Below are 56,695 nucleotides of genomic sequence, written 5' to 3' on the forward strand. Positions count from 1 at the left end.
GATGACAGTGCGGTCGTGTTGATGGCGCTCGCAAAGCTCGAGATGGCGGATCGGCGGGCGCAGCAAGACTCTATCGAACGTGGCTATCGATGGGTCATGGCCATGCAGGGTTCGGATGGTGGCTGGGCTGCCTACGACAAAGATAACAACAAGATGGTTTTTAATCTGATTCCCTTTGCCGATCATCGTGCGCTGTTGGATCCCAGTACGGCGGATCTCACTGGGCGCTGCCTGGAGATGCTCGGCGCATTAGGATACGACCGCAGCCATGCGGCGGTCCGTCCCGCCCTGGAGTTTCTGCGCCGCGAACAAGAAGAAGACGGAAGCTGGTATGGGCGCTGGGGCGTCAACTATATCTACGGCACCTGGTCTGTACTGGCCGGGTTGCGGGCCATCGGCGAAGACATGTCCGCGTCATACATTCAACAAGCCGTGACCTGGCTTGAGTCGGTACAAAATGCGGACGGTGGGTGGGGGGAGTCCTGTCTTTCGTATGCCGATAAGGCCGACGCGGGTCGAGGCGAGAGCACACCGTCGCAAACCGCCTGGGCCCTGCTCGCCTTATTGTCAGCCGGGATGTCCGATTCCATCAGCGTGGTCCGAGGAGTCAATTATCTGCTTCGGCATCAGCGGGAAGATGGATCCTGGGAAGAAGTTCGCCACACCGGCACCGGCTTCCCGCGCGTCTTCTACCTCCGCTATCACTGGTACTGCCAGTATTTCCCTCTCTGGGCGCTTGCCATGTATCGGAACATCCGGACTCGCGGGCAGGCGCGGGCCGACGAGTTACGTCTGGCCGCGTTTGAAGCGGGACTGTTCCGATCGGATAACTAATCGCATGTTCCGTTGCCCTCTGTGGCGGCGTGGGCAGTGGGGTTCCGATTGAAACGCGTCGGAATTTTTGCCGCCACGCGATGGGAAAGGCAAGCCATTCAGGACGTTCTTTCCGTAGATACGATCCAACATGATAGCGGGTACTATCGCGTCTTCGGGCGACGTGGACGCTGCCAGGTCGTCCTCGTCCAGACAGGCATCGGCCCCGCAAGAGCGCGCGCGGTTTGCCAAGCGGTCTTGCAAAACCAGCCGCTCGATGTGGCGATTTCCTCGGGGCTCGCGTGCGCACTCACGGCATCATCCATTGGGGAGTTGTTCATCGGCACCGAGGTCATCACGGCACGAACCGACGGGGCGAAGCAGCTTCGCGCCGAGGTCATGTGCGATCAGGCATGGGCCGACCTGGCGCTGCGTTCGGCACATGCCGAAGCGCTCCCCGCGCGTGCAGGACGGTTTGTCTCGCTGCCGCGCATTATCTTCAGAGGTAACGATAAACGTCGGGTCGCGATAGAGACAGGAGCCGTGGCCCTGGATATGGAGAGTGCCGCGATCGGGGCGATGGCGGCCGAGCATCGAACTCCGTTCGCCGTTATCCGGGCGGTCTCCGACCTACTGGATGAAGATCTGCCCCTCGATTTTAATTTATTCTTGGAACCAACTGATTGGCTAAAAGGGGCGTGGACATGCGTCTCGCGACCAGCCAGCCTCCTGGGTCTCCGCCGCATGCGGACTCAAATGCGCACGGCTTCTCGACGAATCACCGCCGTCTTCGAAAGACTCCTTGATGACGTGGACCACGAAGGGATTGACCGGTAGATAACAGCATGTTGATCACGGCGCTTGAACGTCTAGGTGAAAAGACCCTGTTTCTGATTCAGGAAATGGGGCGGATGCTTATGTTTCTGACCACAACGTTCGCATGGCTTATGCGTCCGCCGTTTCGTCCTTATCAAGCGGTGAAGCAGTTGCACTTTATCGGGTTTAAATCCATGTTCGTCGTCGTCCTCACGGCGATGTTCACCGGGATGGTCTTAGGATTGCAGGGGTACTATACGCTGCGAAAATTCGGCTCGGAGGGCCTTCTTGGATCGGCCGTCGCCCTAAGTATGATTCGAGAGTTGGGCCCGGTTCTCGCCGCATTGATGGTCACTGCACGAGCAGGGTCGGCGATCACCGCAGAGATCGGTATCATGCGCATCACGGAGCAGATCGATGCGCTGGATACTATGGCGGTCAATCCTCAGCAGTACTTGGTCGCGCCGAAACTGGTGGCAGGGCTGATCGGTGTGCCTCTCCTCGTGGCGATCTTCGATGTCGTCGGCATATGGGGAGGCTACCTCGTCGGTGTCGATCTACTCGGCGTCAGCGCGGGGTCTTATTGGAGCTCGATTGAATCCGCCGTTGACTGGAAAGACGTGTACGGAGGTATCCTCAAGTCGATCAGTTTCGGACTCATCATCACGTGGGTGTGTTGTTATAAAGGGTTTTATACGAGGATGAGCTCGGAAGGATTAGGAACGGCGACGACGGAAGCGGTGGTGCTCTCGTCCGTCTTGATTCTGGTATGGGATTATTTTTTGACCTCAGTGCTCTTGTGAGTAAAAGCCATCAGCCGTCCGCTGCACGGTAGGACGGATGCGTTTTGCTGAGAGCTGACGGCTGAAAGCTTCCTTGCTGTTAATATGATCAAGCTCATTGGCGTTGAAAAAACTCTAGGTGGCCAGCGCGTCTTGCGCGGCGTCAATCTGGAGATTCCCCAAGGGAAGCTCACGACCATCATCGGCCGAAGCGGTGAGGGGAAGAGCGTTCTGCTGAAACACATGATCGGGTTGTTGCAGCCGGATCGAGGGCAAGTGTGGGTCGGCGACATCGAATTGTCACGGCTGAGAGGTCAAGCGCTCAATGAAGTCCGGAAGCGTTTTTCGATGTTGTTTCAAGGCGCCGCCTTGTTTGATTCCTTGACGGTCTTTGAAAACGTCGCATTTCCGCTGCGTGAAAAATTTCGCTGGCCGGAGGAACAGATCAAGTTGCGGGTGGAAGAGCGCTTGGACCAGGTCGGTCTTGCCGGGATGGGACACAAGTATCCCGCTGAGCTCAGCGGAGGAATGAAAAAGCGTACAGGACTCGCGCGTGCCCTTGTCGTGGAGCCTGAAATCGTTTTGTTTGATGAACCGACAACGGGTCTGGATCCGCTCATGGCGAAAACCATCCATGACCTCATCGTTGCGATGCAGAAAAAGTTTGGATTTACCGGCGTCATGGTCAGCCATGAGGTGCCCGGTATTTTCGCTATTTCGGACTGGGTTGCGATGTTACGGGAAGGGAAAATCGCATTGATGGCGCCTTCCACAGAATTTCAAGCCACAACGGATCCCGCGGTGCGCGAGTTTATCACCGTTGGCGGTACGGTTCCGTTGCAGGCGTGCCGTACAATCTGAAAAGAGAATCTCTTGGGTGAGGCTCTCTGATTTTCCTGCGTGTAGCCACGCATAACGAGGTACGAGGACAACCACATGCAGAAAGCGAAAGTCGAGTTAGTCGTCGGAATATTCGTGGCAATCGGTCTCGTCTGTCTTGGGTATCTGTCGATTAAGCTCGGCAAGCTCGAGGTCGTCGGCGGTAATCAGTACGACGTCGAAGCGGAGTTCGATTCTGCGTCGGGCATTAAAGCTGGTGCAACGGTGGAAATTGCCGGTGTGGAGGTGGGGCGGGTACGGACCATCAAGTTGAAGGATGATCGGGCCATGGTGCTCCTTGCCATTCACGATGGTGTGAAATTGTATACGGATACCATTGCATCAATTAAAACGCGCGGCATCATAGGAGAGAAATTTATGGCGTTGTCTCCTGGAGGTGGTGGAGATCCATTGAAACCTGGAGATAAAATACGCGACACGGAATCCGGTGTCGATTTGGAAGAATTAGTAAGCCAATTCATTCATGGAAACGTCAAGTGAGGAGGACGGCGACTGTCAGACCGGGTCGAGCGGCTCGCACAAGGACCCTGGTCGATTTGAAAAGGACTGCGTCTGAGGCGGCTCGGTATCATCGCGGCGCACAGTGGAGGCTACTTCCGCCGTTATCTCTGCGATGGTGTAAGGGGGAAACATGCAAGCAAGACCGATGAAGCAGACGTTATTGGTATGTGGCCTGACCATTGCCATATGTGTGTTGTCGTTCAGTATGCCATTGGTCGGCCTCGCGGCGAGTGCGACGGATTCGGTCAAGAGGACGATCGATCAGGTAGTGCAAATTCTTCAAGATAAGGAGATGAAGAAGCCGGATCGAGCCGATGAGCGGCGTCGGCTGATTGAAAAGACGATTGGAGATCGATTCGGTTGGGAAGAAATGGCCAAGCGGACGCTAGGTGCGCAATGGGCGAAGATGAACGAGAAACAACGCCTGGAATTCGTGGATTTGTTCCGTACGCTGCTGACGAATACATACATCGGGCGGATCGAAAGCTATTCAGGCGAGCAGATTCAGTATGTCAATGAACGGCTTCAGGACGGATTTGCGGAGGTCCGCACCAAGGTATCTTCCGGCAAAACCGAGTTTCCTATGGATTATCGCCTCTTGAACAAGTCCGGAGACTGGCACGTGTACGATATCGTGCTGGATGGGGTCAGCCTGGTGGCGAACTATCGCGGACAGTTCAACAAGATTATCCATTCCTCCGGTTATGATGACCTCGTGGAGAAGTTGCGCACGAAATCGGAAAAAATCACGCCCCCGTAAGGACCCCTGGCTCCCGTCATGATTCTTGCCTTGTGCCGCTCGGTCCTTTTTCTGTTACTGGTTTCGATCGGGCCGATCGGCGGCTGGGCTGTGCCGTTCACGGTACGGGCAGATGTCTCGTACTTTCCCATCCCCTCCGTCTCCACCTCAAAGAATGACGGCAACGATGCCGGATTTATCGTGCCGACCCTCGTAACAACTCCGCAAGGCGAATTGCGGTATGTGATTGCCCCTATGTTTGTGGTCAACTCCATCGTCGGTGCGCGCGGCTCGTTGAACCTCTTTCGCTATGAGCCCGGCGGACGCGAGCTGCGATTTATTGCGTCCTATACGGAAGAAATTGAGCGGAAGGTCGTCTTCAGCTATACGGATCCTGCATTCAGGAATGGCCGATATGCGATGACCTTCGGCGGGTCATTTTTCAAAAATGCCACCTCGCGCTTTTACGGGATCGGCCAGGAAACCCCTTTAAGTGATCAAACCAACTATACCGCACGGGAGGTTCGCGCGAACTGGAAATTTGGCGTGTATTTGAACGAGGTCACCCAGATTGCGCTCGGTGAACGATACCGCGAAGTAGCCGTTCAGAGAGGAGCCACGAATCTTCCATTCTCTGCCGAGGAGTTTCCCAATGTTGTCGGGATGCAGGGAGCCGCTATATTTGGTCATCGTGCGACCTTTCATTACGATACGCGCGATAGTCTCGTCGTTCCCACGGTCGGGTCTCAAGTTACTGCATACGCCGAATTGAATCAGAATCTGCGCAATGGGGATCATCCTGTCTATTCTCGCTACGGATTGGAATTGAAAAAACTCTTCCCGAGCGATTCGAAACGCTTGATTCTGGTGGTCCGAGGTGAATTGCAGACGACATTTGGAACCCAGGTGCCGTTCTACGAACTCAGCTCGTTGGGCGGACAGAATAACTTGAGAGGGTATGGGGTCGACCGGTTCATCGATAACCATTTGGCCGCCTTAAGCATCGAGGAACGAATCCACGTGATGCGGATCCGCGTCATGAACGTGATCGCCGATTTTGAAGTAGCGCCATTTGTCGATGCCGGCACTGTATTTCCTTCATTCCGTTCGCTGAGCAGCCGCCAACTCAATGATTATAAAATCACTCCCGGGATTGGATTCCGCGGCATCGTGCGACCGAACATCGTCGGCCGATTGGATTATGGGTATAGTACAGAAGGCGGTGCCGTCTTCGCCGGGCTGGACTTTCCGTTCTGACCGCCAAAGACCATCGATCCTTTAGGCGTAAATGCTTGACAACACAGGTATGATATGGGACACTGCATCGTCCCCTCGTGAGGCTCGTGCTACCATACGTTCTTCAGTCACACGCAACCGTGTTTCAAACCCCAACACTAAATAAATAGCCATTTTCCCAGGAGTGAAACTATGTCGCTGCTGAAGACGATTCACAGCCCGATGGACTTGAAACGTATGGCTCCGGAGCAATTTCCACAATTGTGTCAGGAGATCCGCGAGGAAATTCTGTCAGTTGTCTCTCATGTTGGTGGGCACTTGGCTTCCAATCTCGGTGTGGTCGAACTGACGGTGGCCTTGCAATATCTGTTGGATACTCCCCAAGATAAGATTGTGTGGGATACCAGCAATCAGGCCTATACGCATAAGTTATTGACCGGACGACGCGAGCAATTCCATACCCTTCGTCAGTATGGTGGGTTGAGCGGTTTCTGTAAGCGTGAAGAAAGCGTCTACGATACCTTCAATGCAGGCCATGCCGGCACGGGAGTCTCTGCAGCTTTCGGAATGGTGGAAGCGCGAGACCAGCTCAAGCAATCACATAAAGTGGCGTGTGTCGTCGGCGATGGAGCATTGACTTCAGGGATGACGCTTGAAGCGTTGCATCACGCCGGCGGGCTGGCTAAGGATTTTCTCGTCATTCTCAATGACAACCAAATGTCGATCTCGAAAAACGTCGGATCGATTTCCGCCTATCTGAACCGTACGTTCACCGGCGAATTTTACACGCGGATACGAGAAGAAACGGTTCAATTTCTGCAAGCGATCCCTCAGATCGGGCAACCAATGCAGAAGATGGCCAAGCGGGCGGAAGAGTTGGCCAGAGGGCTCATTTTGCCGGGACTCTTGTTCGAAGAGCTGGGGTTCCGGTACGTAGGGCCTATTGACGGTCACAATTTCGAACATCTGCTGCCGACATTGGAGAATGTGCTGAAGCTCAAGGGACCGGTTCTGTTGCATGTCATCACGAAAAAGGGTTTGGGCTATGAGCCCGCGATCGAAAACCCAGTGTGGTTTCATGCCTGTCCTGCGTTCGTTCGAGAGACGGGACAACCGGCCAAGAAAGCCGCACGGCCAAGCTACACAGCGATCGCGATGGACAGCTTGGTGAAGCTGGCGCGACAGGACGAGCGCATTGTGGCCATCACAGCCGCTATGTGTGAGGGCACGGGGCTCAATGTGTTCGAAAAAGCCTTTCCAGATCGGTTGTACGATGTGGGGATTGCCGAACAGCATGCAGTCACCTTCGCAGCCGGTCTCGCGACGCAAGGCATGCGCCCCGTTGTCGCCCTGTATTCGACGTTCCTTCAACGGGCGTACGATCAGGCCGTGCATGATGTCGCCACACAAAACCTTCCCGTGACATTCTGTATTGATCGGGGCGGTTTGGTGGCGGAAGACGGGACGACTCATCATGGTGCGTTTGATATGGCTTTTCTCCGTCATGTTCCGAACATGGTCGTGATGGCGCCGAAGGATGAAAATGAATTGCAGCATATGATGAAGACCGCCCTTCAATATGAAGGCCCTGCATCGATCCGGTACCCGCGGGGCGTGAGCCTTGGTGTTGAAATGGATGCAGAGCCGGCCGCCTTGCCCATCGGGCGAGGCGAGCTGTTGAAAGAGGGGACTGATGTCGCCATCATCGCGATCGGTGTCACCGTCTGGGAAGCCTTCAAGGCCGCTGAGCGCCTGGAACAGGACGGCATTTCGACAACGGTTATGAATGGTCGGTTCGTCAAGCCGTTAGATGCCAATCTCATCGGTGACGTGGCGAAAAAGGTGCGGTATGTCGTGACCGTTGAGGAAGGGGCACGAATGGGAGGGTTCGGCTCGGCAGTGCTCGAAGCGCTCTCGGATCTTGGCCTCACTCATCTCCGCACGAAGGTGCTTGGACTTCCCGATTGGTACATTGAGCAAGGTCCTCAAGATCTTCTTCGTGAACGCTATGGATTGACGGCAGACGGCATTTTTGAAAGTGTGAAGGAATTGGTCGCACAGGAAGTCACGGGCCACCGTTCCACTTCCGCGCGTGGAAACCTTGCGACCGCCGGCTTCACGCAGAAGCGAGAGTCATTGGGAGACGAGCAGGGAAGTTAATCCCTGGCATCACGGTATGTACATCACACGACGCAAGACCAGGCAGATCCGAGTCGGGAAGGTCAAGATTGGCGGCGATGCGCCCATTTCCGTGCAGTCCATGACGACGACCGATACGCGGGATGTGACGGCAACGGTAGAACAAATTCGACGGCTGGAGGAAGTGGGCTGCGAATTAATCCGCGTGGCGGTGCCCGACATGGAAGCGGCCGACGCGCTTCCCAAGATTAAAGCCGAGATGACTGTACCGCTCATTGCCGACATCCACTTTGATCATCGCCTGGCATTGAAGGCCGCCGAGGTCGTTGATTGCGTCCGGATCAATCCCGGGAACATTGGCGCATGGTGGAAAGTCACGGAAGTGATCAAGGCCGTGAACGATCATGGTATTCCACTGCGCGTTGGGGTCAACGGCGGGTCGTTAGAACGGCACTTGCTTGAAAAGTATGGATATCCAACGGCGGAAGCGCTATCCGAATCGGCGCTGAACGCGGTCCATGCACTCGAGGATGTCGGCTTTACCAACATGAAAGTCTCGCTGAAGGCGTCCGACGTACATATGGCCATCGACGCCTATTATCTCTTTTCCCAGCAATCGAACTATCCGCTGCACATCGGAATCACTGAAGCGGGGACCGCGATGACCGGGGCGGTCAAGTCTGCGATTGGATTAGGATGGCTCCTTTCGAGCGGCGTGGGTGATACGCTTCGCGTGTCATTGGCGGCGGATCCGGTGGAAGAAGTGAAAGTCGGATTTGAAATTCTGAAGTCGTTGGAACTTCGGCATCGCGGGATTAATGTGATCGCCTGTCCCACATGCGGTCGGGTCGAGATCGATGTCGTCCGTATGGCCAACGAGCTGGAAAAGCGTCTCGGGCATATCAAAACGCCGCTCAATGTTTCCGTGCTCGGCTGCGTTGTCAACGGGATCGGTGAAGGCAAAGAGGCTGACATCGGCATTGCCGGTGGTGAAGGCGTCGGTATTCTGTTTAAGAAAGGCAAACTCGTCCGCAAGGTACCGATGGCCGAATTAATGGAGTGTCTGATTCAAGAGGTGGATCAGATGGCCAAAGAGAAAGAAGCTGAAGACACCGATTCGATGCCGTCGAGCAATGGACGACATGCCGGCTTCACCTGGGATCCCACGGATGCGCCCATTCCATCCACGTTGGGTCGCGAAATTCCTGTCCTTCAGAACAAACGCTAATCTCTTCTCGCACTTTTTTCGCGCCTTGTTTTAATTTCCAACACGCCGTTATAATGCCCGCCATGGCGCCGTACCCAAGTGGCTAAGGGAGCAGTCTGCAAAACTGCGATGCGGCGGTTCGAACCCGCCCGGCGCCTCCACCTTTACACCTCACTCGTGCCTTTGTCATGCGCGGGCGGAACGTCTTTCATTCAACACCGTCAACACCATCCGAAACGTTTATACAGGCAGGCCCAGAATCGGGAGCCCGGCCGGCACGCTCATCGTAAAGACCTGCGATAGGAGCGCTAACCGTTGCTCGGTAGCCGGGCGAGGCGCCGTTTCTGGTGCACCCTACGTTTCTGCTCTATTCTCGCAGAGGCGCATGTTCCTGTGCCTGGGGGCGGCTAATCCCGTTTCGCTTGTGATTTTCGACTCGCGTCCGAGGGGCCTGCGGATGTGCCTAAACCCTCGTTCTTAGATTGCGAGGTCGGATTAGATGTTGGATTCGCCACACCCTCGAGAATGCGCAGTCGTTCCCGAAGCCCCAGCAGTTCGGTCTTATAGCTCTCTCGTAAGATGTCCGTGAGTCGTTGGACTTGCTGGTCAAGAGACGTCGCGAGAGGGCTCAGGCCTCCGACGGTAGTCTCAAAGCTTTGATGGTCTGTAAGCAGACGCTGTTGGAGTTCAAGATCGGTCTTCAGAGACTCCACTAAGCGTTTCGTTGACCGGTCCAACCCTTCATAAGACCGTCCCATGGACTCGACGTTGGAATAGATCACGGTCTTCAGAGCATCCACTGACTTGGCGAGATCTTCCTGGCGTTTGTCTTGGGCGCGTTGAATGGATTTAATGTCTCGGAGTTCTTCTTTCATCGTGGCAGTGAGCGCGTCCAATTTCCGCGTCACTGTATGATCTAAGCGCTCCATATCACTCGTCGTGGTACAGGCCGATAGTCCTCCCAGGAGAAGTATGACCATTAGGCGGGGAAACTGTACTGGGATCTCCATATTTCCTCCTACAAGAATCATGAACACAGTATAAGGGCGGAGAAGCGAAGATTCAGTCGGTTGAAAAGGGCTCCAAGGGGTAAAATCAACTTACGTAATGCGACCTTCATTGTTACGAGTACGGTGGTCGATGCGATGGTGTGGCATGAGTTGCACGTAGGCCTCTCGCCGATAGCGCGATCTTTCCCGATACCTCTACACTGAATCATGCCGCGGAAACTTCAGTCTGCCAGTATTTCATTCGGCCTGGTCACCATTCCCGTCGATTTATTCAGTGCAGTCTCAGATCAGGATATCCATTTCCACCAGGTGCATGGGAAGTGCGGCTCCCGCATCAAGCAACAGCTCTTCTGTCCGACGTGTGAGCGTGTGGTGGAACGTAGCGAACTGGTGAAAGGTTACGACATTGCAAAGGGGAGTCTCGTCACCTTCACACAGGAAGAATTAGAGAAACTAGAAGCGTCAGAGTCTGCTAGTCTGGAAATTTTACAATTTGTTCCATTGATGTCCGTCGATCCAATCTATTTTGAGGACACGTACTTCTTGGGACCTCAGAAAGGGGGAGAGAAAGCTTATCATCTTTTGGCGCAAGCGATGGAGCAGACCCAGCGCGTGGCGCTGGCGAAATTTGTCTGGCGGGGCAAGGAAAATTTGTATCTCGTCAGGCCGGCACAGGGTGGGCTCATCTTGCATCGTATGTATTACGCCGATGAAGTGCGCGACTTTGCCGAGATCTCCAAGGGACAAGGCACCATCACCGAACAAGAGATGAAATTAGCCACGCAACTGATTGAAACCATTTCTCAGCCGGAGTTCACACCGAACGCCTTTCATGATGAATATCGCCTGCGTGTTCTCAATATGATCGAGCAGAAAGCAGAAGGCAAAGAAGTGACCATTCAGCCGAGGGCCAAACCAGCGCCCGTGCTTGATCTCATGCAAAAGTTGAGAGAAAGCCTGCAGCAAGCGGGGACAAAGCCACAAAAGCCGGTTGTGGCCCTTCCCGCCGAGCGACCATCTCGTAAGAGGGCGAATGCCGGGAGGAAATGATTCCTTCCTATACGACGGATGACGTGCTCCGCATCCTGCATCTTTCCGCCGAGACCTTTCGCGCCTGTCTCCGTGCCGCTTCATATCCCTCCCAGCGAACGTCGAGACAGCCGCGCTTCTCCTTTCAAGATTTGCTCATTCTTCGTACCGCCAATGGTCTGCTGCAGGCCGGCATTCCGGTTAGCCGTATCCGAAAGGTTCTTGCTTCTCTGAAGCGACAATTGCCCGACGATCAGACCCTGTCGCATGTGAAGATTTATGCCGATGGCCGGCGTGTCGTCGTGTGGGACGCCATGGGACAATGGCAACCGGATTCGGGGCAATTCCTGCTGAATTTTGAAGCCGAGGAGGTAAAGCGACCGGCAAATATCCGGACGCTACCGGGTCGCCGCCACGCCACGCAAACTCGACTGACTGCACATCAGTGGTACGAACGGGCGCTCGAATTGGAGCAGGATTCACCGGAGGAAGCGTGCCGTGCCTATGAAGAAGCGGTGAAGGTGGACCATACCCTTGTCGAAGCGCATCTCAACCTTGGCCTCTTGTATCACATCAATGGTCAGCTAGACCGGGCAGAAGCCTGTTATCGAAGCGCGATCCAACACGGACCCGGCGAAGCACTGGGGCATTTTAATTTGGCCGGCGTGCTCACGCAGAAAGGGGATCGGCACGGGGCCATTGCGGCCTATACCAGGGCAATAGAGTGCCAACCCGATCTGACTGAGGCGCACGAGCAATTAGCTCTGCTGTACGATGCCGAGGGGAATACGACAATGGCGTTTCGCCATGGATCTGCCTCGTATCAACTCAAAAAATCGCATGCGCGCCATAGCCGCCCTTCTCTTCGACGCCCACCTCACTCGCCGACCTGACCATAGGGTACAGAAGCCTCAGGTCATGCCAAGCCGATGCTCGTGCTCGGCACGCTGAACGTAGTTGCGGGTCGCACGGATTGTCATGAGTATCAATCAGTCAAAAATTAACCGTCGTCCGTTCAGCATAAGGAACAACTGTCGAAACTTCATGGGCGCCTAATGATCGACGAGAAAGGTTATGGACGCGTGGAGTACTGAATAAGGACAACGGGTAGCTAGCTTACATGGCCTGCGTCATTTTTCGAATGACGTGAACTTGAGACTGCGTTAAGAAGAGCGCCTGCTCCATTAGGCCTTTCACCTTTTGGAGGCGTGCACCGTCCAACGCGTGCAGGCTTTGATCGATGTCACGTGATGCGACGAGGGCGAGGTTTTCGAGCTCGGTCATTTGTGTCGCGAAATCTTTCAGCAACAGATGCATTTCTGCACGGTGATGTCGAAGCCCATAGGTCTCCAGTGCCCGTTTGACGGCCAGAGCCACGACTTCTCCTTGGAATGGCTTGTACAAACAATCATAGGCTCCGGCTTCAATCGCACGAGTAGTAAAGGTCATTTCGCCGTGTCCAGTCATCAGCAGGACAGGCGTTAAGGGCAGCAGTCGTCGAGCTTCGCGCAGTATTGAAAATCCATCCACAGCGGGCATCTTAAAGTCACAAATGATCGCCCCGTAGGGGGTCGTCGTCATCCGTGCAATAGCATCTTCTGGAGATTGGCAAAGATCGATCTGTAGGGATGGCACACGAAGTTGAAGCGCGACCGGGAGCGCTTCGAGGAGGGCCGGATCATCGTCGACAATCAACAGTCGGTTCTCATGATAAGTACGGTCGGAGCCATGGGTGAGAAGCCCGCTTAGTGTGCGCCGCTTTGCCAGCGCAACAAAGCAGTTGACCTTCGCCTTGATGATGTTTGGTGCCACCGGCCGAAAGAGAAAATCGACTGCACCGAGCGCATAGCCTTTTTGAATATCCAGTTCATCCTGATGATAGGCTGTCAAAAAGATAATAGGGATGTCATGAGACTTCTCTCGTGCCCGGATGAGCCGCGCCGTTTCGTAGCCATCCATAGTGTCCATCTTGACGTCCAAGAGGATGGCGGCAACATCTTCTTTTAAGAGGATTCGGAGAGCTTCATTTCCGGAGAGGGCAGTGAATATGATTCGATCAGGACCGTCAAGGAGCGCTTCAAGAGCATTCAGATTGGCCTGGTTGTCATCCACCACAAGGATGTTGACCTTATCCGTCGATTGACTCGTGTGCTGCTCGGTGGCGATCATCGTGAGGCTCTGGGGAACAGGAAAGGTCTCAGAAGCTAGCAAAAGCGAACGTAGAGCACAATAGGACATGAGATTACGTAGTCTTTGTCGAATCAGGGTATGTTGGGGCACCTGTCACCGGCATGCAGCCTTTGTTACAATCAGCAATAGATGAATATGTTCGCAATGAGGAAAGGGGAGTACCGATGGCCGTGCAAGTCTACGGATGCAATCATGTAGCAATTGAGGTCGATGATGCTGAAAAGGCTGTGAACTTCTACTCAGACGTATTTCATTTGGAGATGCTGCGGGGCGGGGAAGGGGCGGCATGGTGCAAATTAGGTGAACACCAGTTCATGGCCATATTTGAGGTGGAAGAGCTTCGATCGGACCGCGTGAAACATTTCGGACTCATGGTACGTGATGAGGATCAGATCAGCGAGGTTCGTGAAAAAATCACGACGAAGTATGGGCTTACCCTTGAACCGCATTTCCGTTGTGATTTTAGAGATCCCTGGGGTAATCGGATTCAGGTGGTTGATCTCCATGATGAATCCCTAGTCTGGTTACTGCCCTATGGCGAAGTGCAAAAGGCCGGGATTACATTTCAGACATAACGGCAACCCCGGGGAAGAGCGATAAGCCATGGGCGGCCTTATTATCTTATTGACGGCGGTGGCCATGATTGGGTGCAGTCGGTTTACTCTCGAGGGTCTGAACCACGAGCAGGCCTTCCAGGCCAATGGTGCAGATGAACGCTCGGAGAGTAATCTCCCCGCAATCAAAGCCTTGCTGGCCCGAGAACGACAACTGTTCCATGCCGTATCCACACGGACCAACACGACAGAGAGCAAGTTGTCATTACAGTCGTCGTCGACGGGCGAGCTTGCCCCTTCATCAGCGTCTCCAACATCAAGTTCGGAAGAGGTGGCATCGGCTCCCCTTCGCCTGCTTTTGCCGACTCTCCACCCAAGCACAACGGCATCTCAACAGGCGCTGCAAGTCCAGGTTCCGGTGCCTAGGACAAGATCTTCGGCCGACTATTCACCACAGAACCGTCCCCTAGTCCCGCCCTATACCTTTTTCGCTCCGACCGGGTCAGCGTACCCCGGCACTATCCGGTGTGTGCCGGATTATCTTGGCGGGCAGCGCTGCCATAATGCTCCTTAAAACATCTCATTCGGATGTGCCGCTAACCAATCTGTCAAGCCGGGAAGGCGAAAGGACAGGAATTGTTGAACTTTTGTGCAAGCGAGCGACGTGTCGGCAGGACGAGGTGGTCCTGAATAGGTCAATCGCGAGGTCGGTTCAAGTTTTGGGCGGAGCTGTGGCCAGCGTTGAGCAACTAATTGGCCGATTTGCCACCGCGACAGTCGTTCAGTTCCTGCAATATGGTACAGACCTGCCTGATTCTGCTCAATCAATTCCCATACAGCTCGGGAAGTCACGCGGGCGGCGATAGGGCATCGAAATTCATCCGTGAATAAGCGAGTCGTGCGGCCGGCTTCCCAGGCTCGGCGCAGTTCTTCATTGAATCCACGGTTGCCGTTCGGTGAGGTGCCTCCGTTGAGCCCCGTGCGAATGACCGTGTGTTCGCGGTTCTTTAACACGGCACATTCTGCCGCTACTTTCGTTTCGGCATACACACTGAGTGGGTTGACGTCAGCCGTTTCATCATAATGCCCGGCACGTCCATCGAATACTAGGTCGGTTGAAAAGAAGATGAATCGGATCTTCCGTGCCAGCTCCGCCAGTCGTAGGGTCATCTCGACATTTAGTGCCCAAGCCTGTGCGGGATCGCGCTCACACGCGACTGTGCTCGCTAATGCCGCGCAGTGAAGAATCACGTCGGGTTGAATGGCCTCAAACGTCTGGCGAACAGTGGTCCCGTCTGTAAGATCGACCTGGTGTCGCGTCGTTCCGTAGGTCTCCCAGTGTGGAGGCGCAGACTGTAGGAGCGCACTGCCGATAAGTCCACCTGCGCCCGTGATCCATGCACGCAAAGGTTCGGCGCCTCTCCTTCCATTCGCGGTGGTTGAGGGAAATCGGATATGCATGGGTCGAAATATACTAGAAAAATGCGATATCCTATAGTATGTTGTGCGGCAGTCGCGCAGGTGCGTATAGGCGCCGAGAACCTAAAGGATGACAATATGGCTGTACCCATTTCTCAGATGTACACGGTGGCATCGTATGTATTGACTCAGAAAATGAGAGGGGTGAAGCGCTATCCTCTCGTCTTGATGCTGGAGCCGCTGTTTCGCTGCAACCTGGCCTGTGCCGGCTGTGGGAAAATCCAATATCCTGATCATATTCTCGATAAGCGCCTCACTCCGGAGCAGTGCTGGGCAGCGGCTGACGAATGTGGCGCGCCTATGGTGAGCATTCCTGGCGGAGAGCCACTCATTCATCCTGAAATGCCCCAGGTCGTCCGAGGATTGGTTGAGCGCCAAAAATATATCTATCTCTGCACCAATGCGATTCTGCTGGAACGGAAGCTCGACGAGTACACGCCGTCAAAATACCTGACGTTTAGCGTTCACATGGATGGCCTGCAGGAAGAGCATGATCACGCCGTCTGTCGGGATGGAGTCTATGATGTGGCCATCAAGGCCATTCAGGCGGCTCTGAAGCGGGGGTTTCGCGTCACGACGAACACGACGTTGTTCGACGATGCAAATCCCGCCCGCGTGCGCACGTTTTTCGATGAGATGATGAAGCTTGGCGTCGAAGGGATGATGATCTCTCCGGGGTACAGCTATCAGAAGGCTCCCGATCAAAAGAATTTCTTGAAACGCAGCCGGACGCATCAACTCTTTGCGCGTATTTTGGGCGATCGCAAGCGGACCTGGCGGTTTAATCAATCCCCGCTGTTCTTGGACTTCTTAATGGGCAAGCGTGAATACCAGTGCACGCCCTGGGGCAATCCGACGTACAATATCTTCGGCTGGCAGAAGCCCTGCTATCTTCTCCAGGAAGGATATGTCGCAACATTCCAGGAACTGCTGGAGTCGACGAATTGGGATGGCTACGGAACCGGGCGAAACGACAAGTGCGAAGACTGCATGGTGCATTGCGGCTACGAACCGTCGGCAGTCACCGATACCTTTGGATCATGGTCGGGCTTCGGTCGTACAGTGAAATTGACGCTGATGCCGAATGGCCGCTGACGGCCATGGTAAACCTTCCGGCTTTCTTTCCATGACAACGCCGCATCATTTTCCTTCTGACTCCGATTCTCTCGAAGGCCATGTTTTCCGGCCGGCCACGCACGCCGAGTTAGTGGAAGCCGTCGAGCAGGCATTCGATTATCGGGGGGATGTGTCCCTTGAATTGGCCTCCGGCTATACCGTCGAGGGGTATGTGTCAAATCGCGACGCCCATGCCCCTCAGCCGTTTCTTCAAATATTTCCGAAAGACGAATCGGCATTGCGATCGATTCGCTATGCTGACATTCAAGCCATTCGCTTTACCGGTAAAGACACGGCCTCGGGGAAGTCATGGGAGGCCTGGGTGGCCAAAAAAGAGGCGCAGCGCCGGGCGGAGGCCGAGGCGGCTTCCAGGGCGGCCAAGGCACGCGGGCATCTGTGATTCGACTCTCCCGCCTTTACCGCGTAACTACGTATATGTTTTTTGTATAGACAAACATGGAAATGTCCTTAAGAAAACAGATGCTTGCCGATAGTGTGCAATTATTGACAAAGAAAATCATCTATGTTAGAAGGGTTCGCCCGAAAGCCATGGGTCTATGTTTGTGGCGCGCAATTCCGGCGGTTCTGGCAAGCATCACAATTCGGAGGTGCATGATATGACCCCCGGATTGCTTCGAGTGCCGGCTTTACAGGGTATTTTTCTGATGGTGATCGGTTTGGAAATGGTGGCACTCACACCTCTTGTGCAGGCAGAGCACGAGGTCGATCATCGCTTCATCGTGGAAGGATATGTGTGCGCCGAGGATGGAAGGTCCATGGCGAACCAAGAAGTCATGGTGAAAGATACGCGCATACCGCTGGGCAAGACGACCTATACGGATAGCGATGGGTTTTATACCGTGACGTTGCACTTGCACAATGAGAATCAAGGCGATCCCATTCTTGTGGCTGCTGGCGACCGCGAACAGCGACTCACGGCTAAGTTCGATCCAAAGGATATGAAAGCGGAGCGCAAGATGGTCGTCAATATCGGTGCGGGGTGTGAGGGGGCACATTCGGGTTCTAGGCAGTGGGTCTTCTACAGTCTCGGTCTTGGTTTAGCCGGTGTGGCCGCCTTTGCCGGGGCCAGGATGATTCGGAAACAGCGTCGGCCGATAAAACGAGGTAAGGGTCAACGGAAATAACTCGATTCTATCGGATGCCGTTCCTCGGATCGCTGCTTCGATAGTGAGTCTGACTGCTCCGGAACTGGTACAGTCGCACGTTGTCAGGTGGCGCTTTTGCTCCAGGCCTGGCCTGAGCGAAAGCGTTTTTTTGTTAAAGATGATACCAAGCGGAAAATATTTTAGGATGATGCGGTGTAGGAGAAAGGAGTTGGTGGCCAGAATGAAGCGTTTAGCGTGGACACAGAGAATGCTGTTGCTCGGTGTGGCAGGAGTCGGCTTGACCATCGCAGGATGCGGCGGTGAAGGAGGTGGCGAAGGCCCCATTGTGGCTCCGCCGGAGCCTCCGGCAGAGTACGCCGATAAGCATATGCCGGCCGGTTGGTGGGCAGATGAATCCAAGGCCGAGGAAGGGCACAAGCTCTTCATTGGCGCAACCAATCCAGACGTGAATTGCGCCAGCTGCCACGGCAAGGACGGCAAGCCGGTTAAGGCCGGGGCGCGCGATTTTCGAGTTGCCGATCGCATGAAGCTGTATTCCGATTCCGTGTGGTTCTGGCGGATTTCGGAAGGCGTGCCCAATACCAAAATGAAAGCATGGAAGAGCAAGCTCTCTGAGGAAGATCGCTGGAAGTTGGTCCTCTTTGAGCGAAACTTCGGACTCAAGGGAATGGAATACGATCCAGCGAAAAAGCAATGGGTCTCAATTGGCAGCGCCGCTCCAGCGGCAGCCAGTGCAGCACCTGCTGGGGGAAGCACAGCGCCGGCGACTCCTGCGGCTGAAGGCAAGTAATATTTCCATTCGCGTAGGGGACGGTAGGATATGAAGAACCGTTGGCGTCAGACTCTCCTGGTTATATTCGGCATGTTGGGATTGCTCGTCTCGCTTGGGACTGCGGCCTATGCGCAGGTCCCGAGCGCCCCGACCGTTGAGTTTCCTTATACAGGGAACCGGACGGCGGTATGGATTGTGGCGCAGCTTCATATCCTATTTGCCGGTTTTATTCTCGGTGCCCCCATCTTCATTGTCATTTCAGAATGGCTGGGGTATCGAAAGCAGGATCCGCGTTATGATCGGTTGGCCAAGGAGGTGACAAAAGTCACCGTTATTCTATATAGCATGACGGCCCTAACGGGTGGCTTGTTTATTTTCGTTCTGCTGGCGACCTATCCTCAGTTTACGACCTGGTTAATCAATCACTTCTTCCTCATTTTCGCCGTCATCTATCCCCTGCTCTTCATTGCTGAGACGATCGTGTTGTATCTGTATTTTTATTCCTGGGATGCACTCAAAGGGGAGAAAAAGGGGCGCCATATTGCAATCGGCGTCTTGTTGAATCTGATCGGCACCATTACGCTCTTCATCATCGATGGTCCGACGTCCTTCATGAACACGCCGGCCAAAGCCGCAGAGGGTGTCTCCCTCGTGGACTTTATTCAAACTGCTTCGCTCTGGGACAAGATTTTCAACTATAGCTGGATCCCCATGAATCTGCATCGGCTGGTAGGAAATGTCACCTTCGGGGGATTCATTGCCGGCCTCATTGCCGCGTATATGTACATGGGTGCGAAGAAGGAAGAAGACAGGGCGTATTACGACTGGATGGGTTTTGTCGGCAATCTAATTGGTGTGGGAGCCCTTTTGTTTCTTCCGTTTATGGGCTATTTGTACGCCTATGAGCTCTGCGATTACGATGCCTCTATCTGTCCTTATATGATGGCCGATCAATTGTCGATGTTTTTTGAAATGCAGGGCGCCATGGTCGGCCTGATCTTCCTCGGGAGTAACTATTACATTTGGCTCAGCATGAAGCGTGTTGAAGGGGTGGAGCGAGTCCGTATGTCGCTGTTGACGGTCCTCGTGATGGTCGCCCTGCCCTTCGTTATGACGTATACGTGGACCCTCTTTCCTGCTCCTGACCCGATGTCCTTGGCCGTCCTTATCCCCTTGATTCTGGTCCCCGTGCTGTTTGGGCGACTTGTGCCGCTCACTGTATCGTCCCGCACGGTCATCAAGGTCGGCTTTTTGATGGTGGTGATCGGCAATGCCATTTGGATGACGCCACACGGATTCGTGGCCACTCAAGCGCTTGCAACGGAACATCTCGAATTGCCGGCCGATTGGAGCTGGCTTGCGCTCATGCCGGCGAAAAACTCGGCTGCCTTTACCCTTGTGTTCGTGACGGTCGTCAACTACATCCTCTATAATCGGGCCATTCGTCAGGGTACGATCGTGTGGGGAAAGATCGATTTTACCGCGCAATTCGTGCTCGTCTTTCTGGCGTTCAGTATGATCTGGACGATGGGCCTGATGGGCGCAATTCGATCCTTATTGCGGAAGTACTTTCATGTGTATAACTTGATCCCGGACTTTACAGCCGAATCGTATACGCCGACCCTATCCTATTCGGCATGGACGGTCACCGGTATTACCCTGGCATTCTATCTCGTCGTGAGTTTTGCCATTATTGTGACGTTGCGGGCCACTGATGCCAAGGCGGTTGTTCCTGAAGGAAAGCCGGTGCCGGCTGGGGCAAAGTAAGCGCGGCCTGATTTCATTCATTATTCATATTCGAGGCAGGCATGAAAAACGTCATCAAAAAAACCATTGCCGGGATCGTCATTGGCGCTATCTTAGTTGTGCTCGCCAAAGTACTTTCGTTTCCTCCTGTCTTTCAGGTGATGTTTTTTGGGTATGCCATCTTGGGCGCTCTGGTGTATATCCTCTTGGATGCCCCGTCCATGCGTCCTCTGGGTGGTGTCAAGGCCATCATCGGTCTGATTGTTTTTTACGCCGTCGTATCCACGGTCTATATCGGTGGTGCCTCCTTCCTGCCGCAATTTGACCCAGAAGATGAAAAGGGCAAGATTGAGAAGCTGCTGAAGGCCAAGCGTGCGGCCACCGAGCAGGGCAAGGCGGAAGAGTTGCTGGTTCGTGCGAAAGCGCTATCCGAGAAGGCCGACGCCTTGATGGCCCGTCTGCAGGCTGTCGGTGGGGAAGCAGCGGTTGCCGGCGCTTCCATCTCAGCCAATGGTGACAAGCCGGCCGAGGGTATGCCCGCGACAGGCGGTGGCGGCGATCTCGTTGCCCTTGGGAAAGAGCAATGGAACCTTCAGGAGTGCTACAACTGCCATAAGTTGTTTGGCGAGGGCGGTAAAAAGCGCGGCCCTGAACTCGATAATATCGCGAGCCTCATGACGCCGGATGAAATTCGGGAGAAAGTTCTCGATCCGCAGACCTGGATGGCTGAAGGATTCGAAAAAGAGTACGAAAAGAAAAAGATGCCGGATAAATATAAAGAGCTTATGGAAGAGAAGGACATCAACGCACTCGTGGCGTTCCTCGCGACGCTCAAAAATCCTTCCGTCAACACTCCGAAGCCCATTAAGAAGAAGTAAGATGCAACCGAAGCTCAAATCAAAGGTTCGTAGTGCCGACCGTGACGTGGGAGAAGTCACCCGCGTCATCGTCGATCCAATCACTCATGACATTAGCCACATTGTGGTCGGTGGCAATGGCGCGGGCACGTTGGAGCGTCAAATTCCGATGACGGACGTGCAGGTCATCTCCGACGACCTGGTCCAGTTCAAAGGAACCCCCGCTGATCTGGAGAAATTTCCTCCACTGAAGCGCGACGAGTATGTGACGACTGATGAAGTGGAGATCGCGCATCTCGAGGATCATCTCCACGTGGAGTGCGGTGAGGTCCTGGTCCCGGTCCCGGAGCTTGAAAAAGACGTCAAGCGCAGGACCTTCTTTACAAATTTTACCCATGCGATCGGGGTGCTTATCTCGCTCCCGCTTATCTTCCCCGTGCTCAAATATCTGATGAAGCCGATGTACGCCCCGTTCGACAACCATTGGCTGAAAATCGGCAGCGTCAACAAAATCAAGGCCGAGGATGTCGGCGTCCAGTTCAAATACAAAAAGAAGTTTAAGGAAGCCTTCATGCCGGAGGCTGAGATCGATAAGAATGTCTGGATCCTCCATGCTTCGCCGAAAGTCTTAGACTCCGTCTATAAGGGCAAGGACATGGACTTTCACGACCCCAACGGAAACGTGATCTGGACCAATAAGAAGGACGTTCCCTATGTCGCCTTCTCTGGAAAGTGTCCACATTTGGGGTGCGGCTATAAGTGGCGGTCACACAAGGTGCTGGGCCAGGTGTTTCTCTGTCCGTGCCACCTCAGCATTTACGATGCAGCGGGTAAAGTGCTGGATGGGCCGGCCCCGCGACCGCTTGATCCGCTGCCCATCCGCATTGCTGCGAGTGGAGACGTGGAAATTATCGACATGGAGTTCAAGGCGGGCACGAAGGCGCAAGTTCGGATCGTCTAGGCCAGGGGAGGCGATGAGCCTTTAGCGTATCGAACTCCTCCTTCATCGCTGAATATTGTTCGTTCATCACGGTGTGTTAGGGTGGTGTCTTGATGGAAGTGGATCGTTCAATTACGGCTCAGCCGAGCGCTGTTGAAAAAGTCGTCGCGTTCGTGGATGAGCGTGTCGGCCTGAAGCATATTCAGGCCAAGATGCTGAACGAGCCCGTGCCGGGAGGCTCGCGGTGGGCCTATGTCTTCGGCTCGGTGCTGCTGTTTATCTTCATCATGCAGGCCGTAACGGGCATCTTATTGATGTTCTATTACGTCCCGAGCGCTGATCATGCCTATGCCAGTACGCAGTATATCATCCATGAGGTGGATTACGGCTGGTTTCTCCTCAGCTACCACTTCTGGGGGTCTTCGGCCATGGTCGTCATGGTCTTTGCCCATATGTCACAAGTCTTCTTGTGGGGAGCTTACAAGAAGCCGCGCGAAATGGTCTGGCTGGTTGGGCTTGCACTTTTCGGCATTGTGATGGGGTTTGGGTTTACGGGATACCTGCTGCCCTGGGACCAGCGCGCCTTCTGGGCGACGACCGTCGGTGTCGAAATAATGGACAAGACCCCCATCGTGGGGGATTTCCTCGCTCGATTCTTGAAGGGCGGGCCAACCCCGGGACAGATGACCTTGAGCCGCTTCTTCGTGATCCATGTCATGGTCTTGCCGGCGACCCTTATGGCGTTGGCGGGCCTACATATCTTCTTATTTAGAAAAGCGGGCCCGGCCGGACCATTCCGAGGCAGCCACGACGAACTCAAAGCCAAGACCGATTATTTCTTCCCCCGCCAGATATGGAAAGACATTGTCGCCATGGGAGCGGTCTTCGTGACCATCTGTAGTCTAGCCTTTATCGAGCCCGTTGTGCTTCTTGAAGAGGCGACACCAGACCCGGGTGAATATCATCCTGAGCCGGAATGGTATTTTCTCTTTCTCTTTCAATTATTGAGGCTGAGAGTCTTTTCGGGCGAATTTGGGCAGTTCCTGGGCGCAATCGCTCTTCCGGGAGCGTTCATGCTGCTCTTAGCGTCCCTCCCATTTATTGACCGCAATCCGGAACGCAACATTTTTCGCCGGCCGGTGGCCTTAATCGGTTGGCTTGTCGTGATGATCGGAATTCTTGTCTTTACCGTGTCGGCCATTATTAATCGTGAGTTTTTGGAATAATTTGGAATTATCATGTCGGGTCCCTCGTCGAACATCTCTGCGATTAAATTAGGTCTGCTGGTTGCCTGGCCCGCCTTCTGGACCGGCGTCCCGCTGAAATTGGTGATCTCGTTTCTTTTCTTGGCCATGGGCGTCCACCCATGGGAAATGCCGGGGTTGGCCTTCCTGCTTCTGCTGTCGATCCCTATCGACATCTGGGCCCTCAATCTCAGTACGAAGACCGTCTTTTTGGACCGGTTGCATGTGAAGGCCCCCGACTCTGCCGGGCTCACCATCTGGTGGCAAGCGGCACTGCTCAGTGCGATCTACCTGCCGATTGCTTATTTTGTGCAAGGTGAAGCGGTTTCGGTCTCGAAGTCGATCACTGCGTGGATTCTGGAATTCTTCAAAGAGATCCCAGTGGCCGAACGAATCAGTATCGAGCTTGTCTTGTGGGGGACGCCGGCGACCCTGGTCCTGCTTCTCCTCACATTGGCCTGGTTGTACTTCTTCGGGAAGATCGTGAAACGGCAGACGAATCTCGGTGTTCCTGTCGATGCCCCGCTTCCAAACGTTGTTCGGCTCTGGGATCTTATGCGTGTGCCGGCCGACCAGCCGCTGATGCTCACCGCCACTACGGCAGTCGGCGTATTTCTGGTCATGTTGTTATGGGCCTTCATGCCCGTCACCACGCCACATCCGCACGAGTCGGAGAAGAAAGACGTCGCGAAGGTGCCTGTCTTCAAGCCGGCTGATGCTTTACAAAAAACTGAAAAGGTCATTGCCAAGGCCGAAGCGGCGGTGCAGTCTCTCGAAGAGAAGGCGGCGTCGGAACCACATAAAGACGAGAAGGCTAAAGGCAAAGCCGGCGGCAAAGAATCGCCGAAGGCGGCATCGGAACCAGCGAAGTCGATGAAAGCGGCTGTGGCTCCAGAAAAGGAGCATAGCCATGGGCCCGAAGATCACAAACATTAAACATTGTGGCGTCGAGCCGTTGGGCGAGGAGAAGTTTATGAGGAACGACGGCGATATGAGACCGAAGCTCGTTGATCTGTATCGGCGCCATGCGGTACCACTGACGGGTTTAGCCGTTACTATCGGTCTGCTAGGCCTACCCGCACTCGGGCTGGCTCAGGATGCACCCAGTTCAGCAGCCACCGCCTATCGTGATATTCCGCAGCTCGGCGGGAGCCGGAATCTTATTTGGATCATCGCGCAGTTGCATTTGCTTCTGGCAGGCTTTGTCCTCGGGGTGCCCATTTTTGCCTGGCTCTGTGAGGTGGTGGGTTGGAAAACCGGCGAAAAGCGTTACGACAAGTTGGCGAAAGAGTTTACGAAGCTGCTGACCTCCTCCTATGCAACCACCGCGCTGTTTGGCGGCATTCTCTTGTTCATGCTGATCGGCTTCTACCCAAAATTAATGGCCTATCTTTCAGACATCTTTTTCCCGTCGTTCGTCGTTTACTGCGGATTATTCCTCGTTGAAACCGCGACGCTCTATCTTTACTGGTACGGCTGGGACGTGATGCAAGGCAACAAGAAGCCATTACACCTCTTCCTTGGCTTTTTGCTGAATGTCTTCGCATTTTTTATCATGATCGTGCCCAATTCATGGGCAACGTTCCAAGCCAGCCCCGTCGTCATAGCGGAAGGCTCAGATTTCGCGCGGGCATGGGCGGCGACCTGGAATCCCACGTGGTGGCCGGTCAATATTCACCGCTTGATCGCCAATGTCGTCCTCGGGGGATATATCTGCGGCGCCTATGCGGGTATTCGTTATCTCTCGGCCCAGACTCCGGAAGAACGCGATCATTACGATTGGATGGGCTACGTCGGTAATTTCATAGGCGTTTTTGGCCTTCTGCCGCTGCCCTTCGCCGGCTACTGGTTGATGCGTGAAATCTATCAGTACAACCAGCAAATGGGGATCACACTGATGGGTGGCTTCCTTTCGTGGCTGTTCATCCTCCAGGCCATGCTCATCGGCGTACTGTTTCTGGGGTCCAATTATTACTTCTGGCTCGGCATCACGCACCGTATTCCGGGCTCAGAAGTGAAATATCGTAAGCCGATCATGACGATGTTGGTCATTCTTTTGTTATGCCTCGGTGTCTGGATGACCCCGCACTCGTTGGTGGCCAGCCTCGAAGAAGCACGCAAGATGGGAGGGACGCACCACCCGCTGTTAGGCGTCTTCGGCGTCATGTCGGCCAAGATGACTGTCGCCAATCTAATGATTCTCGTGACCTTCATGAGTTTTATTATGTACTGGCGAGCCGGCAAAGAAGAGACGGCAGGCTGGGCGAAGATCGCGAAGGCAATCATGAGCGGCGTACTCGTCATTGCCGGGATTGTCGTGATCGTGCTGGGTGTATGGGGTTATTTTGTGCCCGCCATTATCCGCATTAATTATTTCAGCGTCGCTCAGGTGTTGATTGTCTTATTCGTCATGCTGACCATCACGCCGCTGACTGCACTGTTGGTCAGGAGCGCCAGGACCACTACGGAAATGGTCTGGGGACGCATGCCTCCGAGGGCCGGCTATGCGCTGGTCTTGAACGCAGTGATGGTGATCCTATTGATGACGTTAATGGGGTATGCCAGATCCTCTTCCCGCGTTCACTGGCACGTTTATGGGGTCATGCGTGACTCTTCTCAGTATGCCTATTCACCGGCTCTCGGCTACGCCGCAGCCTTCATGTCCTTGAATACGTTCCTCTTCTGTATGTTGGTCGCCTTCATTTTCTGGGTCGCCACCATGGGGGACAAGGCAAAAGGGAAGGAGCCGATCGAAGAGAAGAAGCACGCACCAGTCGGCGCCTATCCTGCTATGGCGGGGGGATCTCCGGGGTTGGATGAGAAGCACTGAATGCTCCATTCGGAATGGTGAACGTTGGAGGCGTCCGTCTCGTCCATTCAACGGTTACTTCGGAATGAACAATTGCTCTGAGGGACTATGAGCGAAGTCGCATTGTTACAGTTGATCGGCATTTCGGTCGTGGGGCTTGGCATCGCCATTCTGCTCTTTATCAAGGCGCGATTTGTGAGAGTCGTCGGCTTTGTGGCGATTGTGCTTGGCTTGTTTTCGATCACCGCCCTGAGCGTGCCTCAGATGGCATCCCTGCCGCCTGCAGAAGAAAAGTTCGACGTCGCAAGTATTAAGACGGCCTCGGATATGGCAGCAATCGGGCAGAAGATTTTCTTCAGTAAAGGCCAATGCGCGTTGTGTCATTCCATCGGTCCGAGCGAATCGGCGAGGTGCCCTGATCTCAAGGGGATTGGCGCGAAACTCAGCCGTGAGTTTATCTACGAAAGCTTGACGCAGCCACAGGCCTATATTTATCTGGACTATCGCCATGAGGGGCCACCAAAGGAATACCCGGCTCGTATGCCGTTCATCAACAAAAATCCGATCGGCTTATCGAAAAACGAAATTTTATCGGTTATCGCTTTCCTTCAACAGATGAGCGGGGAACCGATCAGCGTCAGTCCGTCAGAAATCACCCAGGCATCGGATGTGCCAACGGCTCCCGGTAAGCCGGAGCAAACCGCCGCGGCGATTCCGATCCATGGCAGTGGTCTGAATTAAGTGACACAAGAGCTGAAGAAGGGATAGTGCTATGAAAGGTGGGGTGCTCGTACGGTCGGTCCTTCTTATCGTTGGCATCTATGTCTTTCTCAAATTTCTGTTGCCTTTATTTACGGCGCCGCTTCCTTCGAGCTTGATCTTCCTGTACCTCACTCTCACGTCCGCGGGCATTTTAATTTTTGCCACACTGAGCGGGGAATCGACGGAGGCCTTCTGGGGGCCCATCGTACGGTTCTTAAGCGGGGACGGGCAAGATGGGGCGATGAAACTAGCGCGGTTCGCTGTCCTCATGCTGTTTCCCCTGTTGGTAGGGTGGCAGACCTACAATAGTACTGCGCCGAGCGATGAACCGCCTGGTGAAAATCGTACTATTCACCCGGCTCCGCCTGGGGAATTCGTCGGTCTCGCGAATCCATTTCCGCCCACACCTGAAAATATTGCCTATGGAAAAGGACGATATTTCTCATTGTGCTTCCCCTGTCACGGAAACTTTGATGGGAAGGGGCCGGCTGCAAAAGGATTTAATCCACCGCCTGCAAATTTTGCTGATCCCACAACAATTGCGATGCTCCAGGAAAGTTATCTGTTCTGGCGCATCAAAAAGGGTGGAGTGGGTCTCTCCATTGAAGGTATGCCCTGGAAATCAGCAATGCCGCGATGGGAGCATGAGCTCTCCGATGAGGATATTTGGAAGATTATCATGGGCGAATATGATGGCGCGCATCAGAAACCAAGAACGTGGGAGTAGAGAGAAAGGGGCAGTCCAATTATCTCTCTCCCGGCGGAGCGTCCGGACTAATGTACAGACATCTGAAAGGTGCGTGTAGCGCCTAGAGTGATGGCGGACAGTCGTGCAGTGGAAGGGAACTTGACGGTCCCTCCGTGTCGAGAAAGGGAGTAAGGAAAGAGGAGCCATGAGAAGACTGAGACAACGTGGTGTATATGGCAGCGGCCCCGTAATCGGCGTCCTCTTCCTATTCTTAATTCTTTTCCCCGATCTGAACTTCGCTCAGGAAAGCGTCTCGGTGCGAGCACACGTGGCCAAAGGTGTGGTCCCGGTCGAGGATCCCAACGCTGCAGATTGGAACGACGTACCCGTTTCGGAGTTCCCACTCTCTCCTCAAGTACACTGGCCGACGAGGATTTTAGAAGTCACGGCGCAGTCGGTGAAGGTTCGGGCCTTACATGATGGTCAACAACTCGCCATGCTGCTTGAATATGCCGATCCCACCGAGGACCCCGACGACGCCGCCGCGGTCGAATTCATGGTAGGCGATCAGAAGGCCCATTTCGCGCACGGCCAACCGATGCTGCAGGTCCAGGGCGGACCGGTCAATATCTGGTACTGGAAAAACAAGGATGCCAAGGTATTGGATATGAACGCCCAAGGGTTCGGCACGTTGAAAGTGCAGGACAAACAGGACACCAAAGGGAAAGGCGTTTACCAGAACGGCATCTGGAAAGTGGTCTTCAGTCGAGCGCTGTCCACCGGAGATGCTGAACATGATACCCAGATTAAACCGGGCGAGTATATTAACGTCGCCTTCGCTATTTGGGACGGAAAAAAGCTGGAGAGCGGGGATCTGAAGGAGAAAGGGTCACAGAAGGCGGTTTCATCGTGGTGGTATTTCCGGGCCGACCCGGCGCCTGATTACTCGAGCTATGTCTATGCCGCCTTGGCGATCGGGATCGCCGTCGCCGTGCAATTCGTCATCATCAGGAAATTGAAGAAAGGGTCCTCCACATGAGGGCGGGCACAGGTATGAGCGCGTATCGAGGCGTCCGTAGGGTGGTGATGGGGATGATGGTCGTTGCCGTCGGGAGTGCGATGGGTGTTGCCGGATGCGGCCTATTCCAAAATGAAACGGTGTCGCGGGGAGAGCATTTGTACGCCCACTATTGTATGCACTGCCATGGTGAAAACGGACGTCAGAACGAAGGGTACAATTGGGCCATGATGCCGGATCCTCGTCCAAAAGATCTTTCGAATAAGAGCGAGATGTCGACGTTTAAAGATGAAGAAATATTCTCGACCATCTCGCGGGATATGAAAGATACCACTCCTGAACTCGGCGATAAGATCGGAGACGACGAATTTGCGGTGCCAACCATGCCGACGTTTAAGTATACCCTGGCTGAAGAAGAAATCTGGTCCATTGTCGCTTATGTTCGGACGCTCCATGGCATGAAGTTGACCTTTGATGTCGAAGCGAGAAAAAAGGAGCTTCAGGAGAAACTGCAGACCGCGCAACAGGCTAATGATCAGGCCAAGCAGGCCTTCGAACTCGCAGAAAAGAAAGCCTCCGAAGAAGCCGATAAAAAGGGCGTCGAAGTTGACGAGTCTGCATTTGCAAAGGAGCAAGAAGCGCTGGCCCTCGCCGCTAAAGAATTGGAATCAGCAAAGGTCATGGTGGCTTCATTTGTAAATCGACCGAAACTTCCGAGTGTGCCCCGCCCCGATCTGGCGATGGCCCCTGAGGAAGCTGCCAAGCAGGCCACGCTTGGCAAACGCCTCTATACCAACAAGTATGGCTGCAATGCCTGCCATCGTGTCGGTGAAGAGGGAGGGATCGTCGGGCCTGCACTGGATCGAGCAGGCTTCAGGTTGAATTCGACCTGGGCCTATCGTTGGATGAAATCTCCGCAAGGCATGAAACCGGAAACGAGAATGCCGGCCCTTGGTCTTAGTGATCCGGACGCTAAAGCAGTGACAATGTACTTGGCCACCTTGAAGGCCCCTAAAGAAGAAAAACCTATTGAACGAGCGGGGAACTAGCCGTTTCTACTCGCTGAACAGGTTGTCGCCAGACCTTCACCTCACAGCACTGAGCGCAGTCTCTCGCCCGCTTCGCTTGTCATCAAATCGGCAATCTTAGGGAAACGGTGCCAGGATTGCTCCGTGCTTCCTCTCGACAACTGCTACCGATCATTGTTCGTGGAGCAAGATTCGTTGATGTGCGGGGCACTTGTCTGGGATGGAAGTATCGGCTCACAGGAATCCGATCCAAATTCCAGCCAAGATTAACCATCCGACCCAAACATGCTGCCTAAAAAGACGAAATGCTTGGGGGGGCAAAATGGGGTTGCGGACTGCCAAGACTTGCTGCGTAAGAAAGCCGGCTAACGCTGCGAGGACTCCATAGAATCCTGCATTCAGTCCGTAGTACCAGCCGGTCAAGCCGAGTAGAACGAACATGAGCGTCAAGCAGCTCCCTACCGCAAGCCAAGCATATGAGCCGAACAGGATGGCGGATGACCGAACCCCGATTCGAAGATCATCATCCCGATCCTGAAGCGCATAAATTGTATCGTAAGCGATAGCCCAGCAGATCGTTGAGGCGTAGAGCAGGAAGGCGGGCAACGGGACATCGGAGGTCGTGGCGGCCCACGCCATAATGACTCCCCAGCCGAATGCGATGCCGAGCACGGCTTGCGGCAGGGGAAACAGACGTTTCGAAAATGGATAGAGGACAGCTAGGAGTACCGCCACAGGACTGAGAGCGATGGCCAAGGAATCCAACAGGAGCAGCAAGCCGGCCGACATGGAGAGCAAGACAACGATAGTCAGCGACGCCTGCCGGATACTGACCGTCCCACTCGCCAAAGGACGGGTACGTGTGCGCGTGACACGCCGATCAAAGGAGCGGTCTGCGAGGTCGTTCATCACGACCCCCGCGCTTCGCATGACGAATGAGCCCGCGGCAAAAATCAGCACCAACTTCAACGATGGGCGACCCTGGGAGGCGAAGACCAGAGCCCAGAAGGTGGGAAGCATGAGCAGGAGTGTCCCGGACTGATTGGGCAATCGAATCAATCGTGCGAGTTCTGTCCAAAGTCGGATGTTCTTGCCCCCGACGGTCTGCGGGTCGGCTGTCGAGACGGACGATTGTGCGGATGGTTCAGCCATTTGCGGCACGATACTGAAGGGTGCCGACGATGTCAACGAATGGGAAGGAAGGGTGGCACATTGCCTTCCCGTCCAAATTTGCGGTATACCTGCGTCGTGAGAGGTTCGCCTCGTCTTCCGGCCGATCGGCCGTTCAGATATGTCCTGATGCCTCGCCTGGTCATCGTGCTCCTTCTGATATCACTGTCCGGGTGTAGCGGGACATCAAAGATCTTCAGCCGGTTTAGTGAACCGGACGGGTACTGGCTTCCGCTGACGGTTGACCTGCGTCTTGATCCGAGTGTTACCGATGCGTCGCTGGAGTATACGGATGCGTGCGGCCGACCGCAGGCGGTATCGGTCGGCGAGCGGCTGACTGCCTCACTTAAAAAAGACATGGGGCTGGTGTTTCAACGGATTCAGATCCCACCGGCCGCGCAAAAAGCAGATGGAGCGGTCGATGTGGCGTTGGGGTTGAAGGAAGCCGATCTCTTCATTCCACGCCAAACCTCCAAAACATACCCCGTCACAGTCATCGTCGGTGCAACAATTTCTTATACGGACGCTGACGGCCATGTCATGTACACCAAGAATCTGCGAACCGAGGCCCATGGCACCGTTGAGACAGAAGGCCAGAGCTGTGAGGTGAAGGGACTCGGAGCTGTAGCCAATGAAGCCGTCACGAATCTGACACAAGGACTTAAGAAGCATCTCGGCACGTCCACGAAGATCCGAGAGGCCGCCGAACGCAAAACCTCAAACGGTGGACCTACGGTCTCTTCTCCCGTTCCACAAATGGCCGCCTCACCGCCGGGCGCGGTGGCCCCTGTACCCACAGCGCCGCCACCCACAGCGGCCTCCCAGACTGTATCATTGGCCTATCGCGTGATGTTGCGGGAAGGCCAGACCAATGAACGACTCGAGAGCGGTGAAAAAGTCACGATGGAAGTGGAGGTGAGCAATACAGGCGCGATCCCTGCAAAAGACGTCGTCATTCGCTTTTCAGGCACAGCCGTATTGGTGGAGCAGTTCGCCAACCCGGTTCCCGTCGGCGACATGCGACCAAGTGAGATGAAGCGCGTCGTTGTGAGTGCCCGCATACCGCCTACGGATGTTGTGCGCCAAGGTGAGTTGGTGCTGTCCGTCGTAGCCGCCAATGGAGCCTCGCCTGTTCAGAAGAAGTTTCCTATCGAATGGCATCCTTCTCATGACAACCCACGTGTATCATGGGAGGACGAAGTCGATCGTATTCCAGACAACGCTCGAGGACCGGAACAGAAAAAGACCATCGGCATTGCGATCGGTATCGGCGCCTTCAGACATCCCACGCTGCTCCCCGTACCGTTCGCCGCGCACGATGCCGAGATCATGGCCGACTATTTTAACAAGCTCAGTGGCATTCCGACCGAGCATATCCAGCTGCTCACCGACACCCGCGCGCTTAAAGATGACTTCGTCGAAGTTTTCGAAGAGTGGCTCCCTAACCAAGTCCAACCCGGCAGTGAGGTCATGATCTTTATTGCGGGTCGCGCGCTCGTGAGTCCTTCTACGGGCGCCGTGTCACTCATTCCTCATGAAGGCGACCCGGGCTCACCTCTTCGGTTGGTTTCGCTCCGCAGGGTGCATGAGGCATTGGCTCGTCTCCCGATTCACCGCGCCGTGCTGATGATGGACCTGACCTGGACCTCAAACGGGACGGAGCCGTCGGCCGATGGAAGGGAACCGACATGGGCCCCCGTTCCAGCGGCACTTCGCGGTGAGAAGCTGGTGCAAATTGTAGGGACAAGCGGGCACGAACAGGCTCTTCAGTACGAAGAGGGGCGGCATGGCCTATTTACGTATTTTCTACTGAAAGGTCTCGGCGGGGCGGCCGATCGTGATGAAAATGGCCTCGTGGCGGTAGGGGAGCTATGTGGATATGTCGGGGAGCACGTCACCGCTACAGCTACAAAAACATATCAGCAGGCTCAGCATCCGATCTGTGCTCCTCCCGTGCATACCACTTCCAAATCCGGTGGCGCGCCGCTCTCACGTCTTAAGTAGGTTGACATGAAGACCACCTGAAGAGGACGATTGACACACACGCAAACTCCTCGCTATCATATTGATGTCCTGTGCCCGCCTTGTGTCTTTGCTGTACTCCAGCGCCGGCGTAGCTCAGTTGGTAGAGCAGCGGTTTCGTAAACCGCAGGTCGTTGGTTCAATCCCAATCGCCGGCTCCATATATTCAATGGCTTCCGTTGCACTCCCCCCTCGTACGCGGGACCACGGTTGCACGGGGGTTGCGAATGGGGTTACTGAGACACTCTTCACACTATGACTGTCCAGCCGGTCTACTGCCCGTTTGTTGCCGCCTGGAATGAGATGCCCATAAAGATCTACCGTGACTTGAATCGAGGAATGTCCCATCTGCTCACATAGACGAGACTCTCGCCTTGTTGCAGAAGAAGCGAAGCAAAGGTATGCCGAAGGTCATGGAAGCGTGTGCGGCGGAGGCCAGATGCCTTCAGCAATTTGCGGAAGATACGCTTGCGAAGATTGTCAGGATCAAGAATTCCGCCCGCCTCGTTGCAAAAGACCCATTTCGACATCTCCGTACATCCGTTGGCGGCTGCCGACTGCCGCTCGGTATGGAGCTGTTTCAGTGCGTCCCGGAGTTCCTTCGACATATCTACGCGGCGGCATTCCCCGCTTTTGGGGGTGCATATCTCTCCACGGGAATAGTTGCGTTGCACGTCGATGAACCGTCCTTCCAGGTGAATGCTGTCCCATTGCAAGGCCAAGTCAATCCTGCAATGGCAAGGTCTTTGACCTTCTCTCGGCTTATGTGGCTTAATTTCAAGGAGCCGAGCATCGGTAGGACATCGCGTTTTAAGATTTTTTGGTAATCATCGTATGTTGAGTGTTTCCGTGTATGCTGGATGCGCTCTAGCCATGTCCCGGCGTACTGTTCCAATGAAATGGTTCCTGCATTCTGTAAAGCGCCGTGCTCCCCCAATGCTAAACGAGCCTGTATTTGGCCTGCGGCCTGGCGAGCCGCTTTCTTACCCACATCCCCGACGCCCACTCGTTTGGCTTTACGCTGCCCATTATGATTGATGAATAACCACCATGCGCCCTTCCATTCACGGACTTTAACTCCCATGCTTTAGCCCTCCTTTGTTTCTGGGTTGTTTAACCAGCTCATTGAGCGTAATGCCAAGGGCCTTGCACAGTTTTATGAGCGTGGACAGTCGAGGATCAAGCTTCCCGGCCTCTAAGCGGGCCACGGCCACGTAATGCACCCCTGAAAGGTCTCCCAATCGACGGAGCGTGAGGCCAAGACGTTCCCGATGTTCCCGCAAGCGCAGCATACCACATGATAGCATATATGCTACCTGCAACGCAATATTACTATAGGTAAGGCGGCTTAAGCCCTTCTCCGAATTGCTTGTTCCCTCTAATGGGCGGCACACTGATAGACATGGAATATGTTGTCGCCACTGTGATCGGGGTGGTGGCTGTCGTTTGCTCCGGCATAACGCTCCTTTGGCTTTCCGGGGCTGTCGCATTGCAGTGGTACGAGGCCGAGGGATACCAATCCGACCCCTATTATCATGGAGACTAAACGTATGTATCGACTGATCCTGGCATCGTTGACCGTCATGGCGGCCCTTTCCGTCCTCCCGGCGTCTGCCGCTTCGGGGGAACAACCGTCTACACCGTCTACATGGTCGCTCAATGACATACTGAATCACGGCAGCCGCATTCTTACAGAGACGATTACGCAGGGTCTGGCGGTCATCCAAGACCGCATTGAGATGGATGCCACAACGACGCCCAGCTCGGACGGCGAAGAGTCCACCCATCTGCTTCTAAAGCTGTTTCCCAACGGCAAGAGCCAGCCGGATGATGCCATGAGCCTCGAAGGGACTTTTCGGCGGTCCCCAGACCCTTCCGATAAGCATTTCGGTTTCGATCTTCGCATTATGCCCCCAAAGCCCAAAGCCGAGCCGAAGGAATACATCTGATCGGTTCACTGACGTCCGCGCAAGGTGCGATCCGTTCCATTTAGCCCCTTCAATACATCGTCCACCATCGCGCCCAAATTAACCTGCGGCGTCACTTGTTTCGTGAGAAACATCTCAATATCCGTCAGGCGAACCAAGACCTTCTCCCGTGGTCCGGCTTGATGGCGCGGCAAGCCTTTAACAAACCAACGTCGCATGGTCTTCAGAGACACTCCGGCCCACGCAGCCGCATCGCGCAAAGGTAGATAGCCAGGCTGTAGCGCACTACCCGGCACGTCTACTCCCAGGCACCAGGTTGCTGGTACAGTCGGTACAGTGATGTGTCCACTCTTTTCTATTCTTTTTCATCGCACCAAAGTTTTAAACAAGATGCTCTGTACGCTGTACCAGCTGTACCAGTCACAGGAATGGCGATGGTGCATTGGGGTGCAACGACAACCCGCCATAGCACGTTAGCCTGGCCTCTCCCACGCGGGGCCGTGCCTTGTCGGTCACAGAGGGGAAGTGCTTCAGGACCTCCTTGCTAAACTCATGGCTTTTGAGCGGTTCATGCCGTTCCTGTTTACAGAAGGTGCAGTACGACTGATACAGCTCTCCTTTGTTGACATACACGCCCGTCGTTGCGGTGCAGTATTCTTCTAAGAACAGACGGGCTGAATTGGCCTGACGCCTAAATTCGCAGGCGGCATCCTGACTAACTTTGGGTTGGGTAAATCGCCCCTGTTCCCGTAACCGGGCCTGCCCCGCTATCGACCAATTCAAAATTCCACTCATCTCTTCGGCCAGCTCTACAGTGAGATTTTTGTTTTGTTCGGCCTCCGGGATAGTCACGGGGAACGGTATGGCAATCAACCGCCGCCATATTCCCTCGCTACGATCCTTGAAGGGCAAGGTGGAATTGGCGGCAATAATCAGCTTGGCTGTTGGCATGGCGGTGAAGGGTTTCTCGTACTTGTTCTCCATCCGCATGGGGTCTTCCCCCGTAAACTGTTTAATCACAGCCTCGTCCAGTTGCCGCACGTTATCGACCTCCGACGCAAGGTTGACGAGTTTCCCCAACGTTAAAGCGAGATCAAATCGCTCACCGAGCCGAGACAGGGGGACACTACTGACATTCTCCAGTCCCAAGAGCATCCGAAGGACGCGAAGGATCACCCCCTTACCGTTTGCGCCTTCTCCGAAAAGTAGAAAAAATTTCTGCTGGCTCGTATCAAATGTCAGGCAATACCCGAACATTTCTTGTATGAGCCATTGGCATTCGGGGTCAGGCAATACGCTTGCGATGAACGATTCCCAGCGCGGGCAAACAGCACTAGGATCATAGGCAAACGGTAATAGGACCGTACTGACGAACGACGGCGTATGCGGAACAATGAGCCTCTCACTCACTCCCCGTAAGGGAGATTTGATGTCCACGATCCCGTTTTGCACGACAATCAGATCAGGTCGCGTCTCCCAGCCCCTCTCTATCCGCATGGCAGGCAAATCAATAAGAGTGGGCATCTCGCAAATGGCATGGAGATTCGCTATCACCCCCGCTTGAAAGGCCGGTGTTGCTAGCTTCTTATCGACTTGGCGCAGGTACCGCATCACATCCGCTTTGATATCGTCCGCGTCCCGTTGCACATATATTGTGCCGTCGTACCGATACCAGCCGCGTCGGTAATACCGTAGGAGAAGCAAGCCTTCCCGCCGGAGGCCCCGCAGCTTTAGGTATTGGTCCGCCGCGTCAGCGGCCAGAAACCTTTTTGCTCGCTTGTCGTTGGTCGATGCTGTCGTCTTCAGTATCTTCCAGTCCGATTTCAGCTCTCTATCCGCGAAGGCGTCAGCCAATCCTTTTAACCGTTCTGCTTGTTCGTCCAATGGCCTTCCCCTTTGTTAAGTTGGTGTAACGTAGTTTGAACGCTTCAGCTTCCAGTGCTTCAGCACGTTCCCTTTTCTGGTACGCGCCACAGACAGCATCGGTGGCTGCATCCCAATCCTCATCCGTCCAGGCGGTCGTATTGAGGTTGCACGCGAACGGAAAGACCGCGTCGGCATCAAGCCGTAACGTCAGGGCCTTGTCTTCAAGGGCCGCTGCCTCTTTCCGCCAATCCCTACGCTTGCTGACCGATCTGCCCGTGCGTCGTTTGCCGGATGCCGGGTGGTAAAAGAGGTCAGCGACACGAATGCCCATAGCCGCTGCGATCTCGTTCAACTCGCACCCCGCCCAGCACTTCATCAAGACGCAGGTATCGCCCTCCGCCAGTGACAGGGACGGTGTCCGGTCCGGGTGTGCAGGGCAGCAGGCCGACCACCCCCGTGAGGTAGGCCGCACCCGCTCTAACCGGCTCAATACGTTGTCCATCGTATGAACGGCGATATCGTTATCGTTTGGTGCCTGCGGCATGTCTCCCTCCTTCAGCCCGGCCATCCATCTCGTTGTGCGTTGGCATTCCCGTTCGGCAGATTCTTCAAGTGCGTCTCTAGTTCATCGGGCAGCACAACGAGCTTGCGGCCCAGCCGCCGAGATGGAATGACCCCTTGCTCAAGGAGCCGACGAGCCGACGACACCTTGCAGCCCAACAGGCGGGCCACATCCGAGACGTGGTAGATGAGCGGTTCAGTTGCAGCAGCCATGAGAAACCTCCTATGGTGATGCGCCGTATGCATGGCGCGGGTTTCGGAACACGAAGTTGGTCCGATTTGTCCTTGGCATCACGGAATACGAAGAACCTGCCTTTCCATACGGCTGGCCTTCGATAATTTTGTTAGAAACGCCTGTCAGGGCCAATTTTCCGGCCCACGAAGCCATTGCTACGCCTTAGGGCACTACTGCTTGCGTATGACTCTCAAATCCGCCACATCGCTCCTCCTTACGGCGTCTATTAAGTTTTTTCGGTTGGCGTAACTGCATACGAGGGAATTTATTTCCCGTACGGCCCCCTGAGGGCTGAATGATCCAAACGGTCCGGTTTTGGGCGAAATGAAGTGTGAAGATTCAGAATTGGAGATTAGCTACGGGATGGAAGGACGCCAAGTGATCGTGAGGCGGAAAGACGGCATGGAACGAGGGCGCTATGGATCACCGCGCCTTCTGCCACGTATCGTCCCCTCATCCCATACGACGGAACCCTTCAGGGACTCGGTATGGTTGGTACTGCCGGACAGTTTAGGCACGTCGGCGGGCTGGCGATCATCCCTGCTTCTGCACTCACATCGTTCAGCCTGGATACCGTCCAATCCTCACCCACGATGGCTGTCACAGGGGCGGCCACTTCAGGGATGTCTGTCTCAGAGCGACATCAGTCGGATATTCCACACGGCACAACACCCTTCAATTCCCCAACAACGTACGGCTCTGAGCGGCCTACCTTAGATACGGCATCCGATAGGGCCTTCCATGTCCAGGTTGGCTATGGGTTCGCTTGGCTCTAATGTAAGACCAATGGCCCTCTTGACACTCGTCAGGTCACAGCATACGCTCGCACGCCATTAGTTCATTTACCTAACGCATGTATAGGGCCACCCATGTTTGAGCAAGCCTTCAAGAATATTGACGACGTTCTGTGGAAAGAGGCGGGTTGTACGACCGAGTTGGATTACACCGAACAGACTTCATGGCTACTGTTTCTGAAATACCTGGACGGGCTGGAACAGGACAGGGCAATGGAGGCTCGGCTGGACGGTAAGAAGTATTCGTTCATCTTGGATAAAGACAATCGCTGGGAAAGCTGGGCCGCGCCAAAAGACAAGGACCGCCAGATCGACCATCACAAGGCGATGACCGGCGATGACCTGCGCGATTTCGTGAACCTGAAGCTCTTTCCCTACCTGCACGGCTTCAAGCTGAAGGCCACCGGCCCGAACACAATCGAGTACAAGATCGGCGAGATCTTCGGGGAGATCAAGAACAAGATTTCCAGTGGCTACAACCTGCGGGAGATCATCGACCACATCGATGAACTACGCTTCCGTTCTCAGACAGAGAAGCATGAACTGTCCCATCTCTATGAAGCCAAGATCAAGAACATGGGCAATGCCGGGCGGAACGGCGGCGAGTATTACACCCCACGTCCCCTTATCCGGGCCATCGTCCAGGTCGTTAAGCCGAAGATCGGGGACCGCATCTATGATGGTGCCTGTGGTTCAGCAGGCTTCTTGTGCGAGTCATTTGAATATCTGAGGGCCAAGCCCAACCTCACCACGAAGGATGCCAAAACGCTCCAAGAGCGCACGTTCTACGGCAAGGAGAAGAAGTCTCTGGCCTACGTGATCGGGATCATGAATATGATCCTGCATGGCATCGAGGCCCCGAACATCGTCCACACGAATACCCTCACTGAGAACCTCGCCGACATCCAAGACAAGGACCGCTATGACGTGGTGCTAGCCAATCCGCCCTTCGGCGGTAAAGAGCGTAAGGAAGTGCAGCAAAACTTCCCCATCCGCACCGGCGAGACCGCGTTCCTGTTCCTTCAGCACTTCATCAAAATCCTGAGGGCTGGGGGGCGGGGCGGCGTGGTTATCAAGAATACGTTCCTCTCCAACACCGATAACGCCTCAGTCAGCCTACGTAAGCTATTGCTGGAAAGCTGTAATCTGCACACCATCCTAGACTGCCCTAGTGGGACGTTCCAGGGCGCAGGGGTCAAGACGGTGGTGCTGTTCTTTGAGAAGGGCGCTCCTACCCGGAAGGTCTGGTACTACCAGCTCGACCCTGGCCGAAACCTTGGCAAGACGAACCCGCTCAATGATGCTGACCTCGCTGACTTCATCAAGTTGCAAAAGAAGTTTGCCGATTCCCGTAAGTCGTGGAGCATAGATGTCAAGAGCATCGATACGATAACCTACGACCTCTCTGTGAAGAATCCAAACGGCTCGGATGAGGTGGCACACCGTAGTCCGAAGGAAATCTTGGACCAAATTAACGCACTAGACGGCGAGAGCGCGAAAATAGTCGCAACAATCAGGGGCCTGCTATGAAGACGAACTGGAAAGCAAAGAAGCTGTCTGCCCTGGTTGAAGTTCAGAATGGCTACGCATTCGACTCCAAACAATTCTCGGCGTCAGTTGGGATACCGCTCATACGCATTCGTGATCTTAAAGTTGGAATCGAAACTGAAACAAGATTTACTGGTAAATTCGACGAAAAGTATATAGTCAAACCTGGTGATTTCCTCATCGGGATGGACGGTGAGTTCGGATGCTATGAGTGGAAGGGAAGACCGGCACTACTGAACCAACGAGTGTGCCGTCTTCAAGGGTTTATCGACGATCTCTCGCCAAGGTTCTTATTCTACGGTGTGAACAGCTACTTGAAAGAGATAGAAGATGCCACAGGCTATACGACGGTAAAACATCTTTCTTCACGGCAAATTCTTGACATCAATTTTCCCTTACCGCCACTGCAAGACCAGCACCGCGTCGTCCGCATCCTCGACGAAGCCCTCGATGGCATCGCCACCGCCAAAACCAACGCCGAGAAGAACCTTCGAAACGCCAGCGGATTGTTTGACAGCCACCTGCAATCGGTCTTTACCCAGCAGGGGGAGGAGTCAGCCTGGAAGAACCCTGATCGTCAGACCACTCTGCAAGGCGAATGTTTCAAAGCTCATAAGCAGGATGGGCTATCCCACGCTTCTAAGTTAAATTTTGCTAACGACGGTGGCGTCAATATTACGAAGACTGGGGGCCGGGATGCCACACTACGTCACATACCGGGGAGGTTTGCACTGGCTGTTGGAATGCCTAAGACAGCATCACGAAAAGGATGGCGATGGAGTCCACTTACCCAGTTGGCAAGACTCGAATCAGGTCACACTCCCAGCAGAAAGCACCCTGAATACTGGGGGGGATCGGTTCCTTGGATAGGCATACAGGACGCCAGGGAGCATCATGGCTGCAAGATAGAGGACACTTCGCAGCACACTAACGAGTTAGGCATTGCTAACTCGTCCGCAAGAATTTTGCCTCCAAACACTGTCTGTCTTTCAAGAACAGCATCGGTAGGTTATGTAGTCGTCATGGCGCGACCAATGGCGACTAGTCAGGATTTCGTAAACTGGGTCTGTTCGGATGAGCTAAATCCTGACTTCCTCAAATATCTTTTTCTAGCGGAGGGGCGTCAGCTCCTACGCTTCGCCAGTGGAGCAGTGCATCAGACAATTTACTTCCCGGAAGCTAAAGCATTTCACATTTGTCATCCCTCTCTTGGTGAGCAGCTCCGTGTCGTAAGTGAACTGGACTCTCTACGTAAAGAAACGCAACGCTTGGAATCCGTCTACCAGCGCAAGGTCGCCGCACTGGACGCCCTACAACAATCGCTACTGCACCACGCCTTCACCGGCCATCTCTAAAAAGCGTCCATGAACGAAGCTCAAACCCGCGCCGAGCATGTTGATCCAGCCTTGAAGAAGGCGGGCTGGGGCGTCGTCGAGGGTAGCCGCATCCTTCGCGAATATCGCATTACGCTAGGCCGTATAGAAGGCAACGGGCGACGTGGAAAAGAGGACGTTGCTGATTACGTGCTGGTCCATCGCAATCGTAAGCTCGCCGTTGTCGAAGCGAAGGCATGGAATAAGCCACTCAGTGAGGGCGTGGGCCAGGCAAAAGCCTATGCAGGCAAGCTCGCCATTCGTTACACCTACTCCACGAACGGGCAGGGCATCTATAGTGTCGATATGGAGACAGGGAAGGAGCGGGATGACCTTACCTGCTATCCCACGCCCGACGAACTGTGGGACCTTACCTTCGCCAAGCAGAACGTCTGGCGAGACCGTTTCGCTGCCGTGCCATTTGAGGACAAGGGCGGCACGTATGGTACACGCTACTATCAGGACATCGCCATTGAGCGGGTGATGGAGGCCATCGCCGAAGGCAAGCCCCGCATTTTGTTGACACTTGCCACCGGGACGGGCAAGACGTTCATTGCCTTTCAGATCGCCTGGAAGCTGTTTCACAGCCGCTGGAACCTGACCCGCGAACCGTCGCGCCGCCCCCGTATTCTTTTCCTTGCCGACCGCAACATCCTCGCAGATCAAGCCTACAATGCCTTTTCGGCATTCCCAGAAGATGCATTGGTGAGGATCGAGCCGGACGAGATTCGCCGCAGAGAGCGCGTTCCAACAAACGGCAGTCTCTTCTTCACCATCTTCCAGACCTTTATGAGCGGACCGCCGAAGGACGGTCAACCCTCGCCCTACTTCGGTCAGTATCCACCAGACTTCTTCGACTTCATTGTCATCGACGAGTGCCATCGCGGAGGGGCCAATGACGAAAGTAATTGGCGCGGCATTCTGGATTACTTCGCTCCAGCGGTGCAGCTCGGCCTGACCGCCACTCCGAAGCGCAAGGACAATGTGGACACCTACCGATACTTCCGAGAGCCGGTATATGTCTATTCATTGAAAGACGGCATCAACGACGGCTTCCTAACACCCTTCAAGGTGAAGCAGATTTCTACGACGCTGGACGAGTACGTCTATACGCCCGACGATACGTTAATCGACGGCGAGATAGAGGCAGGAAGGCTGTTCAAGGAACCAGACTTCAACAAGATCATTGAGATCAAGGAACGCGAAGCGCACCGGGTTAAGCTCTTCATGGACATGATTAATCAGGACGACAAGACGCTTGTCTTCTGCGCCACTCAGGACCATGCACTAGCCGTGCGTGACCTGATTAATCAAATGAAAACGAACACTGACCCGAACTACTGCCATCGCGTGACTGCCAACGATGGCGAACGGGGTGAGCAACATTTGCGCGACTTTCAGGACAATGAAAAATCGATCCCCACGATCCTCACCACATCACAAAAGCTTTCTACCGGCGTGGATGCTCGCAACATCCGCAACATCGTGCTGATGCGGCCCATCAACTCGATGATTGAGTTCAAGCAGATCATTGGGCGTGGGACGCGGCTCTACGACGGGAAGGATTACTTCACGATCTACGACTTCGTAAAGGCGCACCATCACTTCAACGACCCCGAATGGGACGGCGAACCGATTGAACCGGAGCCGAAGGAGTCGTGGCCGAAACGCCTGTCTGGACCGCCTACACCGCCTGGAACGCGCCCGGAGCCGCAACCACGCCCGCAGAAAATTAAAGTCAGACTATCCGACGGAAAGGCCCGCACTATACAAAACATGATGCTGACGACCTTCTGGCATCCTGACGGCACCCCGATGTCCGCTCAACAGTTCCTGGAACTGCTCTTCGGCAAGCTGCCGGAGTTTTTCAAAGACGAAGCGGAACTCCGCGCCCTGTGGAGCGTTCCCGACACACGGAGCAAACTCTTAGAAGGACTGGCTGAGAAAGGTTTCGGTAAGGATCAACTTGCTGAGATGCAGAAGATCATCGACGCGGAAAAAAGCGACCTCTTCGACGTGCTGGCGCACGTTGCATATGCCTTACAGCCACTAAGTCGTGAAGATCGTGCTGCCAAGGCCAAGGTGCAGATCAGTACTCACTTCAACAGTAAGCAGCAGGTGTTCCTAGACTTCGTCCTTTCACATTATGTGAAGGAGGGGGTTGACGAGCTAGACCAGTCAAAGCTAACGCCGCTGCTACGGCTCATGTACCACGACTCCATCGCGGACGCTGTGGCGGCACTAGGCAAGCCGGAGGACATCGGAAAGTTCTTCGCGGGCTTTCAGAAGTATCTGTATCATGAAGTGCCTCGATACAACGCACCATGAAGTTCTTATTTATCGACGAGACAGGAACCACTAAAGATCCTAATTTTTATGGGGTCTGCCTGGTAAGCATTGACTCAAACCACTACAGCAGTGTATGCGACCAATTTGGAATACATATGCAGAAGTCGGGATGGAGCGACAAGCATGAGTTCAAAGGCAAGTTTTTGTTTTCCAAAAAGCAAGGCGATCCAAACATCACCATTGATGAAAGGCTAACATTAGCGGAACGTCTATTGTCGCTCAACCTTGCTGGCAAGAATGCGAAGTTGCGAGTTATCTTTGCCTGGGGCAAGCATGGCGAGAAATCACATTGTGACCTAGTCCGAAAGGCGCTTAGGAAGTTATTGCCGCTCGCTCGTAACCATCGAGGCGGAAAGCATCTTTGTTCGGTATTTGCCGATGAAAACTCTAGGGTAGAGCCTTCCGTCCTAAGGAGCTCAACAGTTGAGGCATTGGGCGAACGCGGATACAAACTGGTTGAAGATGTTATGAGCCTCCAATCCAAAAGCTATCACGTCGGACTTTGCTATGCCGACCTAATAGGCTATTTGGCGGGATGGGTGTCGCTTGACGACGACATTGACAAGGCTCAATTGGGACTGTTCGAGGAAGGACAGATTAGTCGTCAAGACCCTGAGAAGGTAAGGAAGGCAAAGGCAATGCTCACATCTGTAAAGCGAATACAGTTTCTTCGCTGCTAGCGATGGTTCCCACCACTCTACTATATCTGTTGGGTCCACCTTGCTGACAATAAAGCCCCGTTTCGGTTGTCTTGGGTGACTTCGGTTTTCCACTCCCCATCTATGCACTTTTCCACCGCAGCCTTTGCGCTATCGTTAGCTCCCAATACTTTGACAGCAAAGAACGATGGCAAATAGTTTAGATAAAAAGAAACTGGTGACCTTCGATGAACTGACGCTCTCCAACGCATGGGAGCTGGAAGCCCTTGCTGAAGTGCTGACCGCGAAGGGCCTCATTACGAAGCGCGAAGTGCTAGAGATGTTAATGGAGATTCGCCGCCGTAATCCCACCGCTGCTGCACCCTACACTAACCTTGCCACCGATCCGAACAAGACCGACATTCTTGTAAAGCATATCTTGAAGCTTTTCCATTCAACCGGCCTGACGGCCCAGCAGGCGAAGGACGTTCTTGTGCATCTCCAAGTCCTTATCGAGATCGGCGAGCGTGTCGCTCATGGAAAAACGACGCACTGATTATCATGGAAACGAGGCAGCGCCTACACCTGCCGCTACGTTGCCCCGTGTCGCTGCCGCCACCCTCTGCGCAAGAAAAATCTCTGTCAATGTCAACGCGAAGCGCTCACTTAGTTGGTTCACCAGTGCCATTTTACTTGCTAATCATACCTAGACGCAGGAGTAGGCTAATGTATACTTCTGGTGTAGGCAACAATCCTACATCTGCCAGGCTAGGCAGAGCATTAGTGCCGACATCATCTTTACAAAGGGGTTGTATCGCATGGAATGGGGAATCTTGATGACCGGATTTACGCTCGTTGGTATGGTCTTGCTTCTGCTCGGCACCGTCTCGGCATCAAACCGCGCTGCGTAATGTCCACACTCACTTCTCTCTTTCTGTTTGCTCCTAAAGCTAACAAGAACTTGGAGGTCGTATGGTGACGCTGATCGTAGGCATTGCCACGGTGACGGCTATGCTGGTGGTGATGGGTTGGACACTGGGAGGCGAGAGCGACGCGGAGCGGCGTCGCCTCGCCGAACGAGGCTAACGGTTCGTAAACGGGCGGCTGTCCGGGCCGCCCGTTCCGCCGTCCACGCACATTGACAAGCAGCGCATCTTCTCTGGCCGTACACACAACATGACAATCGTGCTGAGGAGGATACCGATGGAGCGTCAAAGCCATGCCCGCATCGCTCGGAAGTTGCTCAATGCAGTCCCAGTCATTTTCTCCGGGAACACACACGGCACCGGGACGCTGTATGAGCTATCGACAGGGGGATGTAAAATTGAAACGGCCAGCACACCTCCACTTGGTGCCTCGCTCAAACTACGCCTCACGGTGTCGCCCAACACCGATCCTGTCAAAATCGACGCGGCCATTGTTGGATGGACCATCAAAGATCAATATTTTGGTGTGAAGTTCCTTCAAGTGGAGCCGACGGACCGATTATTATTGGACCAATGCATTGCGAACCTTGCGGTCCGGGGATCGCTGCCCCTTTGAATTTCATAGCAGAGCGGTAAAGAAGTTCTTACTGTCCGTCCTTACCCCGACCACTTATACGTAGTATATACAGCGATAGACAAGTAGGCACGAACGGACTAGCATGTCGGCAATCGGACCTACTGAAGAGGAATGCGATGAATACACCGAATCACTATGCTGGGAACCAAAATAGACACGAATCCATGCACTTCCCGAAGGGCGGGCTGATGGGGGAAGAATTAAAGTCCGTCTTTGAAGCGAGCCACTGTTCCAGCCGCAAGCTGCCTCGCTTCCTCCTCCTCGATGACGACCCCGCCTTACTCAATGCGCTCTCGGATACCATTGAGTTCCATCTCGGACCGTTAACGTTAGATGTCTCTGATTCAGGAATAAAGGCATTAGACCTCGTTAGAGTCAATGCCTACGATGCCATGATCCTAGATGTGAACATGCCAAACATGAATGGTTTGGAGTTCTTGAACGTCGTGAAGCAACTGCGGCCCAATACCCCCCTATTCGTATTGATGATGAGCGCCCATGCCGATGACAGGCTCATGGCTAGAGCCTTTGAAGCAGGTGCGTCAGATTTCATTGCCAAACCGTTTGATCGAGACAAGTTCGTGTCTGCGGTGAAGCATGGCTTGAAACTATCCCGCCAATCGATTGCCATAAAGCATGACGAGCGTCAGCTCATGCATACGACGCAAACGGCAGCTATGTCCGTTTAGTAAACGCCTTCGCAGATAAACGCGGCTGAACATCGGGGACAGCCATCTCTGTAAAGGGCAACGCTAATTGCAGGGGGGAAGACTTGGATAAGCGTAGGCGTTCAACGATAGGACGAGCAGCAGTCTCTGCGACCAGCTCAAAGCAATCCAAGTCAGCTTCGGTAAAGAAGAGGCTGTAGCGATTCTTCTTTCGAGAATCGTCCCAATATACGCTGAAGCCCCACGCTGTCCCCCAGTTCTCTTCCCGTACCGTATCCACTCGGCCCAGTGTGCCAAACGTCAAGCCGTCGATCTGGCGTGAACAACCACCCGAATCAAGCGAACAGTGTCAGTCTAATTGGGACATGCTGCGGCCCGTGAATTCGCGGACAAGGTGGGCATCCTCCGCTAGCCGTAAGGCTATGCAGAGGTTAGGCTTACCCTATGGCAAGTCCTCAGATACTACTCGTTGATGATGATCCAGAATGCTTGATCGCCTTATCTAATCGCCTGCGATTCGCGTTTAGGGGACAGTCCCTGACCGTAGATGTCGCTGATTCTGCGGCCTGCGGCCTCATCGCCGCTAAGACCGCTCGCTACGACGCCGTTATTGTCGATATCGTCATGCCACGCACCAACGGATTCAAGTTCGCGGAACAGCTTCGGCGTACCCAGCCCGATATTCCCATCATTATGATAACCGGATGGGACATCAAGAGCGGGCAAGAACAAGCCGAGCGTCTCGGATTAGTCGCCTGTCTACCGAAGCCCATTGAGTTTTCCCTGCTGTGTACGGTTGTGAAGCGGCTGTTAGAACAGAAGCATGACAGCCCACGTTAACACGCCGTTCGGTCCTGACCGCAGAGCGTGCGGCATACTCGCTATGAGACAGGGAATGAAGAGATGGAGAACTATTCCAGGCGAGCGCAAGAACGCTGATCCGACGAGGGAAAGTCGTGCCGTGAGGCATCGTGTGGTAGCACACGGCCTGGAATGCCGTTCGTCTCGACCACGATGGCAGGCGGATACGGGATCACCGTGTGATGGGTCAATGCGTCCGTAGCGTCGCTTACAATTCTCGCCATTTCTTGCTGCGGGATATCAAGGGCGTCCCATTGGTTCGGGACGCCGACATAGGGCGACCAGGGCTTGGCGGCTAAGGTAGTGAGGTCCCCGACGGTCACAGCCCCATACCAGACGTTGTCTCCCTCGACGTCTAAGAGCAGTCCCTTGTGCGGATGATGCAACACGGCGGCTTGGCAGAAGACGCGCCATCTTGTCCCTGTTCGGCAGGATGTGCGAACGCCTTCAAGCACGGTCAGAGAAGAGACACAATAGTCAGGATAGGCCGACGCCAATACCCTCAGATAGCGTTGTCGGTCTGGACGATGCTGCGGGTCAGCAGCCGGTATGCGATGAAAGTCTTCATCCGTTGCAGGTGCACAGGGGTTATAGGCGAGCTCCGCTCTGTTGAGAAACTCGGTCTGTATCCCCGATTGAACCGCGATGAGGTCACGGCGGGGGCTAATCCAGACAACGGTTCCCCGTTGGACTGTGCGTGTTGTAAGAGACCAATACTCGATGCGTTGCAGCAGACGAATGTTATTCATGTCCATACCGGCTGGGAACTCCATTCTGTGAATATCGTTGGGGGGTTAGACCGATAGCGTTGGCAGGCCGATCATCACGCGGCGTAGCGTTCACTGTATTGGGGGAAATCTTCAGAAACCAAGTCGAACAGCAGTCGGTCCATGACTGTCCCATTGGCAATATGACAGGCCCGCTGTTTGCCCATGTAGCGAAACCGATTCTTTTCTAGAACATGGATTGAAGGATGGTTGGCTTCGACGGTCCACGCGCTGATGGCCTCAAGACCAAGCTCATTGAAGGCGGTCCCCCAACAGTTTCGACACGGCTGCCGTCGTGTGTCCTTTATCGGCGCATGTCTTATCGCCTAACACATACCACAAGAGGGCTGTGTTGAAGCGTGTATCAATATGGGTGAGTCCGACCAAGCCGATGGGGTGGTTCCTGCCGGTGGGCCAATAAAGCCTCCAACAGTACTTCGCATTCTGGCTCATCAGCTTCAGCAAAGCCGGTGATAGCGTCTGAATGCCATTGCCGAAGTCTAGCCATTGGTAATTCTCCGTTTGGCTTAGCCATCCGGCGACCAGACTAATATCCGAGCTTCCTAACGCTCCCAACTCCATGCCGTACGCCTCCCTATAGCATGTTTGCAACCGCAGTTTTATATATGTCGCGGTAGTCCTGAAACATCAGCCAGGGACGATGCGAGAGGTCGGAGATCATGCAGATCAGCCGTGTGGTTCACTGACGTGGATCACGCTACGCGACAGCTCATAGGGGTAAGCTGAGAAGGATGGTTATGTGATGCCGGTCAACCTGGCAAAAATCTCAGGATGTGTGTACCTGGCATTCTTCATCCTCGTTCTAAGCGAGAAAGAGAGAGGCGTAAGCACACACTCCTGAAAAATTGCCAGGTCCTACCTTCCCCTATGAGCCGATGGCTGTATCCGTAGGGCAAATGTAATGTAGATAACATAAACAAATGGGGCGGTCCTATTGACCTTTACGGACAGAGTGGCTAGCTTCTGCCATCAGTATAGACACTCATATAAGGTCGATCGATGCCTGTGATATCCCCCGCCGAAACGAAAATTCTCAACGTTAATGACGATGCTGCCACCCGATACCTCTGGGCTCATATTCTACGTCAGGCAGGCTATCACGTCCGAGAGGCGCACAGCGGACAGACGGCGTTACAGACACTCCGCACTGACCCGCCTCATCTCGTCCTGCTCGACGTGAAGCTTGCCGATATCGACGGATTCAGTCTCTGTCAGCAGCTCAAGACGATTGACCCTACGGTTCCGATCCTCATGGCGTCGGCCTGGTTTACCAGTGATGACGACTTTATCAATGGACTGACGACCGGAGCAGATGGATATCTATATGAGCCAGCCAATAGCACCAAACTCCTCGCCATGATTAAAACGATCTTAAGAATGTCCACTCGCTTGCAACAGGCCCGGACCACCGTGAACGAGTTGCAGCGTCAGAACCAGCAACTAGGTGAGCGTCTGAAGCATATGGAGTTGGCAAATGAAGGATTGCAAGAGGAGCTGGCCGAGTCGCGCCAATTTGAGGAAGCCGTAGTAGGCCGGGAGTTAAAACTGATGGAGTGCGAAAAGGACAGAGAGCGGCTGCAACGTGAGTTACGGAACCTCAGAACCCCACAGCAGCGTCAAATAGCGGAGGAGCAGCGAGGGCCGTAGTGGCTTGTTAAATTGCGCGGAACGCCCGATTCGCTTCGGCCACGTTCACGCCGGGCGGCAACCCTGACTTCCACTCCAAATCATCTTTCCCCCGGTACCAATACCCGTCAACGCTCTTTTTAATCGTCCAGTAAAAACCCCGGTTCCAGATATGCGTTACAATCTCGTTTTGCATAGGGAATGATAAGTCGATCTAATCGTTCTTGTTTACGCGGTGTCCGCTACACCGGCGGCCTTGCTAGTCCTCCGGCGCCCGTTTCCCCTATGGTGGGGCAGCGATGCCGAGACAACTCAATCAGCGACCGGATTACGCTCACCACTTGATCGCGGTCGAACGGCTTCCGAAGAATCGCATTGGCTCCCTCATCGCGTGCCTGCTGCTCGATGGCTTCTTCAATGCAGCCTGTAATCAAAATGACCGCCTGATCGGGCTGCGCGGCTTTAATGTCGCGGATGACTTCAAGGCCACCCTGGCGCGGCATCTTAAGGTCGCAGACTATGACATCATAGTTGCCCTCTCGTACCTTAGGGACCACGTCGTCCGATGAGGCATGAACGACCACGACCACGGGCCGTAAACGATACGTCAGCATGTCGCACAGCCCCTGCAACAGTACGGGATCGTCATCGACGAGCAGAATACGAGGGACAGAGGTGGACATATCCCACTTCCTTTGTATCGCAGAATATTTATCGGCAAACGACCGCGCTATCAGCGAAGAGGAAGGTAGGACGAGTAGTCGACCCTATTACAGTAGAGCCATCTAGAGGTATTCTGCTTGATGAGCGGGTTGGTCCCTGTTCAGCCTTCGGGCTGGCTGAACAGTCCCTTCTGATAGCACGCCGATGCCTTCGTGGACACTTCAGGATAGAGACCGGGGAAATGTTTTGGTCCACAGTCGGGACACATCCCGTGGCTGAAGTCTGCCTTCGACCGTGCCGCGATATACCGCTCGATCTGCTGCCAGTACCCACTGTCGTCCCGAATTTTCTTGCAGTACGCGCAAATCGGCAATAGCCCCTGAAGCACCTTCACGTCTTCTTCCGCTCGTTTTCGTAGCAGAGAAAACATCGCCGTGATACCGATCACCGTGACGGCAAAGAAGCGATTGGCAACGTCAAACCCTATCGGCCCCGGCGCCGAGAGAAAAAAGCCCAGCACGGTCAGTAGGGCCGACACAACCGCGATCGCAATGATAGGGGACGATTGTCGGGGCGTAGAGTACATCGCAAGGAACGTTAGAGGCACCACGTACAAAAAGCAAACACTGACACCGAGAGACACGACTACATCGATGCCAAAGACGGTGAGAATAAGGATAGAGGCTGCGGCGACATGCCGGATACTCAGCCTTTCATGGGGAGCGGGCAGCACCCCCTGGCGTCTGTCGGCGACGCGACGGTCACCGCCGGCCCGCCTCTCTTTAGTGAGTCCACATCGTCCCATCAGTGCATATCTATAGCAGGCCCTCCCGCGAGTACGGTATAGGTAATGTAGACGTTACTACTACGCTAATAGACTTAGTATAACCGCCTAGATAACCGCAAGGAATTGATGAATGAGTCCTGTCGAGTCTAGGGCCGGTATCATCAATGGAGAAGATAAAGTTAGGGAACCTGGATTCTCACAAGTCCGAAAATCCGTCTCCGCGTTTAAGGCGCACCCCAACGTGACATGGCGGGCCGTTTTTTCGGGTGCCGGGGGGTAGGAGCGTCAAATTCCGGTTGCGCCGGGGTTGCATGGTTGCGGGCGGGCGACCCTATATGGGCCATTCCTGTGCACATCATCCACTTTATTCATGCGGCTCTTCTGTCGATTGTGGGTCTTGGCAAGTAATTCGTAAACCGCAGGTCGTTGGTTCAATCCCAATCGCCGGCTCCATATACTTAATAAGGCTTTCAAGGTCTTACACTGCAACATCTTCTCGCTGCTCCTGCTGTAAGTCGGCCACTATGCCCGAAATGGTGCCCATTTGCTGTGAACCGTACCCGACAGGCGTCTGGCAGCTAACTTCAGGTCGGCCTCATTTACGATATCGTATCGGTCAAAAACCGACCGTGTTTTATGACCAGCGATCGCGATAGCCACCTTCTCAGGGATACCAGCCTGCAAACTAAGCTAGAGTTAACGAACCTTCCTCAGTCCGACGTAATTTCATAAGCCATCATAGCTCCTCGATACGCCTGCAATTGGCCAGCAGTGCGAGATAAGTACCATGAGGAGGATCGAAGTCCACCACGGGCCAGACGCAAAGAGAGTCGCTAGGCTCCAGGTGATGGCCCACACACCGACGAGAAAACCAGCCAGCTTTAAGCATCCATAGAGCACACGCTAAGTCGCTATGATAAGAGGCGCTCGGATCCCTAGACGGCTTCCGCTATTGCGTTTGAAATTTTGAAGGCATGGCGATGAGTAGCTTTCTACGGGAAGATTTTATGGGCCTCTTTGGGGGCCTATATACGTAAAAATGTGGGGGAAAAAGCGTTTCCGTGGTCAAGCGTCTGGACTCGTATCCCTTGTTCTTCATGCAGGTGCGCCTTTGTAATAAGGCCAGCAACTGTCATGTTTTTTTACAGTTTTCGACAAAGTCAGTATGGGCCATATATATACGTAAATACATCAGCTTATGGGCATAAGCATTTTCAGATCCAGGGAATGTGTATGAAATCTTTACGGTTGGTGGTTGTCAATCTGTGATGACCTTCAATGATTTTAAGCGCTTAGATGCTGGCATTTTTTGTGCGTCTTTAACACTTACTCAAGCAGATCCATTCTATGTTTCTATCAAAGGAGTCAAACAATGCAAAAGTCACTTGTAGCGGCCCTTGCCGGGGCTTTTCTCTGCGCAGGTGTTAGCCTCGCACAGGCAAACACCATCACAGGCAATCTCTGGCACGTTCCTGAGGCGGTTACGTTGAATGCCGTCCCGGCGAATGTTCCTGCAACGACTCCAGACGTCACCTTCTCGGTGAATTCGCCGTTTAATTTTTCTGGAACCAGCGTGACAGTCGGGACATGGCTGGCAAGCAGCGGCGCTTTCAATATCGTGGAGAATACTCCGAACACCCTGACCTCGCTGATGGATAACGGTGTCGTGGGTACGATCCTTAATTTTACGGGTTTCGTTTCTGTTACCAATGGACAGACGTTCACCGTGACGCATGATGACGGTATAACCCTGATCATCGGTGGCAATAATCTTGGCTTCAGCCCGGCTCCCACTGCCCCCATCACATCGATCGCTACGTACACGGGACCAACCGGTAACTTCCCATTTCAGTTGGTCTATGCGGAATGTTGCGGAGGTCCAGCAGTCCTTCAGATCAATCTTCCGTTCAGTGATGTCCCTGCAGTACCTGAGCCCAGCACGCTGCTGCTCCTCGGTTCAGGCCTCGCTGGTCTGGCAGCGTGGCGGCGGAAGCACACTGCTTAATTAGAATTTTAGGACGTTTCCTCACGAGCCTCGCGCCTTATGGTGTGGGGCTTGTGTCTTTTAGGGAACCCTTGAGCTGAGCAGTGGCAGTGGGCCGCCAGCCTATTGGCATGTTTCTTTAGATTCCCAGATATCCTCGCCGCTTTTTTCTCTCGAGCACAGGGGCCAATGCCTAAGCGTGGGGGGTCCTCTTTCCCTATCTCAACCTGCCAGAACAAGGGGCGGGAGTGTCGAAAGCATCACCGATTACGAGGGTGAACAGAAATATTGGGTTGCAGCTCGGTATGCCCAAATCGTGCCCGCGATAGTGCCTGTCTTGCCTCCCTTCGACCAAACCCAAACCGCAGGTCGTTGGTTCAATCCCAATCGCCGGCTCCATATACTTAATAACTTCCGTTAGACCGCCCCCTTTTACCACAGACCAGTGTTGCACGAGGCTTGCGGGTTGGTTTACTGAAATAGTCTCCAGACCCTGACCCTCCAGCCGTGCTACTGTCCGGTTGTTGCCGTCTGAAATGAGACGACCGTAAAGGTCTACCGGCTAGGGAGGGTGTTCCATCTGTTCCTTCACATAGATCGGATTCTCCCCTTGTTGGGGCAGAATGGAGGCAAAGATACGGTGAAGATGGTAGAAGCGTGTATGGCGGAGGCCGGACGCCTACAGCACGTCACAAAAAAATACGCTTGCGAAGGTTGTCAGGGGCAACGATTCCCCGTGCCGCATCACGAAAACCCCATTTCGGCATCTCTTTACACCGGTTGGCTGCGCTTCTAATTGGCGTTCAGTATGCAGCTGTTTTGCGTGCTGGCCCGGTTCTTTTGACATATCGACACGTGGGCATCCGCCACTTTTTCGAACCCACCTATAATCCCTAGTGTTTGAGCGTTCTACAGGAAGAAGCTAGCCGGATGCGAAACGAAGCGGACATTGCCGGTACGAAGCACGGAAGAAGGGCCCTATGTCCGCTGGGTAAGATTTTCACAATTTGTAATCGCATTCCGCTGTCAGTGAATTCAAGACAAAAAAAAGAGGTCAAAGTCTTGTCAGTTTGAGTTTTCTCTCCTTCCTGAAGCTTTGACTTCAGGTCGTCTAGAATTCTCTTTCCAACCCGGCTTTGGCCTCGTTTAGTACACTAGCACAACCGCATTCACAATCGAACGAACCATGAAAGCTTTGTCGCTCTTGTCTCTACAGTGATGACATGGTGCTGGGCAGGACGGCGGTGATGATGGTGAGGATCAATTCAAAAGCTTCTTCTGAATCTATACGTCTCCATCCAAAAATTCCAAGATAGCGTAATTTCAGGTCACCATTGGATGGATTGTCACTGGCATTGCTGGGGACAATACCTAGGTAGCTAAGCAGACCAGACCATAGCCGCTTTCACAACACCATACAATGGAATCGCCATGTACTAGGAATGCTGTATTGCCAACACAAGCAATCGGCGGTATGTGTGAGATCCCTTGAGCTATGGAGGATTTATGAAATATTTACGCCTTTCCTCCTTATCGTCTGCTCTGCTGCTGATGTGGATATCTGTCGCGCCTGCTGAAATACTGGCGCTCCTGAACTATGAAAGCAAGCGGGATCAATCCATAAGAAAAGAAGGCATTGCCATTATGGACGTCGATCCACACTCCGCTGATTTTGGCAAGGTCTTGATGGAGATTCCACTCGCGCCCGATCTTGTTGCTCATCACATTTTCTTCAATCGAGACAAGAGCAAGGCCTATATTACGGCCTTAGGTAAAAGCCTTCTTCATGTAGTGGACCTCACACGATTTCCCTATCGATTAAAAGCCGTCGAGATCCCTGAATGCCAGGTCTTGGAGGATCTGGTCGTGTCGGAGGACAACCGAATCTGGTATCTGACCTGTATGGGTTCCAGCAATGTCATTATGGGAGACGCCGTAGAGGATCGGGCTATCAAAGCCGTTAGCGCGTCCGGACCTGCATCGCCCTTTATCAGTTATCCGCACGGCATTGCTATTCACAATGGCATTGACCGTCTGCTCGTCACGAGCACGATCAAGCCGGACAATATGTCTGAGGCGGGCGAAACTGTTACGGTGTTGGAAGCCAGCAGCGGAAAGCTGCTCTCTACCCATAAGGTGTCCTTGAAACCCTCCCCATCAAAAGCGGCCCCGGTGGAAGTGATGTTTGTGCCTCATGCAGATCCCCCGGTCGTGCACATCACGAATATGTTGGAAGGCACCTTATGGGTCGGAGTGTGGGATGCCAAGAACAAAACGTTTTCGTTTGAGCAGGCCGATGACTTTGGGCCAAGGGAGCAGGGCGTGCCATTGGAGATGCTCTATAACGCCAAAGGTGACCGGCTGTATGTGACCACCGCGAAGCCGGGATATGTCAATCTCTATGACAATACCAACTCGCAGCGCCCGACGTTCCTCAAGGCGATTCCCGCCGCTCCAGGCGCACATCACACGATCCTTTCGCCGGACGAACGTTATCTGTTCGTCCAAAACAGCCTGCTAAATTTAGAAGGGATGAGTGATGGGTCTATCACGGTGATCGATTTGACGAAGGAAGCCCTGCTGACGACCATCGACACGCTGAAACGGCAAGGCTTGAACCCGAACTGTATCATGCTTTTGCCCAACCACTTCAAAAGGGAGTGACTGAGTTAGTCGCTTCGATGTCCCCATTACGCTGAGCCCGGGGGACCGCCTGGGACTTCAGCGTATGTTGTTATAGCAGAAGAACCGCTACAGCCTTTTCTTCATCAAAGCCGGCCTAGCATACCTTGAACTGGTCGAAGCGGCCGCTAATCGCCATCGTTGAATGCCTACGCTTAGGCAAATCCTCCCCGCTGGCAATAAGCGTTGCCTTTTAGAGAAATCGTACTCCATCGGGGGACCGAACGTCTCGGTACGTTTGAGATGTCGATTGATGAACTCAAGAAAACGTTGAACCTAGTAAGAGGATAGGCGGATGTATCCGAAGATAGTTGGCAGTTCCTGATGTCGTGCAAGCCGGGTTCAGGCCTCATAAAGGCAAGAACCCCTATCCCGATTGCTGTGGACTGTGAGTCGATTTTGTTTATGGCTAGTAAAGCCTCAGCGACAACATCGGTTGGGAAATGGAGTCCTAAAATTATTTTGGGCAGACAGATCAATAGAGTGACATGCATGAGTAAAACAACGCCAAGCCTGCGCGAAAGGAGATAGTATCCGGGGTGCCCACACATAAAACAGCGTGGCATGGTCGCTGAGGAACGAACTCAAACCAGCCAGATACTCCGAGTAGCCGACGAGGGCTCTCTTAAGTCCAATAGACGAGACGAATACAGGGCGTTCACGGAAGGGCAGCAATACCTGCAACGCTTGGCCCATCGAGAGCGCTATGATACATGCTAAGACTGTTACAGAAATGCATCAGGATAGAGCGAGCGGTTTTGAACTCATTAAGTAGTCCACTGAGGCTCAGACGCAAGCGCGCGCTGGTCCAGCAGTTGACGGGCGATTTACAACTGGCGTGCAACGGGCATGTATGCTGCTCCGGTTGAATCGGGCGACCTAGTTCGACCGACACCATGGGCGAAATAACACCGCTATCCGCAGGCGGACTACGGGAGATCGCCCGTCCGTGGCCGCGCTGGAGCGTATCCGGAGATGATCACCGTGGACAATGCAGCGATTGGCCTCCAAAGCCCGGTATGGTGTGCGTATGCCCAGGCGTGAACAAGCTTCTGACCCGTGATCGCAAGCGAGGTGCTGTATTTCT

56 protein-coding genes and 2 tRNA genes (1 of these 58 running past the window's edge) are annotated in these 56,695 nt (G+C 54.0%); 42 read left to right on the plus strand and 16 right to left on the minus strand.

The annotated features are described in order from the left end of the window. From shc to ACWHYZ_RS05830, 10 genes are all read left to right on the plus strand, one after another. Positions 1-834, plus strand: the 3' portion of a protein-coding gene (shc, locus tag ACWHYZ_RS05785) for a squalene--hopene cyclase (RefSeq protein ID WP_447986335.1). The gene continues 1,338 nt to the left of window position 1, outside the view; the window shows 834 of its 2,172 coding nt (coding positions 1,339-2,172); its start codon lies off the left edge, out of view; the stop codon is at positions 832-834. A gap of 21 nt (positions 835-855) precedes the next feature. Beyond that, the gene (locus ACWHYZ_RS05790) at positions 856-1,650 is read left to right on the plus strand and encodes a 5'-methylthioadenosine/S-adenosylhomocysteine nucleosidase family protein (protein ID WP_447986336.1); all 795 of its coding nucleotides are present in this window, start codon (positions 856-858) and stop codon (positions 1,648-1,650) included. 8 nt (positions 1,651-1,658) lie between these two features. After that, a complete protein-coding gene (locus tag ACWHYZ_RS05795) occupies positions 1,659-2,432 on the plus strand; it encodes an MlaE family ABC transporter permease (protein WP_447986337.1) in 774 nt (257 codons plus the stop codon). 84 nt (positions 2,433-2,516) lie between these two features. Next, the gene (locus ACWHYZ_RS05800) at positions 2,517-3,272 is read left to right on the plus strand and encodes an ABC transporter ATP-binding protein (RefSeq protein ID WP_447986338.1); all 756 of its coding nucleotides are present in this window, start codon (positions 2,517-2,519) and stop codon (positions 3,270-3,272) included. Positions 3,273-3,347: 75 nt separating this feature from the next. Then, positions 3,348-3,791, plus strand: coding sequence for an outer membrane lipid asymmetry maintenance protein MlaD (gene mlaD, locus ACWHYZ_RS05805; RefSeq protein ID WP_447986339.1), 444 nt, complete (start codon positions 3,348-3,350; stop codon positions 3,789-3,791). A 151-nt stretch (positions 3,792-3,942) separates the two neighbouring features. After that, positions 3,943-4,572: an MlaC/ttg2D family ABC transporter substrate-binding protein gene (locus tag ACWHYZ_RS05810; RefSeq protein WP_447986340.1), complete on the plus strand. Its 630-nt coding sequence runs from the start codon at positions 3,943-3,945 to the stop codon at positions 4,570-4,572. An 18-nt stretch (positions 4,573-4,590) separates the two neighbouring features. Next, positions 4,591-5,808: a BamA/TamA family outer membrane protein gene (locus ACWHYZ_RS05815; RefSeq protein ID WP_447986341.1), complete on the plus strand. Its 1,218-nt coding sequence runs from the start codon at positions 4,591-4,593 to the stop codon at positions 5,806-5,808. A gap of 171 nt (positions 5,809-5,979) precedes the next feature. Beyond that, complete coding sequence (gene dxs / locus ACWHYZ_RS05820) at positions 5,980-7,947, plus strand: 1-deoxy-D-xylulose-5-phosphate synthase (protein WP_447986342.1); 1,968 nt, start codon at positions 5,980-5,982, stop codon at positions 7,945-7,947. Between the two features lie 16 nt (positions 7,948-7,963). Further along, positions 7,964-9,154, plus strand: coding sequence for a flavodoxin-dependent (E)-4-hydroxy-3-methylbut-2-enyl-diphosphate synthase (gene ispG, locus ACWHYZ_RS05825; protein WP_447986343.1), 1,191 nt, complete (start codon positions 7,964-7,966; stop codon positions 9,152-9,154). A 64-nt stretch (positions 9,155-9,218) separates the two neighbouring features. Then, positions 9,219-9,294, plus strand: a tRNA-Cys gene (locus ACWHYZ_RS05830). Positions 9,295-9,540: 246 nt separating this feature from the next. Here ACWHYZ_RS05830 and ACWHYZ_RS05835 read toward each other — a convergent pair. Further along, complete coding sequence (locus tag ACWHYZ_RS05835; RefSeq protein WP_447986344.1) at positions 9,541-10,143, minus strand: hypothetical protein; 603 nt, start codon at positions 10,141-10,143, stop codon at positions 9,541-9,543. Positions 10,144-10,350: 207 nt separating this feature from the next. Here ACWHYZ_RS05835 and ku point away from each other — a divergent pair, with 207 nt between their 5' ends. After that, a complete protein-coding gene (ku, locus tag ACWHYZ_RS05840; RefSeq protein ID WP_447986345.1) occupies positions 10,351-11,193 on the plus strand; it encodes a non-homologous end joining protein Ku in 843 nt (280 codons plus the stop codon). Further along, entirely contained in the window at positions 11,190-12,065 is an 876-nt protein-coding gene (locus ACWHYZ_RS05845) for a tetratricopeptide repeat protein (protein ID WP_447986346.1), read from the plus strand. The genes ku and ACWHYZ_RS05845 overlap by 4 nt, the downstream gene beginning before the upstream one ends. A gap of 223 nt (positions 12,066-12,288) precedes the next feature. Here ACWHYZ_RS05845 and ACWHYZ_RS05850 read toward each other — a convergent pair whose 3' ends face one another. Then, positions 12,289-13,341, minus strand: coding sequence for a response regulator (locus ACWHYZ_RS05850; protein WP_447986347.1), 1,053 nt, complete (start codon positions 13,339-13,341; stop codon positions 12,289-12,291). Between the two features lie 185 nt (positions 13,342-13,526). Here ACWHYZ_RS05850 and ACWHYZ_RS05855 point away from each other — a divergent pair, with 185 nt between their 5' ends. Both ACWHYZ_RS05855 and ACWHYZ_RS05860 read left to right on the plus strand, forming a co-directional pair. Further along, entirely contained in the window at positions 13,527-13,937 is a 411-nt protein-coding gene (locus tag ACWHYZ_RS05855; protein ID WP_447986348.1) for a VOC family protein, read from the plus strand. A 28-nt stretch (positions 13,938-13,965) separates the two neighbouring features. Continuing rightward, the gene (locus tag ACWHYZ_RS05860; RefSeq protein WP_447986349.1) at positions 13,966-14,490 is read left to right on the plus strand and encodes a hypothetical protein; all 525 of its coding nucleotides are present in this window, start codon (positions 13,966-13,968) and stop codon (positions 14,488-14,490) included. Here the strand turns inward: ACWHYZ_RS05860 and ACWHYZ_RS05865 are convergent. Continuing rightward, entirely contained in the window at positions 14,487-15,323 is an 837-nt protein-coding gene (locus ACWHYZ_RS05865; protein WP_447986350.1) for an SDR family oxidoreductase, read from the minus strand. The genes ACWHYZ_RS05860 and ACWHYZ_RS05865 overlap by 4 nt on opposite strands. Before the next feature lie 150 nt (positions 15,324-15,473). Here ACWHYZ_RS05865 and hpnH point away from each other — a divergent pair, with 150 nt between their 5' ends. The 14 genes from hpnH (at position 15,474) to ACWHYZ_RS05935 (ending at position 29,523) form a co-directional block, all read left to right on the plus strand. Further along, the gene (gene hpnH / locus ACWHYZ_RS05870; protein ID WP_447986351.1) at positions 15,474-16,490 is read left to right on the plus strand and encodes an adenosyl-hopene transferase HpnH; all 1,017 of its coding nucleotides are present in this window, start codon (positions 15,474-15,476) and stop codon (positions 16,488-16,490) included. Beyond that, positions 16,480-16,911: a hypothetical protein gene (locus ACWHYZ_RS05875; RefSeq protein WP_447986352.1), complete on the plus strand. Its 432-nt coding sequence runs from the start codon at positions 16,480-16,482 to the stop codon at positions 16,909-16,911. The genes hpnH and ACWHYZ_RS05875 overlap by 11 nt, the downstream gene beginning before the upstream one ends. A 217-nt stretch (positions 16,912-17,128) precedes the next feature. Further along, complete coding sequence (locus ACWHYZ_RS05880; protein ID WP_447986353.1) at positions 17,129-17,656, plus strand: carboxypeptidase-like regulatory domain-containing protein; 528 nt, start codon at positions 17,129-17,131, stop codon at positions 17,654-17,656. Positions 17,657-17,858: 202 nt separating this feature from the next. Continuing rightward, positions 17,859-18,428, plus strand: coding sequence for a c-type cytochrome (locus ACWHYZ_RS05885; protein WP_447986354.1), 570 nt, complete (start codon positions 17,859-17,861; stop codon positions 18,426-18,428). 30 nt (positions 18,429-18,458) lie between these two features. Then, positions 18,459-20,177: a cytochrome ubiquinol oxidase subunit I gene (locus tag ACWHYZ_RS05890; protein WP_447986355.1), complete on the plus strand. Its 1,719-nt coding sequence runs from the start codon at positions 18,459-18,461 to the stop codon at positions 20,175-20,177. Between the two features lie 41 nt (positions 20,178-20,218). Beyond that, on the plus strand, positions 20,219-21,034 hold the full coding sequence (locus ACWHYZ_RS05895; protein WP_447986356.1) for a c-type cytochrome: 816 nt from the start codon (positions 20,219-20,221) through the stop codon (positions 21,032-21,034). A gap of 1 nt (position 21,035) precedes the next feature. Further along, positions 21,036-21,974, plus strand: a complete 939-nt coding sequence (locus ACWHYZ_RS05900) for a QcrA and Rieske domain-containing protein (RefSeq protein WP_447986357.1) — start codon at positions 21,036-21,038, stop codon at positions 21,972-21,974. A gap of 92 nt (positions 21,975-22,066) precedes the next feature. Continuing rightward, positions 22,067-23,179 (plus strand): cytochrome b, encoded by a 1,113-nt coding sequence (locus tag ACWHYZ_RS05905; RefSeq protein ID WP_447986358.1) that lies wholly within the window; start codon positions 22,067-22,069, stop codon positions 23,177-23,179. Positions 23,180-23,191: 12 nt separating this feature from the next. Beyond that, positions 23,192-24,133: a hypothetical protein gene (locus ACWHYZ_RS05910; protein WP_447986359.1), complete on the plus strand. Its 942-nt coding sequence runs from the start codon at positions 23,192-23,194 to the stop codon at positions 24,131-24,133. Then, complete coding sequence (locus ACWHYZ_RS05915) at positions 24,108-26,027, plus strand: cytochrome ubiquinol oxidase subunit I (RefSeq protein WP_447986360.1); 1,920 nt, start codon at positions 24,108-24,110, stop codon at positions 26,025-26,027. Before ACWHYZ_RS05910 ends, ACWHYZ_RS05915 begins: the two co-directional genes overlap by 26 nt. 87 nt (positions 26,028-26,114) lie before the next feature. Then, a complete protein-coding gene (locus ACWHYZ_RS05920) occupies positions 26,115-26,747 on the plus strand; it encodes a c-type cytochrome (protein ID WP_447986361.1) in 633 nt (210 codons plus the stop codon). A gap of 31 nt (positions 26,748-26,778) precedes the next feature. Beyond that, complete coding sequence (locus tag ACWHYZ_RS05925) at positions 26,779-27,495, plus strand: c-type cytochrome (RefSeq protein ID WP_447986362.1); 717 nt, start codon at positions 26,779-26,781, stop codon at positions 27,493-27,495. A 166-nt stretch (positions 27,496-27,661) separates the two neighbouring features. Next, the gene (locus tag ACWHYZ_RS05930; RefSeq protein WP_447986363.1) at positions 27,662-28,495 is read left to right on the plus strand and encodes an ethylbenzene dehydrogenase-related protein; all 834 of its coding nucleotides are present in this window, start codon (positions 27,662-27,664) and stop codon (positions 28,493-28,495) included. Between the two features lie 14 nt (positions 28,496-28,509). After that, positions 28,510-29,523, plus strand: coding sequence for a c-type cytochrome (locus ACWHYZ_RS05935; protein ID WP_447986364.1), 1,014 nt, complete (start codon positions 28,510-28,512; stop codon positions 29,521-29,523). A 213-nt stretch (positions 29,524-29,736) separates the two neighbouring features. On the opposite strand, the gene ubiA is transcribed toward ACWHYZ_RS05935, so the two are convergent. Beyond that, the gene (ubiA, locus tag ACWHYZ_RS05940; protein WP_447986365.1) at positions 29,737-30,654 is read right to left on the minus strand and encodes a 4-hydroxybenzoate octaprenyltransferase; all 918 of its coding nucleotides are present in this window, start codon (positions 30,652-30,654) and stop codon (positions 29,737-29,739) included. Between the two features lie 147 nt (positions 30,655-30,801). On the opposite strand from ubiA, the gene ACWHYZ_RS05945 reads away from it, so the two are divergent. Continuing rightward, positions 30,802-32,676, plus strand: coding sequence for a hypothetical protein (locus ACWHYZ_RS05945; RefSeq protein WP_447986366.1), 1,875 nt, complete (start codon positions 30,802-30,804; stop codon positions 32,674-32,676). 103 nt (positions 32,677-32,779) lie between these two features. Then, positions 32,780-32,855 (plus strand) — tRNA-Thr (locus ACWHYZ_RS05950). A gap of 156 nt (positions 32,856-33,011) precedes the next feature. On the opposite strand, the gene ACWHYZ_RS05955 is transcribed toward ACWHYZ_RS05950, so the two are convergent. Genes ACWHYZ_RS05955 through ACWHYZ_RS05965 form a run of 3 tightly spaced genes read right to left on the minus strand, consistent with a single transcriptional unit; the run spans position 33,012 to position 33,986 of the window. Beyond that, a complete protein-coding gene (locus ACWHYZ_RS05955; protein ID WP_447986367.1) occupies positions 33,012-33,368 on the minus strand; it encodes a tyrosine-type recombinase/integrase in 357 nt (118 codons plus the stop codon). Continuing rightward, the gene (locus ACWHYZ_RS05960) at positions 33,305-33,778 is read right to left on the minus strand and encodes a tyrosine-type recombinase/integrase (RefSeq protein WP_447986368.1); all 474 of its coding nucleotides are present in this window, start codon (positions 33,776-33,778) and stop codon (positions 33,305-33,307) included. The genes ACWHYZ_RS05955 and ACWHYZ_RS05960 overlap by 64 nt, the downstream gene beginning before the upstream one ends. Further along, the gene (locus ACWHYZ_RS05965) at positions 33,768-33,986 is read right to left on the minus strand and encodes a helix-turn-helix domain-containing protein (protein ID WP_447986369.1); all 219 of its coding nucleotides are present in this window, start codon (positions 33,984-33,986) and stop codon (positions 33,768-33,770) included. The genes ACWHYZ_RS05960 and ACWHYZ_RS05965 overlap by 11 nt, the downstream gene beginning before the upstream one ends. A gap of 258 nt (positions 33,987-34,244) precedes the next feature. On the opposite strand from ACWHYZ_RS05965, the gene ACWHYZ_RS05970 reads away from it, so the two are divergent. Continuing rightward, positions 34,245-34,643 carry a hypothetical protein gene (locus tag ACWHYZ_RS05970; protein ID WP_447986370.1) on the plus strand — a complete coding sequence of 133 codons (399 nt, stop codon included), beginning with the start codon at positions 34,245-34,247 and terminating at the stop codon, positions 34,641-34,643. 5 nt (positions 34,644-34,648) lie between these two features. Here the strand turns inward: ACWHYZ_RS05970 and ACWHYZ_RS05975 are convergent, their stop codons facing one another. The 4 genes from ACWHYZ_RS05975 to ACWHYZ_RS05990 all read right to left on the minus strand — a co-directional run bounded on the left by ACWHYZ_RS05975 (position 34,649) and on the right by ACWHYZ_RS05990 (position 37,262). Then, entirely contained in the window at positions 34,649-34,918 is a 270-nt protein-coding gene (locus ACWHYZ_RS05975) for a hypothetical protein (RefSeq protein ID WP_447986371.1), read from the minus strand. Between the two features lie 124 nt (positions 34,919-35,042). Further along, a complete protein-coding gene (locus tag ACWHYZ_RS05980) occupies positions 35,043-36,506 on the minus strand; it encodes a DNA primase family protein (RefSeq protein ID WP_447986372.1) in 1,464 nt (487 codons plus the stop codon). Beyond that, positions 36,469-37,032, minus strand: a complete 564-nt coding sequence (locus ACWHYZ_RS05985) for a hypothetical protein (protein WP_447986373.1) — start codon at positions 37,030-37,032, stop codon at positions 36,469-36,471. The genes ACWHYZ_RS05980 and ACWHYZ_RS05985 overlap by 38 nt, the downstream gene beginning before the upstream one ends. Positions 37,033-37,043: 11 nt before the next feature. Then, on the minus strand, positions 37,044-37,262 hold the full coding sequence (locus ACWHYZ_RS05990; RefSeq protein ID WP_447986374.1) for a helix-turn-helix domain-containing protein: 219 nt from the start codon (positions 37,260-37,262) through the stop codon (positions 37,044-37,046). Between the two features lie 891 nt (positions 37,263-38,153). Between ACWHYZ_RS05990 and ACWHYZ_RS05995 the strand changes: the two genes are divergently transcribed. The 8 genes from ACWHYZ_RS05995 (at position 38,154) to ACWHYZ_RS06030 (ending at position 47,057) form a co-directional block, all read left to right on the plus strand. Then, complete coding sequence (locus ACWHYZ_RS05995; RefSeq protein ID WP_447986375.1) at positions 38,154-39,608, plus strand: N-6 DNA methylase; 1,455 nt, start codon at positions 38,154-38,156, stop codon at positions 39,606-39,608. Then, positions 39,605-40,981: a restriction endonuclease subunit S gene (locus ACWHYZ_RS06000; protein ID WP_447986376.1), complete on the plus strand. Its 1,377-nt coding sequence runs from the start codon at positions 39,605-39,607 to the stop codon at positions 40,979-40,981. Before ACWHYZ_RS05995 ends, ACWHYZ_RS06000 begins: the two co-directional genes overlap by 4 nt. A gap of 9 nt (positions 40,982-40,990) precedes the next feature. Then, on the plus strand, positions 40,991-43,327 hold the full coding sequence (gene hsdR, locus ACWHYZ_RS06005; RefSeq protein WP_447986377.1) for an EcoAI/FtnUII family type I restriction enzme subunit R: 2,337 nt from the start codon (positions 40,991-40,993) through the stop codon (positions 43,325-43,327). Beyond that, positions 43,324-44,028: a hypothetical protein gene (locus tag ACWHYZ_RS06010; protein ID WP_447986378.1), complete on the plus strand. Its 705-nt coding sequence runs from the start codon at positions 43,324-43,326 to the stop codon at positions 44,026-44,028. The genes hsdR and ACWHYZ_RS06010 overlap by 4 nt, the downstream gene beginning before the upstream one ends. Positions 44,029-44,194: 166 nt before the next feature. After that, positions 44,195-44,542 carry a hypothetical protein gene (locus ACWHYZ_RS06015; protein ID WP_447986379.1) on the plus strand — a complete coding sequence of 116 codons (348 nt, stop codon included), beginning with the start codon at positions 44,195-44,197 and terminating at the stop codon, positions 44,540-44,542. A gap of 647 nt (positions 44,543-45,189) precedes the next feature. Beyond that, on the plus strand, positions 45,190-45,528 hold the full coding sequence (locus ACWHYZ_RS06020; RefSeq protein ID WP_447986380.1) for a PilZ domain-containing protein: 339 nt from the start codon (positions 45,190-45,192) through the stop codon (positions 45,526-45,528). A 137-nt stretch (positions 45,529-45,665) separates the two neighbouring features. Then, positions 45,666-46,238: a response regulator gene (locus tag ACWHYZ_RS06025; protein ID WP_447986381.1), complete on the plus strand. Its 573-nt coding sequence runs from the start codon at positions 45,666-45,668 to the stop codon at positions 46,236-46,238. Between the two features lie 423 nt (positions 46,239-46,661). After that, entirely contained in the window at positions 46,662-47,057 is a 396-nt protein-coding gene (locus ACWHYZ_RS06030) for a response regulator (RefSeq protein WP_447986382.1), read from the plus strand. Positions 47,058-47,128: 71 nt separating this feature from the next. Here the strand turns inward: ACWHYZ_RS06030 and ACWHYZ_RS06035 are convergent, their stop codons facing one another. Both ACWHYZ_RS06035 and ACWHYZ_RS06040 read right to left on the minus strand, forming a co-directional pair. Next, positions 47,129-47,827 carry a hypothetical protein gene (locus tag ACWHYZ_RS06035; RefSeq protein WP_447986383.1) on the minus strand — a complete coding sequence of 233 codons (699 nt, stop codon included), beginning with the start codon at positions 47,825-47,827 and terminating at the stop codon, positions 47,129-47,131. A 270-nt stretch (positions 47,828-48,097) separates the two neighbouring features. Continuing rightward, entirely contained in the window at positions 48,098-48,427 is a 330-nt protein-coding gene (locus ACWHYZ_RS06040) for a hypothetical protein (protein ID WP_447986384.1), read from the minus strand. A gap of 438 nt (positions 48,428-48,865) precedes the next feature. Between ACWHYZ_RS06040 and ACWHYZ_RS06045 the strand changes: the two genes are divergently transcribed. Beyond that, the gene (locus ACWHYZ_RS06045; protein ID WP_447986385.1) at positions 48,866-49,513 is read left to right on the plus strand and encodes a response regulator; all 648 of its coding nucleotides are present in this window, start codon (positions 48,866-48,868) and stop codon (positions 49,511-49,513) included. A gap of 7 nt (positions 49,514-49,520) precedes the next feature. Here ACWHYZ_RS06045 and ACWHYZ_RS06050 read toward each other — a convergent pair whose 3' ends face one another. The 3 genes from ACWHYZ_RS06050 to ACWHYZ_RS06060 form a co-directional block, all read right to left on the minus strand. Further along, positions 49,521-49,688, minus strand: a complete 168-nt coding sequence (locus ACWHYZ_RS06050) for a hypothetical protein (RefSeq protein WP_447986386.1) — start codon at positions 49,686-49,688, stop codon at positions 49,521-49,523. Positions 49,689-49,734: 46 nt separating this feature from the next. Beyond that, positions 49,735-50,175 carry a response regulator gene (locus ACWHYZ_RS06055; RefSeq protein ID WP_447986387.1) on the minus strand — a complete coding sequence of 147 codons (441 nt, stop codon included), beginning with the start codon at positions 50,173-50,175 and terminating at the stop codon, positions 49,735-49,737. A 140-nt stretch (positions 50,176-50,315) separates the two neighbouring features. Next, positions 50,316-50,960, minus strand: a complete 645-nt coding sequence (locus ACWHYZ_RS06060; RefSeq protein WP_447986388.1) for a hypothetical protein — start codon at positions 50,958-50,960, stop codon at positions 50,316-50,318. 1,354 nt (positions 50,961-52,314) lie between these two features. Between ACWHYZ_RS06060 and ACWHYZ_RS06065 the strand changes: the two genes are divergently transcribed. Together ACWHYZ_RS06065 and ACWHYZ_RS06070 are read left to right on the plus strand one after the other, a co-directional pair. Continuing rightward, on the plus strand, positions 52,315-52,947 hold the full coding sequence (locus ACWHYZ_RS06065; RefSeq protein ID WP_447986389.1) for a PEP-CTERM sorting domain-containing protein: 633 nt from the start codon (positions 52,315-52,317) through the stop codon (positions 52,945-52,947). Between the two features lie 1,485 nt (positions 52,948-54,432). Then, positions 54,433-55,590: a YncE family protein gene (locus tag ACWHYZ_RS06070; protein WP_447986390.1), complete on the plus strand. Its 1,158-nt coding sequence runs from the start codon at positions 54,433-54,435 to the stop codon at positions 55,588-55,590. Positions 55,591-56,695: the final 1,105 nt, after the last annotated feature.

The sequence above is a fragment of the Nitrospira sp. Nam74 genome, from assembly GCF_965152615.1.

Coding starts and splice junctions, on each gene's coding strand:
- ACWHYZ_RS05985 (WP_447986373.1), bottom strand. CDS start 37,032: ATGCCGCAGGCACCAAACGATAACGATATCGCCGTTCATACGATGGAC.
- hpnH (WP_447986351.1), top strand. CDS start 15,474: ATGGCTGTACCCATTTCTCAGATGTACACGGTGGCATCGTATGTATTG.
- ACWHYZ_RS05995 (WP_447986375.1), top strand. CDS start 38,154: ATGTTTGAGCAAGCCTTCAAGAATATTGACGACGTTCTGTGGAAAGAG.
- ispG (WP_447986343.1), top strand. CDS start 7,964: ATGTACATCACACGACGCAAGACCAGGCAGATCCGAGTCGGGAAGGTC.
- ACWHYZ_RS06070 (WP_447986390.1), top strand. CDS start 54,433: ATGAAATATTTACGCCTTTCCTCCTTATCGTCTGCTCTGCTGCTGATG.
- ACWHYZ_RS05915 (WP_447986360.1), top strand. CDS start 24,108: ATGGGCCCGAAGATCACAAACATTAAACATTGTGGCGTCGAGCCGTTG.
- ACWHYZ_RS06040 (WP_447986384.1), bottom strand. CDS start 48,427: ATGGAGTTGGGAGCGTTAGGAAGCTCGGATATTAGTCTGGTCGCCGGA.
- ACWHYZ_RS05875 (WP_447986352.1), top strand. CDS start 16,480: ATGGCCGCTGACGGCCATGGTAAACCTTCCGGCTTTCTTTCCATGACA.
- ubiA (WP_447986365.1), bottom strand. CDS start 30,654: ATGGCTGAACCATCCGCACAATCGTCCGTCTCGACAGCCGACCCGCAG.
- ACWHYZ_RS06010 (WP_447986378.1), top strand. CDS start 43,324: ATGAAGTTCTTATTTATCGACGAGACAGGAACCACTAAAGATCCTAAT.
- ACWHYZ_RS06030 (WP_447986382.1), top strand. CDS start 46,662: ATGGCAAGTCCTCAGATACTACTCGTTGATGATGATCCAGAATGCTTG.
- ACWHYZ_RS05970 (WP_447986370.1), top strand. CDS start 34,245: ATGTATCGACTGATCCTGGCATCGTTGACCGTCATGGCGGCCCTTTCC.
- ACWHYZ_RS06055 (WP_447986387.1), bottom strand. CDS start 50,175: ATGTCCACCTCTGTCCCTCGTATTCTGCTCGTCGATGACGATCCCGTA.
- ACWHYZ_RS05925 (WP_447986362.1), top strand. CDS start 26,779: ATGAAAGGTGGGGTGCTCGTACGGTCGGTCCTTCTTATCGTTGGCATC.
- mlaD (WP_447986339.1), top strand. CDS start 3,348: ATGCAGAAAGCGAAAGTCGAGTTAGTCGTCGGAATATTCGTGGCAATC.
- ACWHYZ_RS06060 (WP_447986388.1), bottom strand. CDS start 50,960: ATGGGACGATGTGGACTCACTAAAGAGAGGCGGGCCGGCGGTGACCGT.
- ACWHYZ_RS06020 (WP_447986380.1), top strand. CDS start 45,190: ATGGAGCGTCAAAGCCATGCCCGCATCGCTCGGAAGTTGCTCAATGCA.
- ACWHYZ_RS05935 (WP_447986364.1), top strand. CDS start 28,510: ATGAGCGCGTATCGAGGCGTCCGTAGGGTGGTGATGGGGATGATGGTC.
- ACWHYZ_RS05795 (WP_447986337.1), top strand. CDS start 1,659: ATGTTGATCACGGCGCTTGAACGTCTAGGTGAAAAGACCCTGTTTCTG.
- ACWHYZ_RS05930 (WP_447986363.1), top strand. CDS start 27,662: ATGAGAAGACTGAGACAACGTGGTGTATATGGCAGCGGCCCCGTAATC.
- hsdR (WP_447986377.1), top strand. CDS start 40,991: ATGAACGAAGCTCAAACCCGCGCCGAGCATGTTGATCCAGCCTTGAAG.
- ACWHYZ_RS06065 (WP_447986389.1), top strand. CDS start 52,315: ATGCAAAAGTCACTTGTAGCGGCCCTTGCCGGGGCTTTTCTCTGCGCA.
- ACWHYZ_RS05800 (WP_447986338.1), top strand. CDS start 2,517: ATGATCAAGCTCATTGGCGTTGAAAAAACTCTAGGTGGCCAGCGCGTC.
- ACWHYZ_RS05880 (WP_447986353.1), top strand. CDS start 17,129: ATGACCCCCGGATTGCTTCGAGTGCCGGCTTTACAGGGTATTTTTCTG.
- ACWHYZ_RS05815 (WP_447986341.1), top strand. CDS start 4,591: ATGATTCTTGCCTTGTGCCGCTCGGTCCTTTTTCTGTTACTGGTTTCG.
- ACWHYZ_RS05960 (WP_447986368.1), bottom strand. CDS start 33,778: ATGGGAGTTAAAGTCCGTGAATGGAAGGGCGCATGGTGGTTATTCATC.
- ACWHYZ_RS05850 (WP_447986347.1), bottom strand. CDS start 13,341: ATGATCGCCACCGAGCAGCACACGAGTCAATCGACGGATAAGGTCAAC.
- ACWHYZ_RS06025 (WP_447986381.1), top strand. CDS start 45,666: ATGAATACACCGAATCACTATGCTGGGAACCAAAATAGACACGAATCC.
- ACWHYZ_RS05860 (WP_447986349.1), top strand. CDS start 13,966: ATGGGCGGCCTTATTATCTTATTGACGGCGGTGGCCATGATTGGGTGC.
- ACWHYZ_RS05920 (WP_447986361.1), top strand. CDS start 26,115: ATGAGCGAAGTCGCATTGTTACAGTTGATCGGCATTTCGGTCGTGGGG.
- ACWHYZ_RS05845 (WP_447986346.1), top strand. CDS start 11,190: ATGATTCCTTCCTATACGACGGATGACGTGCTCCGCATCCTGCATCTT.
- ACWHYZ_RS05810 (WP_447986340.1), top strand. CDS start 3,943: ATGCAAGCAAGACCGATGAAGCAGACGTTATTGGTATGTGGCCTGACC.
- ACWHYZ_RS06015 (WP_447986379.1), top strand. CDS start 44,195: ATGGCAAATAGTTTAGATAAAAAGAAACTGGTGACCTTCGATGAACTG.
- ACWHYZ_RS05835 (WP_447986344.1), bottom strand. CDS start 10,143: ATGGAGATCCCAGTACAGTTTCCCCGCCTAATGGTCATACTTCTCCTG.
- ku (WP_447986345.1), top strand. CDS start 10,351: ATGCCGCGGAAACTTCAGTCTGCCAGTATTTCATTCGGCCTGGTCACC.
- ACWHYZ_RS05990 (WP_447986374.1), bottom strand. CDS start 37,262: ATGGCTGCTGCAACTGAACCGCTCATCTACCACGTCTCGGATGTGGCC.
- ACWHYZ_RS06000 (WP_447986376.1), top strand. CDS start 39,605: ATGAAGACGAACTGGAAAGCAAAGAAGCTGTCTGCCCTGGTTGAAGTT.
- ACWHYZ_RS05910 (WP_447986359.1), top strand. CDS start 23,192: ATGTCGGGTCCCTCGTCGAACATCTCTGCGATTAAATTAGGTCTGCTG.
- ACWHYZ_RS05855 (WP_447986348.1), top strand. CDS start 13,527: ATGGCCGTGCAAGTCTACGGATGCAATCATGTAGCAATTGAGGTCGAT.
- ACWHYZ_RS05905 (WP_447986358.1), top strand. CDS start 22,067: ATGGAAGTGGATCGTTCAATTACGGCTCAGCCGAGCGCTGTTGAAAAA.
- ACWHYZ_RS05900 (WP_447986357.1), top strand. CDS start 21,036: ATGCAACCGAAGCTCAAATCAAAGGTTCGTAGTGCCGACCGTGACGTG.
- ACWHYZ_RS05965 (WP_447986369.1), bottom strand. CDS start 33,986: ATGCTGCGCTTGCGGGAACATCGGGAACGTCTTGGCCTCACGCTCCGT.
- ACWHYZ_RS06035 (WP_447986383.1), bottom strand. CDS start 47,827: ATGAATAACATTCGTCTGCTGCAACGCATCGAGTATTGGTCTCTTACA.
- ACWHYZ_RS05895 (WP_447986356.1), top strand. CDS start 20,219: ATGAAAAACGTCATCAAAAAAACCATTGCCGGGATCGTCATTGGCGCT.
- dxs (WP_447986342.1), top strand. CDS start 5,980: ATGTCGCTGCTGAAGACGATTCACAGCCCGATGGACTTGAAACGTATG.
- ACWHYZ_RS05945 (WP_447986366.1), top strand. CDS start 30,802: ATGCCTCGCCTGGTCATCGTGCTCCTTCTGATATCACTGTCCGGGTGT.
- ACWHYZ_RS05885 (WP_447986354.1), top strand. CDS start 17,859: ATGAAGCGTTTAGCGTGGACACAGAGAATGCTGTTGCTCGGTGTGGCA.
- ACWHYZ_RS05890 (WP_447986355.1), top strand. CDS start 18,459: ATGAAGAACCGTTGGCGTCAGACTCTCCTGGTTATATTCGGCATGTTG.
- ACWHYZ_RS06050 (WP_447986386.1), bottom strand. CDS start 49,688: ATGCAAAACGAGATTGTAACGCATATCTGGAACCGGGGTTTTTACTGG.
- ACWHYZ_RS06045 (WP_447986385.1), top strand. CDS start 48,866: ATGCCTGTGATATCCCCCGCCGAAACGAAAATTCTCAACGTTAATGAC.